Genomic DNA, 57,671 nt, shown 5'->3' with positions numbered 1-57,671 from the left:
CGTGCGCCGGGCCTTCTCCGCCTTCATGGCGCAAGACCAGCTCGACACCATGCGCCGCAGCGCCATGGGACGGTCGTTCTCCTGGACCATCTCGGCCGGCAGCTACAGCGCACTGTACCGCAAGCTGGCATCGGTGTGAGGAAGCGCTGTCATTCCGGGGCGCGCCGCTTGGCGCGAACCCGGAATCCATCGTTCCGCCGGAATGCTGGGAGAAATGGATTCCGGGTTCGCGCTCCGCGCGCCCCGGAATGACAAGCTTCAACAAGCTTGGCCTCAAGACGCTATTTCCCGCGGACGTCCATCTGCGAGCGGCCGATCCAGGCCCGGTTGAGGCAGCGCGTCATCCAGTCGGGCTGCGGTTCGCCGCGTAGCCGCGCCTGCGCTTCCTGGTAGGGCCCGACATAGCGCAGCCTGTCGGGTAATCGTGGATAGACGCGCCTGATCCATCGCAGCGCATTGTCGGCCGCCCTCTCGTCACGCGCATCGAGCCCAAACCCGAACCCGGCGCGCAGCCGCGCCGGCAACATCCGCGCCGTGAGCGCGCGATACCAGCGCGGCGGCCGCAACCACGGACGTGCACCGCCGAAGATCTGCGTAGCGATCTCACGCGCCGCCGGGCTGACGGTCAGCATCTCCGATTGCGCCATCGCCGCGGTGTAGGCCGTAAAGCCCGCCCAATCCCCCGGCAGGACGTCTGCCGTCAATCCGAACAAGGCCCCGAACAATCGGCTCTCGGTCCAGTAGCGCTCGCGCTCCTCCGCCGGGATTGGAGCAAGCACCAGATCGTGCGCCATCAGCGCGGATTCGACCAGCGTGGCATGAACCCAGCGCAGCGACGGAATGTCGTTGGCGCAATAGCGCGAGCCTGCCGCAAAGGGGCCGATGGTCTCCGGCATCGCTCCGACGATCATGCCGTGGCGCCGGTGCAGCTGCCGGGACGACAGCAATGCCCGGTCGAGCGAGCCGAACACCATGGCAAAGACGATGTCGAAGGTGCGGTGAAAGCGCCCGATCGGATCGGCAAAGGTCTTGGAATGCTCGGCGATGGCAGCCGCGACCCAGGGATGGGCCAGCTGCAGCAACAACGCGCGACCGGCACCGAGAAAGATGATGGCCTCGCGGTCGATCCGCCAGGTCACCGAGGCCGGGCCGAACACGCCGGCCACCGGTCCGGCCGCGTTGGCGCGGACCTGATCGAGGGCCGCTTCAAGATCGTTCGCGGACACCACTTGCGAGGGCCTTTCGACTAGGGATCGCCGACGATCCGCAAGGCCTGTGGCAATTCGATGATGAGGGAGCAGCTCTACTCCGCCGCCATCGGCATCTCGTCCGTATGCTCGTGCAGGACCACACCGGCGAGTGGATCGAATTCGCCGATCCAGGGCTTGCGCGTCAGGACCGATCGCATGTGAGCGTAACCGGCATGCCAGCGCCGTGTGATCCCGGACGGGCTGAAGTCGATATCCTTGGTGTGGGTCTCGCGTTCGAGCTGCGGCGCGAGCAGCCGCACCACATGCATCCGGGTGGGACAGCCGTAGCTCATCAGCTCCCTGACGGCGGGGTCGGTGCGCTCGCTCTCCGGAAGCCGCGCCGCGAGCTCATTGATGACATGGCGCAGGCGATGGGCCTGCTGCTGGCGCGCAATCTGGCTCGAAATGCGGCTGGAGTACTGCACGTCCTTGTGCCGGTTCAGCACCTCCGCCATCGTGGTCGGCTCGGCGCCGACGGGATTCCACAAATGCACGGAGAAGATCAGCGAATCCCGCCGTGGATTGTCGTCGAACACCGCCTCCGTCGGCGTGTTCGACAGGATGCCGCCGTCCCAATAGAGTTCGCCGTCGATGCGTACCGCCGGGAAAGCCGGCGGCAGCGCCCCCGAAGCCATCACATGCTTCACGGTCAGCTCGCCGTCACGACTGTCGAAGTAGCGCATTTCGCTGGTGCCGACATGAGCCGCACCGACCGTCAGACGTGGCGCGCAACGATTGGCAAGATCGAAATCGACCAGCTCGCTCAGGGTCCTCTCCAGTGGTGCGGTCGAATAATAGCCCGCGTTGTCGGCACCGAGCGGATAGGAATCTCCGGCATGCGCCAGCGGATTGGGCCGGAAGAAGCCGGCAATGCCGTGGGTGACGGTCGACCAATAAGCGAGCTTCTCGTTGAAGCCGGGAAACGCGGCGCGCCAGTCCCAGACCTGCTTCTGCTCCATCCGCTTCCAGAATTCCCTGAGGCGCGCAAGTCGATGCTCCGGCGCGTTGCCGGCGATCAGGCTTGCATTAATGGCGCCGATCGAGGTGCCGATGACCCAATCCGGCTCGATCCCGGCCTCGTGCAGAGCCTGGTAGACGCCGGCCTGATAGGAGCCGAGCGCGCCTCCGCCCTGGAGCACGAGAACGACCTGACCCGGCAGGTCATGACCCTTGCCCCGTGTGTTGTCGTGTGTGCCGTTCATGTCACGCTCCTGCGTTGGTCGAATATTCGACTTGCTGAGCTGGCCCATGTCAATGCGCGGTCCAGCCGCCGTCGACCGGAAGCGCGACGCCGGTGATCGAAGCCGCCGCGTCCGTCGACAGGAACACCGTCAGCGCGCCGAGTTCCTCGACCGTGGCAAAACGCTTGTTCGGCTGCTGCGCGAGCAGCACCTCGCGGATCACCTGATCGCGGGAGATGCCGTGCGCCTTGGCCTGCCCGTCGATCTGCGCTTCGACCAGCGGCGTAGAGACGTAGCCGGGACAGACCGCGTTGCAGGTGATGCCCTGCTCCGCGGCCTCCAGCGCCGTGACCTTGGTCAGACCGACGATGCCGTGCTTGGCGGCGACATAAGCTGCCTTGAACGGCGAGCCGACCAGACCGTGCGCGGAGGCGATGTTGATGATCCGGCCAAAACCGTTCTGGCGCATCGCCGGCAGCGCGAGCCGCGTGGTGTGGAAAGCCGAGGTCAGGTTGATCGCGAGGATCTGGTCCCATTTGTCGACCGGAAACTGCTCGAGCGGCGCAACATGCTGAATGCCGGCATTGTTGACGAGGATGTCGAGCCGCCCGGACTGGGCGACGGTCGCCGCGATCATCTCGGCTATCGACTTCGGCCTCGTCATGTCGGCCGGTGAGTAGCTCGCCTTGACGTCGAACTCGGCGGCGATCTGCTCGCGTGTCCGGCCGATCTCGCCGGCGACGCCGAGGCCGTTCAGCACGACATCAGCGCCGGCCGCCGCCAGCGCACGTGCGATGCCGAGACCGATGCCGCTGGTCGAGCCCGTGACCAGCGCGACCTTGCCGGCCAGCGCGCGTGACGAAACGGACGTCTGCGTCTTGATGGGGATATTCATGATCCAGACCTCTTCTGGGCGCGATACCGCGCCGTGGCTGGAGTGAAATCTGCGGGATCCCCCTGTTTCAGGGAAATGCCGGTTGGCTTCCGACTCCATACGCCCGCGCTATCGCGGGCGGGATGTCATTTCCCGCTCCGATCGGCTAGGTTTGAGGCCCGAACCTGCTGGGAGCAGATCCATGGAAATGCACCAGGTCCGCTATTTCCTCGCGGTGGCGCAGTTGCTCAATTTCACGCGCGCGGCGGAGGAGTGCAACGTCACGCAGCCCTCGCTGACGCGCGCGATCAAGCAGCTCGAGACCGAGCTCGGCGGCGACCTGTTTCGCCGCGAGCGGCCGGCGGCGCAACTGACCGAGCTCGGCCAGCGCATGCATCCGCTGTTGAAGCAGTGCTATGACGCCGCCGCCGGCGCGCGCTCCCTCGCCTCATCGTTTAGGAGTGGAGAAGTCGGTGCGCTCCGCATCGCGCTGACGCATTCGATCGACCTGACACTGCTTATTCCCCACCTCAACGAGATCAGGCGGCAGTTCAACCGGCTCGAGCTGCGCTTCCTGCGCGGGACGAGCCGCGAAGTCGGCGATTTCCTCAAGAAGGGCGAGGCCGAGCTCGGCATCGCCGCCGAGATCGACGAGGCCTGGGACCGGCTCGACACCTGGCCGCTGTTCACCGAGACATTCGATCTCATCGTCAGCAGGGAGCACCGGCTCGCCGCGCACGATACGATCGAGCCGGATGATTTGCGCGCCGAGCAATTGCTCGGCCGAAATTATTGCGAGCATTCGAGACGCATCTCCGCCAGCCTTCGCGAACACGGCATCGACGTCGATCACGGCCACGAGATTTCGAGCGAGCGCGATCTGATCGAACTGGTGGAGGCCGACATCGGCATCGCCATGATGCCCCACACCTCGCTGGTGCCGGAGAGCCTGAAACGCGCCGCAGTCACCGGGCTCGACGCCCGCCGCACCGTCAGCCTCTACGGCGTGGCCGGCCGGCAGCGAACGGCCGTCGCCAACGCCGTCATGCGCATGCTGCGCGGCGCCGACTGGCGGGAGATTGCGGGGTAGCGCCGGCGCTCAGTTCTCCCGGCTCGCGCTCTCCAGCGCTGCGAGCAGGTCATCGATCTCCATGCGCTTGCGGAAATCAGGGTCGACGAAGCGCGCCTTCACGATGCCGTCGCGGCCGACCACGAACACGGCCGGGATCGGCAGCATCCAGCCGTCATTGCCGTGGAATTTCGCCATGTCCTGGTAGGACAACAGGCTCTGGATCTCGGCGCCGAGCCAGATCGCGAGATTGAGCGACAGCGCATAGCCGTTGTCGAGATCGGTCAGGATCGGAAACGGCGCGCCGGATTCGGCCTTGAGCCGTCCAGTGTATTCCTGCGTCTCCGGCATGACCGCAACGATCTGGGCGCCCATGGCCCTGATGCGGTCGAGCGCCTGGACCACGGCGCGGACATTGAGCCGGCAATAGGGACACCAATGGCCGCGGAAGAACATCACCGCGACCGGGCCGCGCTGCAGCAGCGAAGGCAGCGTGACGAGACGCCCGCCCTCGTCCGGCAGCATGAACGGCGGCATTGCATCGCCGGGGCGCGGCGCGGACTCGCCGCCGCCATTGCCGCCCAATCTCGCCACCAGGCGATCGACGGCCTCGCCATAGGCCGGAAAGACCGCACGGCTGGCGTCGGCATAGGCGCGGAGCTGCTCGTTCAGCGTGCCGTCCATGTCGCGGCAGCGTTGGAAGGCAAGCCTGAGCTGTTCGGCATCGGCTGGCGAGAGAGCTGTCATCGTCTGCTCCGGCATTCTCTTGCGGCGAATATTAGTTTCCTGGTTTGGCCGCCCGCAAGGGGCGGCTGCGATGCCGGGACTGGTTCAGTTCACGTAGAAATTGCCGGTCGGATCGAGCCGTCCCGAGGTGGAGTACAGCGATCCGTTGTTCGTGAAGAAGACGGTGTTGTCGGGCACCTTCTTGGCGTTCTTCATCATCGCCTCGTGGTTCTTCTCGGCCGGGGCCATCGCCATCGCCGACATCCTGCCGGGTCCACCATAGACATAGGCCATGCCGGCCTTGAAGTCCCATGTGGCCTCCGAGAAGGCCGAGGTGGCGATGACCGCAAATGCGGCGGTGGCGATCAGGGTCTTGGACAATTTCGGCATGGGGGCTCCTCCGGATTGACGTGAGCGCCCGCCAATCGGGCGCGGTGTCATCGGACCCCGAATGCCGCGAAAGTGGAAATGCCGTTGCCCAATCGGATCGATAGCCGGCGCGCATCAACATAGCCCGCCGCTATCGCATCGAGAGCAAGCCGGCATTTCAGGCGGGACGCGATTTCGGCGAAGTTGCCGCATCGCCGGCGACCACCGGGGTTGCGGCCAACACAGGAGACCTCCCCATGTCCAAGAGCCACGTCAAGAGCCGTGCCTTGTCGCGTCTGATCTGGCCAGGCCTTGCCATCGCCGGCGCGCTCGCGCTCACGGCGCAGCCGGTCGTTGCCGGCGAATGTCCGGCCGGCAAGATCAAGCCGAACGCCCAGCCGATGGTCGACTACAAGCCTGTCGGGGTCACCGACGTCACGCTCGGTGCCATCGACCTCGGCAAGCAGCCGGCCCATATCGAGGGGCGCGAGCTGCGCTTCCGCAAGCTGACCATCGAGCCCGGCGGCATCGTGCCCTGGCACAGCCATGATGACCGTCCCGCGCTCATCTTTGTTCAGCAGGGCGAGATCGTCGAATACGCCTCCAACTGCGTCGATCCGATCCTGCACAAGGCTGGCGACATCCGTCCCGAGGTCCACGGCACCTCGCATTGGTGGAAGAACCTCGGCAAGGAAACCGTCATTCTCTATGTCGGCGACGTCCGCAAGGATCCCAACGACCACCACATGTAACGAGTCCATCTCTCTCCCCCCGTCATTCCGGGGCGATGCGCAGCATCGAACTACGGTGCGCAATTGCGCACCTGAGAATCTCGAGATTCCGGATCTGGTGCTCCGGTCCGCGCTTTGCGCGTCCCGTCCGCACCAGCCCGGAATGACAGATCTGCGGAGCGCAACGACATGACCGATCTTTCCGCGTCGATCAAACCGGCAAAGACCGCGATGGAGGCGCACTCGCCGGGGCTGGCGCTGCGATCGCTCGTGATCGGCCTCACTGCATTCCTGACCGTCGTCGATCTCTTCGCGACGCAGGCAATCCTGCCCTCGCTGACGCGGCACTACGGCGTCACGCCGGCCGCGATGGGCTTTGCCGTCAACGCCAGCACCTTCGGCATGGCGGCAGCCAGCCTCGTCGTCGGCATCTTCAGTCCGCGCATCAACCGGCGGACCGGCATTCTGCTCAGCCTGGCCCTGCTGGCGATCCCCACCAGCCTGCTGGCCTCGGCACCGAACCTTGCCGTCTTCACCGCCTTGCGGGTCGCGCAGGGCCTGTGCATGGCCTCCGCCTTCGCGCTCACCCTCGCCTATCTCGGCGAGCAATGCAGCGCGATGGACGCCGGCAGTGCCTTTGCCGCCTACATCACCGGCAATGTCGCGAGCAACCTCGTCGGTCGGTTGATCTCGGCGGCCATTGCCGACGGCCTCGGCCTTTCCTGGAATTTCTATCTGTTCGCGGCGCTCAATCTGTCCGGCGCGGCGCTGGTCTATTTCACGATTGCCCGCGTGCCGCCGATGCATGCAGTGATGCCGGCGGCTTCGCCGCTTGCCGCCACCATCGCGCATTGGCGCAATCCGCATCTGCGGGCGGCCTTCGGCATCGGCTTCTGCATCCTGTTCGCCTTCATCGGCACCTTCACCTTCGTCAATTTCGTGCTGGTGCGCCCGCCGCTGGCGCTCGGCATGATGGATCTCGGCCTCGTCTATTTCGTCTTCCTGCCGTCGGTGGTCACGACGCTTCTGGCCGGCCGGGTGACGTCAAGGCTCGGAACGCGTTCGACGATCTGGGGCGCGCTCGCAATTGCCGGGCTGGGCCTCCCCTTGATGCTGCGGCCGCATCTGAGCGAGGTGCTCACCGGCATGGTTCTGGTCGGCGTCGGCACATTCTTCGCGCAGGCCGCCGCCACCGGCTTCGTCGGACAGGCGGCTGCCGACAACCGCGGCATCGCCAGCGGGACCTATCTTGCGTGCTATTTCTGCGGCGGGCTGGTCGGTACGGCCGTGCTCGGGCGCCTGTTCGACGCGTTCGGGTGGCCGGCATGCGTGCTCGGCGTAGGCGCGGCTCTCGTCGCGGCAGCCCTGCTCACACTCAATCTGAGGCGCTAACGCTTCGCAGGCGCTTCCTGCGGCGGCTCGTCGTCGGCGATGGCGCGCCAGGCGGCACCGTCGAGATCGTCGTACTGGCCGCTTCTGAGCGACCACAGGAAGGCGACGAGACCGGCGCCGCCGAGCATCAGCGCCAGCGGGACCAGGATGACCAGGATCTCCATCACACGATCTCCCGCGAGGCGCTGCGCGCGCGCAGCGAATTCAGCATCACCAGGATCGAGGACCCGCTCATGGCGGCCGCCGCGATCAGGGGCGTGACCACGCCGCTGATCGCAACCGGCACGGCGAGAACGTTGTAGCCGATCGCGAGCCAGAGGTTCTGCCGCATCAGATGCAGCGCCTTGCGCGAGGCGTCGATGGCGGCGACCACCGGCGCCAGCGGCCGGCCGAGGAAGACGAGATCGGCGGTGGCCTGGCTGAGATGCGCGGCCGAGATCGGCGACATCGAGACATGGGCCGCCGCGAGCGAAGGCGCATCGTTCATGCCGTCGCCGACCATCAGCACCCTGGCGCCGCGCCGCTTCAACTCCTCGATCCGCGCGATCTTGTCGGCCGGCGTGACGCCGGCGCGCCATTCGGGGATGTCAAGCGCCTGCGCCGCGGCCTTCACCGCTGGCTCGCGATCGCCGGAGAGAACCTCGATGCCGATGTTGCGCGCCTTCAGCGCCGCGATAACCGCCTTGGCATCGGGTCGCAGGCCCTGGCGAACCCAAAGGATGAACTTTTCGCTGCCCTTGCTGAACGCCACGACGGAGGCTTCAGGATCGACCATGGCATTGCCGACCACCCCCTCCGCACCGCAGAAGGAAGGGCGGCCGAGGCGAAGCTCGACGCCGTCCACGGTCGCGCGGACACCCTGTCCGGCTTCCTCGACGGCACCGACGATCGGCGATTTGGCACCGGCGGCCTGCGCCACGGCGGCGGCGACCGGATGATGGCTCGACAACGCCAGGCGGCCGGCGAGCTCGAAGATGTTGGCCGGAATGTCGGCGGCATTCATCACTTCAAGATCGGGCAGCGTCAGCGTGCCGGTCTTGTCGAAGATGACATGATCGGCCTCGGCCAGCCGCTCGATGGCATCACCTGCATTGAGCAGCACGCCCGCCTTGAACATCGCGCCCGAGGCGACCGTCTGCACGGTCGGAATCGCCAGCCCCAGCGCGCAGGGGCAGGTGATGATCAGCACGGCAACGCCCGTCACGATCGCATCGTGCCAGGACGCGCCGGCGATGACCCAGCCGAAGATAGTCAGAAGCGCGGTCGCGTGCACCACCGGCGCATATAGCCGCGAGGCGCGGTCGGCGAGGCGCATGTAGCGCGAGCGGGCCTGGAGCGCATTGTCGAGCAGCCGCGTGATCTCGGCGAGCAGCGTCGCCTCGGACGCGGCCGAAACCCGCACCCGCAGCGTGCCGGAGATGTTCATCGATCCTGCGTAAACCGGCGTGCCCTGCTCGGCCGTGACATAGAGCGTTTCGCCGGTGATCAGGCTCTGGTCGATCTCCGAACGCCCCTCGATCACGGTGCCGTCGACGGCGCAGCGTTCGCCCGGCCTGAGCAGCACGATGTCGCCGGGATGGATCGCGGCCACCGGCACCTGCGAGATTTCATCGGGACCGACGAACTTCGCGGCCGTCTCGGCCTTCAGCGCCGCGAGATTGCCGGCAACCGCGCGGGTCCGCCGCCGCATGTTCTGATCGAGGAAGCGGCCGACCAGGAGGAAGGTCAGCAGCATGATCGCCGCGTCGAAATAGGCGTGCTCGGCGTGGTGAATGGTCTCGACCACGGACATGCCGAGCGCCAGGATCACGCCGATCGAGATCGGCACGTCCATGTTGGTCGTCTTCGCCGACAGCGCGCGCCAGGCCGAGCGAAAGAACGGCTGGCCGGCATAGGCCGCCGCCGGCAGTGCGATCAGCGCCGACAGCCAGTGGAAGAAGTCGCGCTGCTCGGGCAGCATGTCGGAGACGTTGCCCGACCACACCGGGATCGACAGCATCATCACGTTCATGGTGGCGAATGCCGCGACGCCGAGGCAGCGCAGCAGGAAGCGCGACTCGGCGACCTCCGCCACCTCCGCGCTCTCGGTCTCGAACGGATAGGCCTTGTAGCCGAGCTCTTCAAGCCGATCGATGAACCGGCTTGGGTCGAGCGTGCCCGCCTTCCATTCCAGCGCGACGCGGCGGTCGGTGAGGTTGACGCGCGCCAGCGTGACGTCGGGGATGGCGGATAGGCCGCGCTCGATCTTGGCCATGCAACCGGCGCAGTGAACGCCTTCCACCGCCAGATCGATGTGCTGGACGCCCTCGCCCGCCTCGCGAACATAATGGGAGAAATCGCGCGTGACCTGCATGGCAAAACCCTTCAGTTCAGGATCACGCGGTTGCGCGACAGGAACACGCGCGTCCCTCGCGCCTCGCCCTCGATCACCAGGTCCCACTGGCCCGGCGCGACGGACGCAGCATCGCCGCGATAGAGGCCGATGCCGGCTTCGGTGAGCTCGACGGCAAGATCGGCGCGCTTGTCGGTCGGCCGCTCCAGCCGTCCGCCGAATTTAAGCCCGGCGATCGGCTGGCCGCCGGCATCGCGGGCCTCGACCTGGACCATGGCACCGCCGTCGTTGCGACGCTCGATATGGGCGTTGACCTTCCATTTGCGCGCGGCCTGGTCCTGCGCCGCCAGGATCTCGCGGTCGTAGGTCAAGCCGGCAGCATAGGGGCTGTCGACGTCGGTGCCGGGCAGCGTCGCGATGGCGAGCTTCATCATGGTCACGTTGACGCCGATCACCAGGCCGAAGAAGGCCACCAGCATCAGGAGGACCTTGGTTCCGGTCAGCGGCTTGGATGACATGATGTTCTCCTGGATTTACGGCGCGACGAAATTGTCGGTGGCGCTCGCGGCGACGCCCAGCCCGATATCCATGACGTGGAAGCGAACGGGAATCGACTTCTCCGGATTGTTCTCGGCCGGCGCCGTGACGAGCAGCCGCAGCTCGCTGGTGGAGTCGCGCGGAATCACGATGATGGGCCGGTCCGGCGTTACCGAATCGACGCCGACGACGTGCATTGTGGGATTGACTGGCCCCTCGACGTCGATGGCGATGGCGCGGTCGTAGCCGCTCTTGTTCAACAGCCGCACCGTGTAGGCATTGCGGATCGAGCCGTCGCTGAGCTTGACCGCGACCGGATTGCGGTCGTGCAGCACGTTGACGTCGAGCAGGCTGCGGGTCGCCAGCGTATAGACCATGAAGCCGCCGACGGCCGCGATGATCGCGCTGTAGACGATGGTGCGGGCGCGAACGATGCGGTAGATCGGCGCCTTGCCTTCCTGGCGGCGGTGGATGTTGATGTCGTTGTCGTAACCGATCAGCCGCTTCGGGCGGCCGATCTTGGCCATCACGTTGTCGCAGGCATCGATGCAGAGACCGCACTGGATGCATTCCATCTGCGGTCCGTTGCGGATGTCGATGCCGGTCGGGCAGACCGCGACGCACTGGTAGCAATCGACGCAATCGCCGACCTGCTGGCCGAGCGCGCGCAGCTCGGCGGCCTTCTTGACCGAGGTGCGCTTCTCGCCGCGGTCGTAGCGATAGGTGACGTTCAGCGCCCATTCGTCGGTGAGCGCGGCCTGGATGCGCGGCCACGGGCACATATAGGTGCAGACCTGCTCGCGCATGAAGCCGGCGAGCAGATAGGTCGAGGCCGTGAGGATGCCGATCCAGATATAGGCGATCATCGGGCCCTGGAAGGTGACGAGTTCCTTCACCAGGGTCGGCGCGTCGTTGAAGTAGAGCACCCAGGCGCCGCCGGTCCACCAGGCAATCATCAGCCAGATCGAATGCTTGAGCACGATCTCGGAGATCCGCTCGAGCTTCAAGGGATCGGACGATTTGTCTTTCTTCATCCGCTCGCGCCGGTCACCCTCGATCAGGCGCTCGACGGCATAGAACAGGTCGGTCCACACCGTCTGCGGGCAGAGATAGCCGCACCAGATACGGCCACCGACCGAGTTCATCAGGAACAGCGCCACCGCGGCCACGATCAACAGGCCGGTGAAGTAGTAGACCTCCTGCGGCCACAGCTCGATGAAGAAGAAATAGAAGCGGCTGTTGGGCAGGTCGATCAGCACCGCCTGGCTGGGGGCGCCGAGGCCGCGGTTCCAACGCACGAACGGCAGGAAGTAATAGACGCCGAGGCAGAACGCCATCAGCGCCCATTTGATCCGGCGGAACGTGCCGGAGACGCTCTGGGGGTAGACCTTCTTGCGGGCCGCGTAGAGCGGCCCGACGTCGTCCGCAGGCTTCAGTTCGTTCGGGTTGACGGTCTTGTTCATCGCCTAGAGCTTCTCGAAGAGGTGCGATTAAACCTAGACCCGACATCGCCGCGTCAGTTGATCCAGCTCAAACGGGGGCACTTTTGTGCACCCCCGCCTGAATCTTTGAGCCGCGGATCCGCTACTTTCCACCGCCCAGCGAGTGGACGTAGACCGCCATCGCCTTGATGGTGGCGGGATCGAGCCGCCCTTCCCAGGCCGGCATCACCCCGGCGCGGCCCTGGCTGATGGTCTCGATCAGGGTCGCCTCGTCGGAACCGTAGAGCCAGATTTTGTCGGTCAGGTTCGGTGCGCCCATCTCCTGGTTGCCCTTGCCGCCGTCGCCATGGCAGGCGACGCAGTTTTCCGCAAAAATCTTCGCGCCCTTGGCGGCATCGAAGCCGTTACGGGTCGACAGGCCCGACAGCGACCGCACGTAATTGGCGACCGTGGCGATCTCGTCCGGCTTCAGCACGCCGTCCTTGCCGAAGGCGAGCATCTGGCCCTCATGCGTCTTGGCATGACCGGAACGCGCGCCGAACTGGATGGTCTGCATGATCTGGTCGAGCGTGCCGCCCCACAGCCAGTCGTCGTCGTTCAGGTTCGGATAGCCCTTCGCGCCGGCACCGCCGGAGCCGTGGCACGGCGCGCAATTGTCGCCGAACACAGTCTTGCCCTTGGCACGGGCGAGCGCCAGCAAGGCCGGATCCTTCTCGATGTCGGCGAGCGGGGCCGCACCCAGCGCCGCCATCTTGTCACCACGGATCTTCTCGAGGTTAGCGAGCTCGACCGCGACGTCGGCGCGCGAGGAATAGCCGAACACGCCCGTGGTATTGCTGGCGATCAGCGGCCATGCCGGATAGACGATCCAGTAGCCGATCGCCCAGACGATGGTGAGGTAAAAGGTGATCACCCACCAGCGGGGCAGCGGGGTGTTGAGCTCCTTGATGCCGTCCCACTCGTGCCCGGTCGTGGACTTGCCGGAGACGGAATCGATGTCGCTATGATGATCGGTCATGGTGTCTCACTCCTCCCGCAACGGCAGGTGCGCTGCTTCATCGAAGGCAGCCTTGTTACGGGGCCAAAAAGCGTAGGCGATGATCGCGAGAAAGATCGCGACGAACGCCGGCGTCCAGATCGTCGTCACGAGCTCGGACGCTAGATTATGGACTGTCAGGATAGCTTTCATCGTTCATGCCTTCTCAGCGAAGATTGGCTTTCTCGTTGTAGATCTTGAAGTCGACCAGCGTGCCCAGCATCTGCAGATACGCAATCAGCGCGTCCATCTCGGTCGGCGTTCCGGCCTTGCCGTCGAAATTGCGCACGACGGCCTTGGCGTAGCGCTTGTTGAAGGCGTCGGTGCCGGCATTCTCCGGATCGGCCTGGGCCTTCAGATCGGCGCCCGCGCTGGCGATCTGGTCGTCCGTGTAGGGCACACCGACGGTCCGCAGCGTGCGCATGTGGTCGGCGATCGCGTCCGGGTCGACTTCGTTCCGGCTGAGGAACGGATAGCCCGGCATCACCGACTGCGGCACGATCGCGCGCGGGTTGGTCAGATGGGTCACGTGCCAGTCGTCGGAATATTTGGCGCCGACGCGGGCGAGGTCCGGACCGGTGCGCTTGGAGCCCCACTGGAACGGATGGTCGAACATGCTCTCCGCGGCGAGCGAGAAGTGGCCGTAGCGCTCGACCTCGTCGCGCAGCGGCCGGATCATCTGCGAATGGCAGAGATAGCAGCCCTCGCGGACGTAGACGTTGCGCCCCGCCAGCTCCAGCGGCGTATAGGGTCTCACCCCGTCGACCTTCTCGATCGTGCTCTTGAGGTAGAATAACGGGGTGATTTCGACGAGACCGCCGATCGCGATCACCAGCAGGATGCCGACGATCAGGATGATCGAGTTCTTTTCGAAGATTTGGTGGCGTGTCCAGAACGACATTGCTTTAGCTCCTCATTCCGCCGGCTGAAGAGCGACGGGCATCTGGGCTTCCTGTTCGCCGACGCGAACCGTCATCCAGAGATTGTAGGCCATGATCAGCGAGCCGATCAGGAACAGGCCGCCGCCGGCTGCGCGGATGATGTAGAAGGGATGCATCGCCTCGACGGTCTCGATGAAGGAATATTCGAGGAAGCCGAGCGAGGTGTAGGCGCGCCACATCAGACCCTGCAGGATGCCGGACACCCACATCGCCGAGATGTAGAGAACGATGCCGAGCGTGGCGATCCAGAAGTGCCAGTTGACGAGCTTCAGGCTGTAGAGGCCCTTGCGGTTCCAGGCCCACGGCACCAGGCAATAGAGCGCGCCGAAGGAGACGAAGCCGACCCAGCCGAGCGCGCCCGAATGCACGTGACCGATGGTCCAGTCGGTGTAGTGGCTGAGCGAGTTGACCACCTTGATCGACATCATCGGGCCTTCGAAGGTCGACATGCCGTAGAAGGCGACGGAGACGACGAGCATGCGCAGCACGGGGTCGGTGCGCAGCTTGTCCCACGCACCCGACAGCGTCATCAGGCCGTTGATCATGCCGCCCCAGGAGGGCATCCACAGCATGATCGAGAAGGTCATGCCGAGCGTCTGCGTCCAGTCCGGCAGCGCCGTGTAGTGCAGATGGTGCGGGCCGGCCCAGATATAGAGGAAGATCAGCGCCCAGAAGTGGATGATCGACAGCCGGTAGGAATAGATCGGCCGCTCGGCGCGCTTCGGGATGAAGTAGTACATGATGGCGAGGAAGCCGGCGGTCAGGAAGAAGCCGACCGCATTGTGGCCGTACCACCATTGGAACATGGCGTCCTGGATGCCGCCCCAGGCGATGTAGGACTTGGAGCCGAACACAGAGACGGGCAGCGCGGGGTTGTTGCCGAGATGCAGCACCGCGATCGTCACCATGAAAGCGAGATAGAACCAGTTCGCGACGAAGATGTGCGGTTCCTTGCGCTTGATGACGGTGACGAGGAAGACCAGCAGATAAACCACCCAGACGATGGTCAGCCAGAGATCCGAGTACCATTCGGGCTCGGCGTATTCCTTGCCTTGCGTGACGCCGAGCAGATAGCCGGTGCCGGCGATCAGAATGAAGAAATTGTAGCCGATCACGACGAACCACGGTGCGAGATCACCGGCGAGGCGCGCGCGGCAGGACTTCTGCACAACGTAGAAGGAGGTCGCGATCAGCACGTTGCCGCCGAAGGCGAAGATCACCGCCGAAGTGTGCAGCGGTCGCAAGCGACCGAAGCTGGTCCAGGGCAGGTCGAAGTTCAACGCCGGCCAAGCCAGCTGCGAGGCGATGATTAGGCCGACGAGGAAGCCGGCAATGCCCCAGAACATCGCCATGAACGCGGAGAACTTGATCGGGCCCATGTTGTAGTTCGGGCGGCCGTTGATTTCCTGCGGCGGCAGCGCCGCCGGGCGGTCGAGGTAGCGGTTGATGATGACGAACACCGCCGCCAGGCTCGCCGCCGCGCTGAGCGCGGCATGGAAGGCGAAGGGCGCATCGAGCGCCTTGGCCGAAGCGATCACGCAGAGGAAGGCGGTGACTGCGAACACGACAGCCAAGCCGCTTTCACCGATGGTCATGGATTTGGAAATGGAGGGCTGGCTCATGCGGATTCTCTCTGAAAGAACACAACGCCAGAAACCACATTCACCCTCACCGGGAATTGATTTCAATCAAGAGCGGCACTTAAGTTCTTCGGAGCGGGCGAGGTCGTGCTGGTTCCCTTCAAAATCTCGACGCACGCAGGCCAACCCGGCATGACGCACAAACGCAAACAGCCTCCGTACAATCACGGAGGCGACAATGAACTCGATCAGGGATGGCCCGTCAGTCGCGCGCCGTCGCCTTGAGTGCTGCGATAACGTCCTCGCGGGCGATGATCCCGACCAGCTTCTGCGTGCTGTCGAGCACGATGATGCTCCTGATGCGGTGTTCGACCATGATCTGGAGCACGCGCGTCAGCCGCGTGTCGGGGCTGACATAGATGAACTCGGGAGTCATGACGTCGCCGATCTTGCGGCTCATCAGGTCGTGATAGCGCGGCAGCATCTGGCTCGGCGTGAAGGCGAAGCACTTCAGGATGTCGAATTTGGTGACGATGCCGACCACTTGGCCGTCGTCCTCGACCGGATAGGAGTTGAAATCGTCGGTCTCGAACATCTCGCTGAGCTCGAGCAGGTCGCGGTCACGCTGCACCACCTTGACGTTGCGCGTCATGTAGCCGTCAACGGTCTGTTCAAGAAATTTGTACACGACGCGTCCTCCTCGATTCGATCCTGGCCGGCCGTCAATGCGACAGCAGCACGCTGCGGGCAGTCTGCGTGACCAGATATTGGGTGACGCCCCCCAGGATCAGTTCGCGAAATCTCGAATGACCATATGCGCCTGCAACGATCAGGCCGGCATCGACCTCGCCGGCGACTTTCTCCAGTTGCGCGGCGGCGGTTTCGTTCCGAGCGCCCTCGCAGATGCGCGCCGTCGCGGTGACGCCGTGGCGGGCGAGCCAGGCGGCCACGTCGGTGACGCCGGCCATCACGAGCGAGCGGTCGTCGTCGCCCTCCGGAATCGTGGCGATGGTGACGTCCCTTGCCTTGCGCAGCATCGGCAGCGCATCGGCCACCGCCCGCCGCGCCTCCGGCGTGTCCTTCCACGCCACCAGCACGCTACGCAGATCGAGCCAGTTGACCCGGTCGGGAACGACGAGAAGCGGGCGACCGGCCTGCATCACCAGATCCTTCGGGCTTGCCAGCGCGAAGGCGTCGGAGAAGGCCGGGCTCTGCCCGCCGCTGACGACGATGTCGGCGCAACGCGCCTGCGCGAGGGCGAATCGTACCGGGAAATCCATGGCGCTGCGCCACTCCGCATGTCCGCCACGATTCTTCGTAGCGGCCCGGAATTGCGCCTCGAGACCGGCCAGCCGCCGCTCGACCGAAGCTTCGCCGTCGTCGATCAGCGCCTGGGCCTCGGCGCCATCGGTGAAATAGAGCGGCGGCGCGAACCGCGCCGCGGCGATCCCGACGATGGTCGCCTCGAATCGTTCGGCGAGTTCGCCGGCGACCTGGAGACGCGCCTCGTTGGGCTGATCGAGCGCCAAGCTGACCATCACGGTCGCGTATGTCATCGAAATTCTCCGGTGCAGAAACTTTGGCGAAACTTACGCCTGCCTCCACACATGGGGATGAGATAGATCAAGAAGGCTACGGGCGCCCGGCTTGCCGTCAATCCGCAAGCGACGGAACTTGCCTCCGGCCCGGCCTTGAGCGACATTAGGGGAGCGGTAACGGCGTCCGGAGCCGCCGCATCGAGATAGGAGCACCATTTGTCGCCGCCCCCCGTAACGTACTCGCAGGACGATAGTCGGGGCGAACGTTTTCGCGTTCGGATCGAAGGATTTGGCGTCGGCACCTGGGATCTCGACCTCACGACACGGGACTTGGACTGGTCCGATACCGCCAAGGCCCTGCTCGGCATCGAGCGGGATCAGCCGGCGAGCTACGAGCTGTTCCTGTCGCGGCTTCAGCCCGCGGACAGAGAGCGGGTCGAGAGCGCAATCAAGCGCGTTTCCGAGCGTGGCGGCGGCTTCGACGTGTCTTTCAAGGTCGCGAATGCCTCCGGCAGCGGACAGTGGATTCGCGCCCGGGCCGGACTCATTCGCGACGAAGATGGCGTCGCCCGTCATCTCAGCGGCATCTTTCTCGACGTCGACGAGGAAAAGCAGGTCGAGGAGGCGCTGCGCACGCGCGAGAGCCACCTCCGCTCCATTCTCCAAACCATTCCCGATGCCATGATCGTCATCGATGGCCACGGCATCATGCAGCTGTTCAGCACGGCCGCGGAGCGCCTGTTCGGCTGGTCCGAGCACGAGGCAATCGGCCAGAACGTCAGCATCCTGATGCCGGAACCCGATCGCACCCGGCACGACAGCTACATCGCCCGTTACCGCACCACGAACGATCCGCACATCATCGGCATCGGCCGCATCGTGACCGGCAAGCGCCGCGACGGCACGACCTTTCCGATGCACCTGTCGATCGGCGAGATGGAATCCGGCGGCGAGCCCTATTTCACGGGCTTCGTGCGCGACCTTACGGAGCACCAGCAGACCCAGGCCCGGCTGCAGGAATTGCAATCCGAGCTCGTCCACGTCTCGCGGCTGACTGCGATGGGTGAAATGGCCTCCGCGCTCGCCCACGAGCTCAACCAGCCGCTGGCCGCGATCAGCAATTACATGAAGGGGTCGCGGCGCCTCCTCGCCGGCAGCAGCGATCCCAACACGCCGAAGGTCGAAAACGCGCTGGATCGCGCGGCGGAGCAGGCCCTGCGCGCCGGCCAGATCATCCGGCGCCTGCGCGACTTCGTCTCCCGCGGCGAGTCGGAGAAGAGGGTCGAGAGCCTGTCCAAGCTGATCGAGGAGGCCGGCGCGCTCGGGCTCGCCGGCGCGCGCGAGCAGAACGTGCAGCTCCGCTTCAGCCTCGATCCCGACGCCGATCTCGTCCTCGCCGACCGGGTGCAAATCCAGCAGGTGCTGGTCAATCTGTTTCGCAACGCGCTGGAGGCGATGGCGCAGTCGCCGCGCCGCGAGCTCGTCGTCGCCAACACCCGCGTCGCGGACGATATGATCGAGGTGGAGGTGTCCGACACCGGCTCGGGCTTCCGGGACGACGTGATTCCAAACCTGTTCCAGACCTTCTTCACCACCAAGGACACCGGCATGGGCGTGGGGCTCTCCATCAGCCGCTCGATCATCGAGGCTCATGGCGGTCGCATGTGGGCCGAGAGCAACGCAGCTGGCGGAGCGACATTCCGCTTCACCTTGCCGGCAACCGACGAGAGCTGATTTCATGACGACCAAGGGACATGTCTACGTCATAGACGACGACGCGGCGATGCGCGATTCGCTGAATTTCCTGCTGGATTCCGCCGGCTTCGGCGTCACGCTGTTCGACGACGCCCTCGCCTTTCTCGATGCCCTGCCCCGCCTCGATTTCGGCTGCGTCGTCTCCGACGTGCGCATGCCCGGCCTCGACGGGATCGAGCTCTTGAAGCGGATGAAGGCGCAGCAAAGCACGTTCCCGATCCTGATCATGACTGGTCATGGCGATGTGCCGCTCGCGGTCGAGGCGATGAAGCTCGGAGCCGTCGATTTCCTGGAAAAGCCGTTCGATGACGACCGTCTCACCGCCATGATCGAGTCGGCGATCCGTCAGGCCGAGCCCGCCGCCAAGAATGAAGCCGTGGCACACGACATCGCCGCCCGCGTCGCGTCCCTCAGTCCCAGGGAGCGCCAGGTCATGGAAGGGCTGATCGCGGGCCTCTCCAACAAGCTGATCGCCCGAGAATACGACATCAGCCCGCGCACCATCGAGGTCTACCGGGCCAACGTCATGACCAAGATGCAGGCGAGCAGTCTCTCGGAACTGGTCAGGCTGGCGATGCGAGCCGGCATGCTCAAGGATTGAGCCAGGTCAAGGCACCTTGCCGGCGCCGTGCTAACCAGACAGCATGATCGAGGTCAGCTCACATCGTGCGCGGCCGGCGTCCCCCGCACAACTCACCGTCTTTGTGGTCGATGATGATGCCGCCGTCCTGGGGTCCCTGCGGTTCCTGCTGGAGGCCGACGGCTTTGCCGTGCGAACCTTCAGGAGCGGCACGGCGCTGCTCAACGTCGGCGGCGCGCCCGGGCCGGACTGCTATGTCATCGACTACAAGATGCCTGACATCAACGGCATCGAGTTGGCCGGCCAATTGCGCAAATCCGACCGCGACGCGCCCGTGATCCTGATCACCGGCTATCCCGACGAGAACATCTCGGCCCGGGCCACGACGGCGGGCATCAAAGACGTGGTTTTGAAGCCGCTTCTCGACGAAAATCTGGTCAAGTGCATCCGCCACGCCATCCAGGACCGCCCCCAGGCCTGACCTACGGGATTCTACGTAAGGCGACCCCCTTAAGATATCGCTCGAAATTTTCGAAGCCCCGGATACCGCGTACCAATGCGCCATCACAACGGAGATGGCGCAGATGCTGACCCAGACGCTCAACACCCAGGCGATCAACACCCAGATCATCGGCAAGATTGCCCCTGCCCACCCCGTTACCGACCAGTTCGGCGCCATCACGGGCTATGTCGGCCTCGTCGCCACGGAGTTCTCCTACCGCAAGGACGAGGAGATCTATGGCGAGGACGAGCCGGCCGAATATGTCTACCAGGTCGTCTCCGGCGCGGTGAGCAGCTACAAGCTCCTGTCCGACGGCCGTCGCCAGATCGGCGCCTTCCATCTTCCCGGCGACGTGTTCGGCCTCGAATCCGGTCCGGTTCATCGCCTTGCCGCCGAAGCCATCATCGACACCACGGTGCGCCTCGTGAAGCGCGCGAGCCTCGAGAAGGCTGCCGGCACCGACGTCCAGGTCGCCCGCAAGCTCTGGGCGATGACCGCCTCCGAGCTGCGTCATGCCGAGGACCACATGCTGCTGCTGGGCCGCAAGACCGCGATGGAGCGCGTTGCGACCTTCCTGCTTGAAATGGACCGCCGCCTTACCGTTGCCGGCATGATGGCGCTGCCGATGTGCCGCCGCGACATCGGCGATTATCTCGGCCTCACGCTCGAAACCGTGTCGCGCGCACTGTCGCAGCTTCACGCCCAGGGCATTCTCGGCTTCTCCGGCGCTCGCCAGATCGTGCTGCGCAATCGCCAGCGCCTGCAGCATCTCGACGCCTGATCGGTTTCTCCCCCGTGACTTGGCCGGCCGAGCTCGCTTCGGCCGGCTTTTTCTTTTGCCGCGATCATGCCGTGCGCCGGGTCTCCGGCATCACGAAAAGGATCAGCAGTAGCCCGGTCGCGGCAACGCCGGACAGCCCGATGAAGGCGGTGGCGTTGCCGAACTTGTCGCTGACATAGCCTCCGAGCACCGTGCTCAGCGACGCGCCGATGCCGGTCGCGGTGCCGACGATGCCCTGCGCCAGGTTGAAATGGCCGCTGCCGAAGGCGACGTCGGCCACGATCAGCGGAATCATCACGGCGAACACCGCCGCGGTGATGCCGTCAAACACTTGCACGAGCACCAGGAGATACGGATCGCGCACGGTCGCAAACAGCAGGCCGCGGATCGCCAGCGCGCCGAATCCGATCAGCAGCAGCGGCCGCCGGCCCCACGCTTGCGCCTTGCACCCGACCGTCGGCGACAGCAACGCCACGATCGCCTGCGGAACGACGATGCAAAAGGCGACCAGCACCGTCGCCCATTGGGCGGACCGCGCCGTCACTGCGCTTGCCATCAGCGGCATCATCGAGGCGTTGGCGAGCTGCAACAGCAGCACGCTGAGGGCGAAAACGATCAGCGGGCGTTGCCGGATCAGATGCCAGATGTTGGTGTCGGCGCGGTCGGCCGCTTCGGGCGGCATCTCGCCGTGACAACGCCTGATATCGACCTCGTGCTCGCGAATCCGCGAGAGCGCGATCAGGGTCGGGATTGCGAGCAGGAAGGTCACCAGGAACACCGAGCGGCTCGACAGCAGATAGCCCGCGGTCCCCATCACCGCCGCCGCGACGCCGTTACCGAGCGAGGCGAACCGCGCGTTGCGGCGGAGCCGCTCGCCGATCGCCAGCGGGCCGACGAGGCCGAGGCTGATCGCCGCGATGGCGGGGCCCAGCACGCAGCTCGCCATCGCATGCAGGGTGGCGGCCGTGACCACCACCGGGAAGATCGGCATCGCGGCATAGGCGAGCGCGCAAGCACCGATGGTCGCGATCGCGAGCGCGGCGCCCAGCCGCTCCGATTTCGCGGCATCGATGATCGCCCCGCCCGGCATCTGCCCGATCAACGCGACGATGCCGCCGATCGACAGCACGAGGCCGATCTCGACTTGGGTCCATTTCTGGGTGGTCAGATAGACCGCGATGAACGGTCCGAACCCAGTCTGCACGTCGGCGAGGAAGAAGATGAACCAGTCGAGGCCACGCAGGCTCTGGCGCGACGGCGCCGGGATGCCAGTGACCGACGTCGCGGCGACGTTGTCCTGTTCAACGCGGCCATCGCGATCTGCATGCTTCGGCTTCCTCGACAACAGCACAGGCGGTCAGCCCTCCCCGCACCTCACTGGATCGCTTGCAGCGGTTGAAGGCTGCCGGACGCACCGAGCACGACGATCGGCGTGTCCTCCTTGTATTCCGGCGCGGCGGCGACCTGCGCCTTGGTCAATTCCAGCGTGATGCTGTCCTTCTTGTTGGCGATCTTGCCGAAGCGCAGCGCATTCCAGTCCACCACGATCTTGCGGCTGCCGACGCCGAGAAATCCGCCGAAATCGATGGCCGCGGCGCGGACATGGCCGGCGCGATCGACGATGACGTCGACGATACGGCCCATGTCCTCGCCGGCCGCGCTGCGCACGTCGCGGCCGAGCACGCCGTGGGCCTCGCTGGCGCCGATGATGGTCACCGACGGCGGGGGCGCTGCATCCTTCGGCGTCACCGGAACGGTCGAGGCGGGCGGCTGGGCCGTCGCCGGCGCGTTCGCTTCACTTGGAGGTGTCGTTGGCGCGACGGGCGGCTCCTCCGCCGCGCGTGATACGGCGACCGTCAATCCCGCGACGATCGCCACGCTCAGAGCCGACCATCCGGCGGTACGCATGAAACACCTCCTCGCGCGTTTAGCGCGCCAACACGATCGAGACCTGGATCTGGCCGCGCGTGCGCATCACCTCCAGCGCCACGTCATCGCCGTGACGGCTGACGCGAAGATCGACGCTGGATTCGCCGAGGTGCAGATCGCGCAGGATCACTTCGTTGAGAAACGCGGGCAGATGCGGGTTGCGCAGGCGAATCTCGCCGCGGGCCACGTCGAATTCGAGGCCGAGCGCCGCTTCCAGCAGCGTGAACGGCGTCGCGCTGGCCCAGGCCTGCGGTGCGCAGGCGACCGGATAGAGCGTCGGGCCTCGCCGCTTCTCGCGCCGGAAACCGCAGAACAATTCGGGCAGCCGGCGCAGGTCCATGTAGGTCGCCGCGTCGAACAGCCCCTTGAAGACATGTGCCACCGAGTGCTTGAGGCCGTAGCGCGCCAGCCCGAGCGCGATCAGCGCATTGTCGTGCGGCCAGATCGACCCGTCATGGTAGGACATCGGGTTGTAGCGTACCTCGCCCTGCGCGACGGTGCGGATTCCCCAGCCCGAGAAGAAGTGCGGCCGCATCAGGTCGGCGGCGACGAGGCGGGCGCGGGCCTCCCGGATCATGCCGCTGAACAGGACCTGACCGGCATTCGAGGTCCGAACCTTGCACGGCCGCTTCTTGCCGTCGAGAGCGAGCGCATAGGTGCCGAGCTCCTCGCACCAGAACGCCTTCTCGAAGCGCTCCGCCAGCGCCCTGGCGTCGGCCTCGAGCTTGCGCACACGCTCCGGCTTGCGGAGCCGCAGCGCGCAACGGGCGGCGAGCTGCTTGGCGGCGTAGACGTAGCCCTGGACTTCGGCGAGCGCGATGTTGCCTTCCGCGAGCTGGCCGTCGGCGTGGAAGATCGCGTCGTAGGAGTCTTTCCAGCCCTGGTTGGCCAGCCCCATCTCGGTCGCGCGCTGATATTCGACGAACCCGTCCTGGTCGGGATCGCCGGGGCCGTCGATCCAGGCCAGCCCCGCCTCGATCGCCGGCCATAGCTCGATCAGAGTCTTCTCGTCGCCGGTCCGTTCGAAATAGCTCCCGGCGAGCAACACGAACAGCGCGGTCGAATCGACGCTGCCGTAATATTGCGCGAACGGCACCTCGCGCAGCGCCGCCATCTCTCCCCCGCGCATCTCATGCAGGATCTTGCCGGGCGCGGCGTCCGCAAGCGGATCGACCACCTTGGCCTGGAAATGCGCGAGACGCCTCAGCACGCCCTTGGCGACGCGCGGATCGACCCACAGCATCTGGAGCGCGGTGATCAGGCCGTCACGGCCGAACGTCGTCGAGTACCAGGGAATGCCGGCATAGGGATAACGTCCCTGCGGCGTCTCCGTCATCAGCATGTTGAGGTCGGCCATGGCCTGGCACAGCACCTCGTTGAAGATGTTGTTGGAGGTCTCGATGCTGGCTGCGCCCTTGGTCGAGTTGCGCATCTCGCGGCGATGGGCGAGCAAACCCCTGAAGAAGCGCACGGGCTTCTCCGTGGCCGGCCGATTGCAGGATACGGCCACGAACAGGGATTTCGATTCGTGAGGATCCAGCTCGAGCTGCCAGGTCGCGGCATTGACCGACAGCCGCGTCGGGCGCGGGTCGAAATGCAGGCTCGTGGTGCGCTCGGTGTCATCGAGACCGCGATATTCGAACAGCACGTCGGTCGGCCCGAGCAATTTGCTGGTGCCGGTCCCGCGGCGCGGGCGGCGCTCGCCGCGAACCTCGAACAGGTCGGCAAAGTCGTTGTCGAACAGCAGCGTCAGCTCGAAGGTGGCCCGTTCCTCGCCGTGGTTCTGCACGCCGATGCGCTGATAGGCCGTGCCGCGCCACAGGAAGATCGTGCGCACGATGTGCAGCAGGTCCTTCTGAAACACCAGCCGGCCCTGACGGTAGATGTCCGGATTGGTCAGGTCGACGGTCAGTGCCGAATTGTCGTCGCGCAGGTTGGAGCCGAGCAGCAGCGGCTGGAGATCGTCGAGCACGAGCTCCAGCCGCGCCAGATAGCGCGTATCGTAGTGAAACAGGCCGTCCGGCCCGCCGGCGGAGGCGCCGATGTCGCCATGGCTGTCGAGCACGATGAACATGTCGTCGTGCTTGAGGGAGCGCCGCGGTCGTGCCGCGGGCCCGGTCATCGGGATGTAGAACGTCTGCTCCGCGACCGCGTCCACCGTCTGCGACACGGAGATGATCTGGGTTACGGCTTCGGTTGCCATGAGCTGCTCCCCTGCGCCTTGTTTCGAAACGCAACCAACGCGAACGCGACTGTTGGGTTTACGCGGCGACCTTCGGGAGCCGACTCATTTCCTGCGTCACCAGCTCCCGGTAGGGACCGTGGCCCTGCATCAGGCGGTCGGGCGCACCGTCCTCGATGATCTTGCCGTTCTTCAGCACCACCACGCGGTCGAAATTGCGCAGCGTCGCCAGCCGATGCGCGATCGCGATCACGGTGCGGCCCCGCATCAGGCGGGAGAGTGCCTCGCGGATCGCTTCCTCGGACTCGCTGTCGAGCGCCGCGGTGGCCTCGTCCAGCAGCAGGATCGGCGCGTCCTTCAGGAAGGCGCGCGCGATCGCGATGCGCTGGCGCTGGCCGCCGGACATCTTGACGCCGCGGTCACCGACCATGGTGTCGAGGCCTTCGGGCAAGCTCTCGACGAAGTCGCAGCGCGCCGCAATCGCCGCGCGCAACACCTCGTCGTCGGTCGCGTTCGGGCGGCCGTAGCGGATGTTCTCGCGGATCGAGCGGTGAAACAACGAAATGTCCTGCGGCACGACCGAGATCGCCTCGCGCAGGCTCTGCTGCGTCACCATGGAGATGTCCTGGCCGTCGATGGTGATGCTGCCTTCGTCGGTATCGTAGAAGCGCTGCAGCAGCGTGAACAACGTCGACTTGCCGCCGCCGGACTGGCCGACCAGGCCGACGCGCTGGCCGGGCTGAAGCCGCAGGCTGAACCGCTCGAAGATCTTGTCGCCGCCGGGATAGCCGAAGGTGACGTTGTTGAATGCGATCGCCGCGCCGCTCTTCACCAGCGGCTCCGCCTCGGGGTGATCGCGCAATTCGTGTGGCACCAAAAGCGTGGCGATCGCCTCGGTCAACCGCGCGACGTGCTGGGTGACGTCGACCAGCGCCACCGCGAGATCGCGCGTCGCGCTCAGGATGGAGATGCCGAGCGTACAAACCAGCACGACGTCGCCGGTGGTCGCTTCGCCCTTCTGCCAGAGCGTGATGGCCCAGGCCATCAGCGCGATCGTCAAAACCACGGTGATGGCGGCATGCAACAGCCGCAGCTTTTCCAGATAGCGCAGGCTGCGGCTTCGCGCGGTCAGCTCCCGGTTCACCGTCGCGTCGAACCGCTCGTGCTCGTGGCCGATGCCGCAGAAGGCACGGACCAGCGGCATGTTGCTAATGACGTCGATCATCTCGCCGTCGACCGCGGCCGCCTTGTCGGCGAAATCGTCGTGAAGCGGCTTGCCGGCGGCGGCGAGGCGGAACATCGCGATCACCATACCCCCCGCGATCACGGTCAGGCCGAGCGCCATGTAAGGGCTCACCGTTCCGATCAGCGCGATGGCGGCAACCGTGGCGATGCAAGGCGGCAACACGTTCCAGACGAACATGTTCTCGACCGTGAACACCGCGTTCGACGTCGCCGTGATGCGGCTCGTCAGCATTCCCGGCATCCGGTCCGAGAAATAGCTCGGCGCGTGCCCGGTGAGATGACGAAATATGTCACGTCGTAAATCACCCGTGACCCGGACAAAGGTGAAGCTCGCTGTCCAGCTGGCGATCCGCCACAGGAAGTTGTCGGCGGCGATCAGCGACATGAGCAAAATGAATGCCAGCCATACGCCACCGCCATGCAAGGGTCCCGCAGACAGGGCGTCGACGAGGGATTTAACCCCGTACTGTGTGCCTACCGAGCAGGCAACGGCCCCGACGACCGCAGCCAGGATCACCAGATGCGATGCCATTCGCATCCGAAGATAGCGCAAGACAAAGGCAAATGGCCTGCGCGCATATCCAGAAAGATGATCCATTTAGCTATCGCCCCGTCCTGAGGATTTTCAATTTTGTCTTAGCGCTGTGAACATCGACCGCGTCGCCCGGGTTCCCAGCTCTCGTGATCACGACATGCGGATGCGGACGATCTGCGAAGATGTAGTGGCAACATCGCGACGCTGCCCCGACGTGTCGAATATGTAACGTTTGGGAGAAGGAACTTCGCAGGTGCGGGAACGTTCCCTCGTCTGGCATTGCCGGTGCCGTACAGGCGGGGGGTTCAACATTCATGATCGCAGAGGAGATGGCGAGATGCGCATCGCGCAGGTAGCTCCGTTGACGGAGGCTGTTCCACCCAAGCTGTATGGCGGCACCGAGCGGGTGGTGCATTGGTTGACGGAAGAGCTGGTGGCCCTGGGACACGATGTGACGCTGTTCGCCAGCGGCGACTCGCAGACCTCGGCGAAGCTGGATGCGTTATGGCCGCGGGCGCTTCGGCTCGACGGTTCCGTGCGCGACCCCAACGCGCTGCATATGGTCCTCCTCGAGCGCGTGCGGCAGAAATGTGACGATGAGGAATTCGACTTCCTGCACTTCCATCTCGACTATTATCCCTGGTCGCTGTTCCACCGGCAGCCGACGCCGTTCCTGACCACGCTGCATGGCCGGCTCGACCTGCCGGAGCATCAGCCGGTCTTCAACACCTTCTCCAAGATGCCGGTCATCTCGATCTCCAATGCGCAGCGGCGGCCGGTGCCGCAGGCAAACTGGGTGACGACGATTCACCACGGCCTGCCGGAGAACCTGCTGACGCCGAAGCCGGCGAAGCAGGAATACCTCGCCGTGCTCGGCCGCATCGCGCCGGAGAAAGGCGTCGACCGCGCCATCAAGATCGCGACCCATTGCGGCATCCCGCTGAAGATCGCCGCCAAGGTCGATCGCGCCGATCAGGATTACTATGACGAGCTGATCAGGCCGATGATCGAGAACAATCCGCTGGTGGAGTTCATCGGCGAGATCAGCGATCACGAGAAGTCGGATTTCCTGAGCGGCGCGCTCGGGCTTCTGCTGCCGATCGACTGGCCGGAGCCGTTCGGCCTCGTGATGATCGAAGCCATGGCGTGCGGAACGCCGGTCGTCGCCTTCAACCGCGGCTCGGTGCCGGAGATCATCGACGAGGGGCTGACCGGCTTCGTGGTCGAGGACGTGATTAGTGCGGCGGGCGTGGTGAAACGTCTGCCGCAACTCGACCGCTCCGCGATCCGCAGGCAGTTCGAGAAGCGCTTCACGGCGCGGCGCATGGCACTGGACTATCTCGCGGCCTATCGCACGCTGACCGAGGCGCAGGCGCCGCGGATCAAGCTGGTGAGCAGCGCGGAGTAGATATCGCTCTCACCACCTCAAGGCACACTGTCATGCCCCGGCTTGACCGGGGCATCTAGTACGCCGCCGCCCATCCGCTCAATCACTGCCGTCTCGGAGTACTGGATCGCCCGGTCAAGCCGGGCGATGACAGCGAATGTGGAGCGCACTGAAGGCAAAACGCGGCGCGCCGCACTCCGCCTAAACCACCACCGCCCGCTTCGGCTCGACGATCTCGAACATGCGCGGGAATTCGTCCATCAGCCCCATCAGCTCGGCAAGCTTCATCGGATTGCCCGACAGCTTGATCTTGCCGGCGGCAACCGCCTCCGGAAAGCTCGTCAGCTTGGCGATCACCTCGTCGAGCGTTGACCGCTCCAGCGTGAAGCCGGCATCGGCACCCTCGGCCAGCACGCCCTCGGTGTAGGTGAGCGCGCAATTCTCCAGATTGAGCACGAAGGTCTCGCCGGTGTCGGAAAAGCGCCAGTTCAAGACGATGTGTTTGCCTTCCGCCTTGGGACCGTTGAGGCGGATGCCTAGCACATCCCAGAGCTGAGAGGTGCGCAGCGCGGCCAGCGTCTCGCGGGGCATCGGGGGACGGGCCGGCACTTGCGGCATGCCATGGCGCAACTCCTGCGCGCCGAACAGATACGCGTTGCGCCAGGTCGCGCTCTCAGCGGCGTAGCCGAGCTGCTCCAGCGTGTCGGCGAGCAGACCCCGCGCCGCCGCATTGTCAGGCTCGGCAAAGACGAGATGGCCGAGCGCCTGGGCGACGAAACGAAACTCGCCCTTGTCGAAATCGGTGCGCGCACGCGCCAGGATCGCGTCCGCCCCGCCCATATACTCGACATATTTCCTGCCCGACTCCACCGGCGGCAGCGGATCGAGATTGACCGGATTGGCGTCGTACCAGCCGAGATATTTCTGGTAGATCGCCTTCACATTGTGCCGGATGTGGCCGTAATAGCCGCGACCGTGCCAGGCGCCTTCCAGACTCTTCGGTAACTGGATCGTCTCGGCGATCTCGGCTGCGGTGAGGCCGTGGTTCATCAGGCGGATGGTCTGGTCATGCGCGAATTTGTAGAGATCGCGCTGCTGCCGGATCATCGTGCCGATGCGCTCGCGCCCCCCCACCGGCCAGTGATGCTGGCCGCACATCGCTTCCGCCTTGCCGTCCCAGAGCCACAAGGCCTCGCCCAGATATTTCGACCAGGCCAGCGCGTCGCGCACGTCGGCGCCGCGGAACGGCAGCAGATTGTGGAAATTGTGCGTGCAGTTCTCGGCGAGGTTCAACAGCTTGTAGCGCGGGATGAAGAAGTGCATCTCCGCCGGCGCTTCGCTGTTCGGCGCCATCTGGAATTCGAATTCGACGCCGTCGATGACGCGCGTATCGCCGGTCGCCATGATCAGGTCGGTGGGGCGCAGCAGCGCAACCGAGCCTGCCGCCATCGACTTGCCGAGCCCGCAATCGACCTGCCCCCGCGCCCCCTTGGCGAGCAGCGGCCCGAATTGGTATTGCGCCCGGCGCAGCATGGCCGGCCCCGCGATGATGTTCTCGGAGACGGCGTGCTCCATGAACAGGTTCGGCGCGATGATGGGCACGCGCCCGGTGGCGAGCGCGTCCTCCTCCAGCGCGCCGCGCGCGCCGCCCCAATGGTCGGTGTGCGTATGCGTGAAAATCACCGCCGCAACCGGTTTCAGCCCCCGATGGCTGAAATAGAGATCGAGCGCCGCGCGCGCGCCTTCGATCGAGGTCAGGGTGTCGACGACGATGACGCCGTTGTCACCCTCGATCAGCGTCATGTTGGCGATGTCGAGCCCGCGCACCTGGTAGACGCCGGGCACGACCTCGAACAGGCCATGCTGCATGTTGAGCCGCGACTGCCGCCACAGGCTCGGATTGACCGTGGACGGCGCCTCGCCAGCGGACAGGAAGCCGTAGGGCTTCAGGCTCCACACCGACCGCCCCCGCGGGTTCGCGATCGTCGCGTCTTCGATCGTGCCGAGGAAGCCGCGGGCGGCATCGTCGAAATCCCGCGTATCGGAAAACGGTAGCGCGTTCAGCATGGCATCATGCTGCGCGATGACGGATGGCGTGGCGTCCTTCGGCTCGTTGCTGCGTTCGATCATGCTTGCTCCTCCCGGGACGGTGTTCTCTTCCCTTCTCCCCTTGTGGGAGAAGGTGGCGCGAAGCGCCGGATGAGGGGTATGTCTCCGCTCGCAAGACTGTTCATGAGGAAAGAACCCCTCACCCGGCTTCGCTTTGCGAAGCCACCCTCTCCCACAAGGGGAGAGGGTACACCGTTCGTGCCTTTCGCGCTGCTACATCCCCAGCAGCCTCGGCAGCCACAGCGACAGCCCCGGCCAATACGTCACCACCACGAGGAAGCCCAGCATGGTCAGCAGCCATGGCCAGACCGCGACGGTAAGCTCGGTGATCCCCATCTTGGCGATGCCCGAGGCGACGTAGAGATTGAGCCCGACGGGCGGATGGCAGAGGCCGACCTCCATGTTGACCGTCATCAGGATGCCGAAATGGATCGGGTCGATGCCGAGCTTGACTGCGACCGGAAACAGGATCGGCGCCATGATCAGGATGATCGAGGACGGCTCCATCACGTTGCCCGCGAGCAGCAGCAGGACGTTGACAAGCAACAGGAAGCCGATCCACCCCAAGCCCTGGTCGATCATCCATTGCGCGAGCGCCTGCGGCACGTTCTCGTAGGTCATCAGGAACGAGAACAGCACAGCGTTGGTGATGATGTAGAGCAGCATCGCCGAGAGGTTCGCCGACGACAGCAGCACCCGCGGCACGTCGCGTAGCTTCAGATCCTTGTAGATGAACACCGCGACGATGAAGGCGTAGACCGCGCTGACGGCGGCGGCTTCGGTCGGCGTGAAAAGGCCGCTATAGATGCCGCCGATCACGATCACGATCAGCAGGATGCCCCAGATCGACTTGCGGAATGCGTCGAGACGCTGGAGGAAGGTGGCCTTCGGCATCCGCGGATAGTCGTTGCGCCAGGCGCGATAGAACGTCGTGGCGCCGAGCAGCGATGCCAGCACCAAGCCCGGCACGATGCCGGCGATGAAGAGCTTGCCGACCGAGCTGTTGGTCGAGACGGCGTAGAGCACCATGGGGATCGACGGCGGAATGAGAATTCCGAGCGAGCCCGACGTCGTGATGACGCCCGCTCCGAACCGCTTCGGGAAGCCTTGCGCGACCATCGCCGGCAAGATCACCGAGCCGATCGCCACCACCGTCGCCGGCGAGGAGCCGGAGATCGCCGCAAACAGCGCGCAGGCGACCACGCCCGACAGCGCGAGGCCGCCGTACCAATGGCCGACCAGCGAGGTCGCGAAGGTGATCATCCGGCGCGCCACCCCGCCATGGGTCAGGAAATTGCCGGCGAGGATGAAGAACGGGATCGCCATGATCTCGAAATTCTCGATGCCGGTGAACAGCTTCAGCGCCACCGATTCCGTTCGCACGTCGGTCAGCGTGAACATGAAGCTGAGCACGGTCAGACCGAGCGCGATCGAGATCGGCATGCCCGTGAGCATCAGGGAGAGCAGCAGCGCGAACACGATGATGACGCGCAGGCCCTGCGGCAGCGTGATGACGTGGCCGGCATGCGCGAAGCACACGGCGACGATCAGCACCGGCAGCAGCATCAGGATCCAGCCGAGCGGGCTGCGCTCGTCCCGGACCACCTGGGTGGGCGTGACCGGTGCCGGATGCACCGGGTCCACATCGACGCCCTCGACGCCGGCCATGTCGTGATGCGGCAGCTCCCCGGTGTGGTAGAACGACCAGGCGACCTGCAGGAAGCGGAAGCACATCAGGCCCGAGCCGAGCGGGATGGTGAGATAGACCATCCACATCGGTGCTTCCAGATCGTTGGACTGCTGCCCGGTCTGCCACATCTGGCTGACGAACGCGGCGCCGAAATAGGCGACGATTGCCGTGAAAAGCGCGCCGCACAACAGCCCGAAGGTGATGACGCGCCGGCGCGATCCGCCGGGAAGGATGTTGACCAGCACGTCGACGCCGACATGGATGCCGGTCCGCACGCCGTAAGCGGCGCCGAACTTCGCCATCCATATGAACATGTAGATGCAGAGCTCCTGCGCCCAGGACAGATCGAGAGCGGCAAGCCAGGTGAATGTCGCGCGCGCCGGAACGGCCAGGAAGGCCAGATTGCGAGCTTCCGCCCATTTGGCGATGTCGATCGACAGTCCGGCGCCGTAACGGTGCAGCACGGCGACGAAGATGAGCGACGTCGCAGCCGCGATCATCGTCGCGATCAGCCACTCCTCGAGGTGATCGAGAAAACGGTTCAGCACACGCAGCAACTTGGTCCCCCCAGCATCGGCTCGTCAATCAAGAGCGAAACGGCCGGGAGCGCGATCACCCCCGACCGTTGGTATTGTTCTTGTTAGGGCGCGGCCGTCAGTTCATCTTGACGTCGAGTTCCTTGGCGACGAGATCGAGCACCTCCTGCCCGACCCTGCCCTTTGCCCACTTATAAGTCGGCTGCATCGCCTCCTGCCAGGCCTTGCGGTCGGCGTCGGTGAGGTAGTGCAGATTGGTCTTGCCCGTCTTCTTGATCTCGGCCAGGGCGTCCTCGTTCTCCTGGCGCGCGATCGAGTTGGTGTAGTCGGTCGCCTCCGCCATCGCCTTGTCGAGCTGGGCGCGGATATCGGGCGGCAGCCCCGACCAGAACTTCGAATTCACGATGACGGCATATTGCAGATGGGCGTGGTAGGACACGGTGATGTCCTTCTGCACCTCGTAGAACTTCTGCGTCAGATAGTTGGACGCGGTGTTCTCGCAGCCGTCGACCACGCCGGTCTGCAGTGCCTGGTAAACTTCCGAGAACGCCATGATCTGAGGGATCGAGCCCATGATGCGCAGATATTGGTCGGCGACCTTCGATCCGGAGATGCGGAACTTGAGCCCCTGGAAATCGGTCGGCTTCAGCAAGGGACGGTTGGCGGAAAGCATGTGGAAGCCGTTGTCCCAATAGGCAAGCCCGGTGATGCCCTTGGCCTCGAGCTTCTGGAACAGCCACTTGCCGACCGTGCCTTTCATCGCGCTGGAATAGGTCGCATCGTCCTTGAACAGCCAGGGCAAGTCGAGCGCCTCGAATTCCTTGATGCCGAGCGGGGCGAATTTCGCGGTGGAGGGCGCGAGCATCTGCACCGAGCCGAGCTGCAGCGCCTCGATCTCCTCCTTGTCCTTGTAGAGCGTGGAGTTCGGGTAGACTTCGACCTTCACCTTGCCGTCGGTGTACTTCTCGGCGAGCTCCTTGAACTTCAGCGCGCCCTTGCCCTTCGGGGTGTCGTTGGCGACGACGTGACTGAACTTGATGACGATCGGATTTTGGGCCTGCGCAATGGCAGGAGCCAGAGCGAGCGCGGCTGCCGCGACCGCAAAGAGCAGTTTGCGCATGAAGACCTCCCAACAACCTCGAAAACCGGCTTATTTTTGTTTTGCAGGTCAGTAGTGGCAGCAATCTGCAAGCCGAACAACTAGACCTAAGCCCAATCTTGCCGCAGCCAAGCTATCTCGACGCGTGCGGGATGCGCAACCCGGCACCCGCGCGCCCAGCGGAACGAGTGCTTATGTCGCATTGCGGCAACGCATCAGCCCTTCCGCTGGGCAACCATGAACAGACGGCGGAACGGGAACAGGGTCTGTCCCGCCGCATTCTTCGGATAGGCCTTCGCAACGCGCATCCCATAGGCGGCCTCGAACGCGATCTTCTCCTCGCCCGCGAGCACGTCGAGATAGCGCGTCAGCCAGGTCCCCTTGGTCCATTCCTTGACCGGATTCTCGCCTTCGAGCACCTGCAGATATTCGGTCTCCCAGATGTCGATGTCGGCCGACATCGGCGCGAGAAGATCGTGATAGAAGGCCGGCCCTTCGACCGGCGGCGGCGTGACGAGATGCTCGACCTTCGACCGCCACGGACCATCGAGCGCGGTCTCGCCGATCAGCACATGCGATGGCGCCAGGAAGTTGCGCGGCATCTGCACCGCAAGCATACCGCTAGGCTTCACCTTCTCCATCACTGATGGAAACAGTGCCGCGTGATTGGGCAGCCAGTGCAGTGCGGCATTGGAATAGATCAGATCGTATTGCCGGTCGGGACGCCAATAGCCGAGGTCCTCGTGGGACCATTCCACATCGGGTGCGGCCTTGCGCCCGGCCGCGACCATCTCGGCGGAGCCCTCGACGCCGGTGACGCTCGCAGCCGGCCAGCGCTCCTTGAGCAGTTTGGTGACGTTGCCGGCGCCGGCGCCGAGATCGGCGATCTCGCGCGGGCCGAAATCCGGAATCCGCATCAAGAGGTCGACGGCGGGCCGGAGCCGGTGGCCGGAGAATTTCAGATATTGCTGCGGATCCCAGACCATCGCTCAGGCGCCTTTTTCTTTTTCGTGTTTCCTTCAACGTCGCTCTTGGTTACCACTGCTCGTCCCGCCCAGGCAATTCGCAAGGTCCGCGGGACCGGCAGGAAACGAACAGCAATTCGCAAGAACGAAACAAGAGAGCGTGTGACCATGGACCTCGGGCTCAAATCGAAAACAGCTGTTGTCACCGGCGCAAGCATCGGCATCGGCCGCGCCATCGCCAAGGGCCTCGCCGCCGAAGGCGTGCGCGTGGTCGGCGTGGCGCGGCGCACCGACCTGCTTGCCGAGCTGGCGAAAGAGGTCGGTGGCGGGCTGATCACGCCATTCGAGCAGGACGTTATGGCCAAGGACGCGGCGGAGCGGATCGCCGCTTTCGCACTCAAGGAGCTCGGCCATGTCGACATCCTCATCAACAATGCCGGCGGCAGCCGCCCCTTGCCGGTCGATGCGCCCGACAGCAAATGGGACGAGGCGATCGCGCTGAATTTCACCAGTTACCGCCGCATCGCGCATGCGCTGCTGCCGCAGATGATCGAACGCAAATGGGGCCGCATCGTCAACATCACCGGCAAGTCCGAGCCCGAAGGCCTCAACGCGGCGTTCGCCGCCAAGGCCGCCGTGCACGCCTGGGCCAAGGGCCTATCGCGCGAGATCGGCGAGCACGGCATCACCATCAACTGCATCCCGCCCGGCCGCATCATGAGCGAGCAGATCCGCCGCAACTATCCGCCGGACTATCGCGAGCGCTTTGCGGAGGAAGAGATCCCGGTCGGCTATTGGGGCGAGCCGGAGGATCTGGCCGCGCTCGCGGTGTTCTTGGCCTCGCCGGTGGCGCGGTACATCACAGGGACCGTGATCCCGGTGGATGGGGGACTGCGAAGGTATCAGTTCTAGGGAGGATGGTGATCCCGGCTTCGCAAATGCTCTACCAAAGCCTACGCCCTGGCGTGTCGCCGATCGGGCAACGCCCGCCTGGGAGCGAACGAGCCTGTCTGGTGCTGTCGCAATGACGTTGCAAGGAAACTGAGGTCTACACGATCACAAAGTTCGATTCGTGCAATTGGCTGATTGCGGTATCGACGAAATCGATAGACCCCGCGTTAGGCGCACTGCCCAGGGCCAACATGGTCCCACCATGGCCATCGCTCTTGAGTGCGCTCATGATATCGGCGACGGAGTGGTAATTGCCTGCGCCGTTTGCAAAATCGATGACACCGAGCGCATCATGACCAAATCCGGAAATCGTATCGATTTGGTTGCCGGAATTGACGATGATGGTGAGACCCGTGCTGTGATCAACGATGTTGACATGGGCCGGGCCATTGATGATCGCCTGGTTGCCGAACCCAACAAAGTTGAACTGATCTGATCCACCATTGGCGGTCACAACGTCCAGGCCAATCTGGTTTGTCACGGTCGCTTCAGATCCATTGAGCGTCACGTGATTGGCGACGCCACCGAGCGTGATCGTATCGTGACCCGGGCCGGCAACGACGTTATCCAATCCATTGCCGGCAATGATCGTGTTCGTTCCGGAACCGACGGTGATCTGGTTGACCATCCCGTCGAGGTCAACGGTGTTGTTGCCATCGCCGAGCGTGACGCTGTTGGCGCCACCTCCGCCCGTGACAACGTCATTACCATTTCCGAGCACGACCTTGTTGCCAAACCCGGACAGCGTCACCTGGTCGTTGCCATTGCCGGCCGTTGTTGTACTCGCGCCGTCTCCCGGATGAACGATATCCTCGCCGTTGCCGAGCGTGATGATGTTGCCGTAGCCGCTGGCGTCAATCGTGTCGTTGCCATCGGCGAGCGTGATCGTGGTGGCGCCTGTCGACCCCTTCACCGTGACATTGCCGTCACCGCCGGTGACGCGGTTGTCGAAGCCCTCCAGATAGATGCTGCTGTCGCCACTTGGCACATCAACCGTGCCGTACAATCCGGCGTAGATCGCGTCGTTGCCGCCATTGCCGTGGATGATATTGAACATGCCATGGGCGTGGATGACGTCGTTGCCCGTCGTACCCTCGATGATCGCATAACCGGATGACGGGCCGTCGATCGTCGTAGGACCGGTCTGATGCGTGTCCGCTGTCAGCAAAATGCCGCCGGCGCCGTCCTTTGTGATGCCGAAATGCGTGACTGACGTATCCGCCAGCGTGAAGGTCTCGCTCGCCGTGCCGTTGCTGACCGTGAGCGTCGAGCCGGACACGGTCGCCGTTGCAACGCTTGTATAGGACAGCCCGGAAAGGTCGATCTGGTCACCGAGCGCAATGCCTTTGATCGCGCTTGCGAAGGTTGATGGGCCCGAGACCAGCGTCTGCTCGATCTTGAGCGTGCCCTGGCCGGCAAAAGTGATCACATCGTCAGCGATCGCGCCTGCCTTGAGGTCGAGCATGCCGCCGGCGATCGTGGTCGCGCCGACAATGCCACCCGCTTCGACGAGTTCTGTGGCGCCACGATCAATCGTCGTAGCGTTGGCGGTGCCTTGAGCGAGCACATCAAGCGTGCCGCCGTTCAACGTCGTGGAGGTGACGATGCCGCCGTCCGAGACGGCGACGCTGCCTGAGTTGAGGATTGTTCCGCTCGCCTCGCTGGCGTCGACCGCCGGTGCGCTTGGGTCGTTGGTTACGGGATCCGGTATCGATCCTGAAACTGTCATCGCTCCGCCGTCGATCGTGGCATTCTTGGCGATCCCCGCCCCCGTCAGATGCAATTGGCCGCCGCTGTCGACATCAGCCGAATCGAACTCACTTCTGATGACGGTGGCGTAATAGCCCCCAGGCGAATAATAGACGGTCTCTCCCGAAGCGTTGACGACACCGCCCGATTTGACGATGGTGCTGCTGGCAATGCCGCCGTTGGTGAGATTCTGGACGCCGCCGGCATTGACGGTGGTTGATGAGACGATTCCCGTGTCGACGTCTTGCTCACCGCCATTGTTGACGCTGGTGTGATCGGCCCGTCCTGGTCCCGGCGCATCATGGATGTAAAGGCCGGCGACATGCTGAACGCCGCCCATGTTGATCGTGGTGTAGCTCGCGGTGGCGAGAAGCTCGACATCCTGCTCACCGCCATTGATGACGGTGTTGGTCGCGGAACCTCCCTCTCCGAAGGTACCGACGATTTGCTTGCCCCCCGCCAATACCGTCGTGTTCGTGGCCGCGCCGATCACCTTGTACGTGACGCCATTCGCTACCGTGAAGCCGTCTACCGCGTAGTCATAGTCGACAACAAACGTTGCGCCACTCTGGAAGGTGGTATTGGAGAACGTCGCGCCACCTTCAAGCATGAGCGTTCCGCCTGCGGAGACAATGCTGTTCTCAAGAATGCCGCCGTTCAAAACGGTCAACGTCACCCCATTCGCCACCGTAAATCCGTTTTCAATCGTACCGTCGCCGATCTCGAAGGTGCTGCCGGCGTTGAAAACCGTCCCCGAAAAACTGGCATTACCGAGTACGATGAAAACGCCACCTTGATTGACGGTCGTGTTGGTCGCCGTCGCGCCGGCGGATAGTTGCATCGTTCCTAAATTGATTGTCGTTCCGGTCGCTGTACCACCTGCATCCACATTCAGCGTAGCGAAGATTTGGAGGATCGTGCCGGATGCCGATGCGCCGTTGGATATCGTCAAGGTCCCACCATTTTCGATGGTAGTGCCGATCGCCATGCTGGCGTCGACGGCCGGCTGGCCCGGAACGTTGGCGAACGGATCCGGTATCGACCCCGAGACCGTCATGACGCCGCCATGAACGACCGTATTCACCGCGGTCCCGCCGCCGGTGACGTCGAATTCGCCCTGGTAGTTGATGGTGGCACCGGTCGCTACGCTTCGGATCACTGGTTCCGGATACACGGGTGCCGTTTCGACAGTCTCTCCCGAAACTTTGAGAACTCCGCCGGACTTGACAATGGTGCCGCTGGCGCTGCCTCCATTGGTCACGTTCTGGACGCCGCCGGAATTGACCGTCGTCGCCGTTGCGATTCCGGTGTCGACGTCCTGCTCGCCGCCATCGATGGAGGTGTGATCAGCCCGGCCGGGGGATGGTCCCTCATGGACATATGCGCCGGTGACGCGCTGGACGCCCTGGTAGATGGTCGTATAGCTGGCGAGGCCATTGAAGACGACGTCCTGCTCTCCGCCAAAAATGTTCGTGTTGGTTGCCGTACTTGTCGTGGAGGAGCCGCCGACTGTCTGCGAACCGCCGGTCAGGATCCACGTGCTATCGACGGAAGCGCCGTAGCTGACATCCATCGTGTCGCCATCGCGGAGCGTGACTCCACTGGCGGGAGGAATAACCGTCATATGAATGCTCCGCGTTTGGTTCCTGGAAAAATCAAACGAGCAAAGCAAAGATCATTCGAAGGTTATTCAACCTGAGACTGCTGGAGTTGAGGATGACTGTCAAGCGACCGTTGTGCCTACTTCATGTTTCACAAAGCCAGCCTGACCAGCAGCGCCAGGGACAACATGAAGCGACAGGAGCTCGGCCAGGCCGAAAGACCCCTGGTGTCGGAGGTCGTGAAGACCGTCGAGAGCCAGGCCAGCGACGACCTGCTCCGCAAGGACATCGGCATACGCGACGTCAACACCGTCTGGCTCGCCGGGCTGCGGAAGAAGATTCCGGGCCACGATATCTGGATGAGCAACAGTCTGAGCGTCACAGCTAGGAGCGGGGCTGCTTCAGACCTCGTGATTGGAACGCGGCTTTCCGTTGCACGTTGACGCCGTCTCGCCGGAGACCGGCGAAGCCATATCAGCACCGCAATTCGGGAGTGTCGGCCATGGAAGTCATCGTGCCAGACAAGCGCCGTCGGCTTTTGCTCGGAACCGCGCTGGCGACCGTCGCAGCGCCGGCCATTCTCACCAGGCGGGCGCTGGCCGATGAGCGGGGCATCGGCGAGACGTTGAAGAAAGCGGTCACGGGAAAGAAGGACGAGGACGTCACGCCACCCGAGGACCTGATGCGCGAGCACGGCGTGCTCGATCGCGTGCTGCTGCTCTATGAGGCCGGCATGCGGAAGCTTTCGTCCAACGCGGATTTCGACCCTGCGCTGATCACGCAATCGGCCGAGATCATTCGCGATTTCATCAACAACTACCATGAGAAGTCCGAGGAGCAGCACGTCTTCCCGCGATTCAAGAAGGCCGGGAAGATGACCGATCTCGTGGACGTCCTGCTGCGCCAGCACGAGGCCGGCCGCAAGGTGACGGAGACGATCCTGTTGCTTGCGCCCAGGAGCCGGACCGACGCCGATGACCGCAAGCAGCTTGTCGGCTCGATGCAATCTTTCATCACGATGTACCGGCCGCACGCCGCGCGGGAGGATACCGACCTCTTCCCAAAGCTGAAGGACGTGGTCTCGCCGAGCGAATACGACGCCATGGCCGAGGAATTCGAGAAGAAGGAGCACGAGATGTTCGGGGAGGACGGCTTCGAGAAGATGGCCGCCCGCGTGGCCCGACTCGAGCAGCAGATGGGCATTGACGACCTGAACCAATTCACGCCGCGTTGACCGGCCGCACGCCGCGTCTGCGCGAGGATGGTGGAGGATTGCGAATGGTGCAGTCCCGCAAGACAGGTGGCTTCGGCTCTCCGGCGTTTCTCTTCGTGATGACGACGGGCATCGTCAACCTGTTCGGCGACATTACCTACGAAGGCGGCGCCAGCATCAACGGGCCATTCATGGCCTCGCTCGGCGCGAGTGCGGCCATCGTCAGCGCCACCGCGGGGCTTGGCGAGTTTCTCGGCTACGCCCTGCGCCTTCCCGCCGGTTACGCCGCGGACCGGACCGGCCGCTATTGGCTCATCACGTTCGTCGGCTACGTCATCAACCTCTTCGCGGTGCCGGCCATGGCACTCGCCGGAAGCTGGCAGGTCGCGGCCGCCCTCATCCTGGCCGAGCGCATCGGGCGCGCGCTCCGCAAGCCCACGGTCGAGGCGATGCTCTCCTACACGACGGCCGAGCTCGGCAAGGGCTGGGTATATGCGCTGAACACCGCGCTGGACGAGTTCGGCGCGACCCTCGGTCCGCTCATCATCGCCGCGGTGCTTTTGCTGAAAGGAGACTTCCGGACCGGTTACGCCCTCTTGGCGATCTCGGCCGCGGCGGCGCTCGTCGCGTTGGTGGTCGCACGGGTGAACTTCCCGCTGCCGTCAAGCCTCGATCGAGGCGGGACGGCTCCGGCAAAGGACTTCGGCAGGGCCTATTGGCTCTATATGCTGGCCGGCGCGATGTTCGCCGCGGGGCTGATGAGCTTCGAGCTCATCTCCTACCATCTGACCAAGGCCGGGATCGCGTCCGACCAGTGGATCCCCGTGATGCTCGCGGCCTCGACCGCTTTCGGCGTGCTGGCGAACCTGGCCTTCGGAAAGGCTTACGACCGGACCGGACTTCCGGTGGTGATCGCCGCGGTATGCGTCTCGGCCGCATTCTCGCCCTTCGTGTTTCTCGGCGGCTTCTGGCTGGTCCTGTTCGGAATGCTGCTCTGGGGCGTCGGCTACGCGATCCAGGACACGCTGCTCAAGGCGATCGTCGCCGAGGTGCTGCCTGAAGGAAAGCGCAACTTCGCTTTCGGGCTGTACTACGCGGGCTACGGCGTCGGCTGGCTCGTTGGCAGCATCGTGGCGGGCCTGCTGTACGAAAATTCGCGGGGCGGGCTGATCGCATTCTCGATCCTCGCTCAACTTGCTTCGGTGCCCGTCTTCCTGCTGGCGAAACGGCAGGAACGCGCACGCTGACCGATCGTCCGTGGATCTTGCAGATCCTCCACACATTCTGCGAGACAGGTCCGCCCTGGCGCGAGCGCAAGCGGCGCGTCAGTCCATCACTTGATCGGCACCGATCAGAAAACTCTCAGGGATTATCAGGCCGAGCGCCTTGGCCGCCTTCAAGTTGATGGTCAGCAGGAATTTGGTGGGCCGCTCGACCGGCAGCTCGGACGGCTGCGCTCCCTTCAAGATCCGGTCGACATAGGCCGCGGTGCGCCTCACCATCACGTTGACGTCGGGACCGTAGGACATCAGCCCGCCGCCGGAGGCCCAGGCGCCCCAACCGCCGATCAGCGGCAACCGGCGCTCGTCTGCATAGCCGACGATGCGCGGCATCAGGTTGATCATCAGCGTCGAGGTGACGATGTAGACCGAATCGACCTGGGCTGCGGTGGCCTTGTCGAGAGCGGGCGCAAGCTCGTCGACCGTTCGGACCGGCAGCGACAGCAGCCTCACTCCCAATTGCTGGGCCGCCCCTTGCGTATCTTCGAGCTCATTGTCGAGATGGTTGGGATTCCACAGGAACGCAACATGGGAGATGCGCGGCACGGCCTCCTTCAGGAGCTGCAGCCGCTTCGATCCGAGTTCGTCATGCAGGAACGTCACGCCGGTCGCATTGCGTTGCGGCCGGCTCAGGCTCGCCACCAGGCCGAGCTTGACGGGGTCGGCACTGACCGAGAACACGATCGGCAGGTTCTTCGCTGCATCCCGCACATAGGGCGCGATATCGCCTCCGAAAGCCATCATGATGGTGGGCTTGGTCCCAGCAAGCTCGGCCGCGAGAGCGGCGAGCCGCTGCCCGTCATTGTCGGCGTGACGATAGTCGTAGGAGATCGTCTTCCCCTCCGCATAGCCGAGCGCGCTCATGCCTGCGAGAAACGGCTCAAGGGTCTCGTCGCTCGACGGCCCTCCGTAACGGAGGATACCAAGCCGGGGCGGCGGTCCGCCGCGTGTCTGGGCGCTCGCCTCGCGCCATAACAGCGTCGCCGCCGCGCCTCCCAAAACGACTGCCCGCCTTTTCACTGACGTCTCCTGCTTTGACGACGATCGTTATCCTGTAGCCTCGGGGAGCGGCATCGCGATCGGCCGATGCTCAGGATCGGCGCTCCCTAGGCAGCCCATAAGCATTTCGCCGCTGCATGCAGCAGCACACGTTCACGACCGCACAAGTGTGTTTCCTGATCGCCGCCATATCGGCATCCTGCCAGTATTTTGCCCAGGGGGTCAACTTGATCACAACCGCGAGACATGCTCGCCTATCGCGCACGGGTTGCGGAAGAAGAAATCCGGTCGGCTGTGCCGCCGAACCGTCGAGGCATCGACAACGTTGATTTGTGTCAAACGGGCGATCATGCCATTGCGAGATCCTTGCGCGCGGTCAGCGCTTGCCGATCGGGCCCGTGCGGTGAGTTGCCAAGGCGGTCCATGACGATGTTCTAAACATCCGCCGCCACGATCCGCATGGCGACCGGCCTTTGGAGTGAGCGCGGTGAGCGGTTGGACGCGTTGGGTGCCCGGGATCGACACGCTTCGCCACTACGAAGCTGACTGGCTTCGGCATGACGTCTTCGCGGGCTTCGTGCTGGCAACCATGCTCGTCCCGGTCGGAATTGCTTATGCCGCAGCGTCTGGTCTGCCGGGCATCCACGGTCTCTACGCCACCATCGTCCCTCTTCTGGCCTACGCGATGTTCGGTCCGAGCCGCATCATCGTGCTCGGACCCGACTCGGCACTGGCCGCCGTCATCCTCGGTGTTATTGCCCCCTTGTCCGGCGGCGATCCGCTGCGCGCCGCAATGCTCGCCGCGATGATGGCGCTCGTTTCAGGGGCCGTGCTCATTGTGGCGGGCATCGCGCGATTGGGGTTTGTGACCGAGCTTCTGTCCAAGCCGATACGGTATGGCTACATGAACGGAATCGCGCTGACCGTCTTGATCAGCCAGCTGCCGAAGCTGCTCGGCTTCTCGATCGAGAGCGAAGGCCCGCTGAGAGACCTGTGGGCGATCGCCGTCGGGATCGGTGCTGGCAAGATCAATTGGACCGCATTCGCCGTCGGACTTGGCACGCTGACCGTCATCCTGCTGCTCAAGGACAGCAAGCGACTGCCGGGAATCCTGATTGCGGTCGTCGGAGCGACCCTTGTCGTCTCATTCCTTGATCTCGGAACGGGTTATGGTGTGAAAGTCCTGGGGCCGCTCCCACAAGGTCTGCCGGCCTTCTCCATTCCCAAGATCGGCTATGGCGATCTGATCCCCGTGCTGGCCGGCGGGTGCGCCATCGCTCTGGTCTCGTTCGCCGATACCAGCGTGTTGTCGCGAACCTATGCTGCACGTTTGGGCGACAAGGTCGATCCGAACCAGGAAATGGTGGGCCTCGGCGCCGCCAACCTGGCCACCGGATTTTTTCAGGGCTTCCCGATCAGCAGCAGTTCCTCGCGCACGCCCGTTGCCGAGGCGGCCGGCGCCCGCACCCAGCTCACATGCGTCGTGGGCGCGCTTGCGATCGCGTTCCTTCTGATGGCTGCGCCAAATCTCTTGCAGCACCTGCCAAACTCCGCCCTGGCCGCGGTGGTGATCGCAGCCGCAATCGGCCTGATCGAGATTAGCGATCTCAAGCGGATCTACCGGATCCAGCGCTGGGAGTTCTGGCTGACGGTGCTGTGCTTCGTGGGCGTGGCCGTGCTCGGGGCAATTCCGGGAATCGGCCTCGCCATCGCGGTTGCCATCGCGGAGTTCTTGTGGGACGGCTGGCGTCCGCACTCCGCGATTCTGGGGCGGGCGCAAGGCGTCAAGGGCTATCACGACATCACGAGATATCCCGATGCCCGCCGGATTCCCGGGCTCGTGCTGTTCCGCTGGGATGCGCCGCTGTTCTTCGCCAATGCCGAGTTCTTCAAGGAGAGAATTCTGGCCGCGATCGAGACATCGCCGACACCTGTGCGCTGGCTGGTCGTCGCCGCCGAGCCGGTCACGAGCGTCGACGTCACCGCCTGCGACACCGTTGCCGACCTGGACGAGGCTCTCCACGCCAGGGGCATCGAACTCTGCTTTGCCGAGCTCAAGGATCCGGTGAAGGACAAGCTGAAGCGCTTTGGTTTGTACGCGCAGGTCGGCGAAGCCCAGTTCTTTCCGACCATCGGCTCCGCCGTGTCGAGCTACCTGGACATCAACAACGTCGCCTGGGAGGACTGGGAGGATCAGGTCAAGGCTGGGCGTAACGTCGGGGCGTGACGTCGGTCGGACCAAGGCAATTGTGCGACCTGGTCTGTCGCTCAGGTGCAATGCTTGATCTAGATCAAGCCCGCCACGGCAGCGCCATACCGGAATGGGCGCGATGGCCGCGCAGAACGCGCCGCCCGCAGCCAAGGAGATGATCGATCATGACCTGCTCGAATCCCCTGCGTCGCCTCATCCCCGCCGCAGCCGGCGCCCTGCTGCTCGGCACCGGCGCCCAGGCCGGGCCGATCCCGACGCATCTTGCGACGATGAAATCGATGGTCGATCAGACCACGACCGAAGTGCGCTGGGTTGGCGGCTGGCGCGGCGGCTATGGCTATCGCGGCGTGGGCGGGGGTTACCGCGGCGGTTACGGTTATCGCGGCTGGGGCTACCGTGGCTACGGCTATCGCGGCCTCGGTTACGGCCTGGCCGGCGCCGCCATCGCGCGAAGCGCTTACTATGGAAGCTATGGCGGCGGCTATTATGGTGGCTACTATGGCGGTTATCCCGCTTACGGCTACAGCGCCCCGGCCACGTCCTATTATGGCTATGGCGGCGAATATTGCCCGCCCTCCGGCAGCTACTGGGCCTACTAGAGTGGACTCGTAACGCATGGATCGGGATTGAAGCTGCGGTCAACGCCAACAGAAATGTGCAGCGGCGTTATGGCCGCCGACAAGCTCGAATGACTTTGGCATTGTCCTATTGATGTCCAGTTCTGACCTGAGACGCCCTACCCTTCGCGTCGGAAGTGGACCGCCTTTGCCCCCGAGGCGGACCACAAGTGCGCCCGCATTTGGGCCGCAATATGCGACTCCACTCGCGCGCTTCTCCTATCAGTGGATGCTCAAGTGAGAATTGCCGTCACGCTGCTGCTTGCAATAGTCCCTTGGTCAGCTACGGCACAGCAAGGCCAAGCCGACAAGCTAGATGAAATCATTGCCGGGCTCAGAGCTTGTGTCCGAACGCAGGCACCTGAAGCTCAGGCGGCCCCCGATGCTGTCAACTATTTCATTGACGTGTGTAGTCCTCCGAAAGCCGATCTTGACCCAGCGAAGGTGGGCGCGCTCCCTCCCGGCATATTTCGAGTCACGATCACGGAGGAGTGGAATGCCATCACCAGAAAGCCACCCACACACTGAAAGGCAGCGGTGTCGCTCTTCTTATCTTGAACGTCTCCTTCCGGCCCTAAGACGCCCTACCGTTCACCTCGAAAAATGGACCGCCTTTGACCCCAAGCTGACCTAGGCTGGGTCGAAATCCCGCAGCGCAGCAGTCCCCCGCCGCGCCTGATGTGCTATCGTCGGGCAGACGGTTGGGCGTCTGCCTGAGGATACCATGTTCGACAGGAAGCGGCGCGAGTTCATCACATTGCTCGGCAGCACGGCAGCATGGCCGCTCGCGGCGCGCGCGCAGCAGCCGGTGAAAGTCCCCAGAATCGGTTTTGTCTATTCGGGCCCCAAAGCGGCGATGGCCCCTCGCGTGGGGTCAATCCTGACCGGCCTTCAGGCTTCTGGCTACGCCGCCGCCGCACAAGTCGAGATTGTGGCCCGATTTGCGGAAGGAGACCCGGATCAGGTCGCTCCTCTGGTAAAAGAGGTTATCGGGAAAAATGTGAACGTGATCATAGCGGCTGCGCCTCTGGTAGTGCACGCGGCCCGCTCGGCCACGCGTACTATTCCAATTGTCGCTATCGACTTGGAAAGTGACCCGGTTGCCAGCGGTATGGTCGCCACGCTCGCGCGTCCCGGCGGCAACATCACGGGCGTGTTCCTCGACTTTCCAGACTTCACGGCGAAGTGGCTGGAGATGCTGGTCGAGTGCAATCCAAAGCTCTTGCGCGCTGCGGTGCTATGGGATCCCGCCACTGGACCCGTACAGATCGAGGCGGTCGAGAAAGCGGGAGGAATGCTGAACGTCCAACTGGATATTACAGAGGTACGGCGACCATCGGATTTTGATGCGGCCTTCTCAAGGGCGAGCCAACACGGCTCCGGTGCCATGGTGATGTTGTCATCTCCGCTGATAGCCGACAACTTGCCGATGCTGGCCGAGCTTGCTCTACGCCACCGCTTTCCAGCCATTACGCTTTTTTCGGATTTCGCGAGAGCCGGAGGGTTGTTGGCTTACGGGCCAAATCTGCTCAGCCTGCTTCGGCTGAGCGGTGTCGTAGCTGGCAAAGTCCTGCGTGGCGCTAATCCGGCTGAATTGCCGATCGAGCGGCCAACAAAATTTGAAACGGTGATCAACATGCGAACCGCGCTCGCTCTGGGTCTGTCGATTCCTACATCGCTTTTGTTGCGTGTCGACGAGGTGATCGAGTAACGATCTTTCTGCTGCAGCGCATGAGTCCGAAATTGGCCCCATATTCCATGGCCGAGGGTATGTCGGCTGTTAGGGGTAGACCGGACCTAACTTGAACCGAGCCAAACCGTCGCGCTTGACCTGAAGCTGCCTTTAACCCGGCTCAAAAATCATCTGCCAGCCTTTCCGTGTATCCATGTATTCGCGAACTTGCTTGATGCGATCTCCCGACACGACAAAGATGAAGCAATAGTCATTCTCATAAAGCTTCCCACCCGGAAGAGTAGCTCGCATCCGCTCCTCGACCACCACAGTATCGCCGTCGGCATGAATGCCGCGAAACGAGATGTCGACGTTCGAGAACAGATGATGCATTTCCGAGGCAATGAAGTTTGCGATTTGATCCGGTCCAGCCATGTGGTCGGTGTGCTTGAGAGCAACCGCCGTGGCATTTCCGGCCGGTGCGATCCATTCTGCATCCGACGCAAACAGCCCCGCGATCAACTTGGCATCGCGCGTTTTAAAGGTCCTCCAGGCGTTGATGACAACATCTTTGGGATTGGTGATGTTCATTTTGCGTCTCCAATTGTTCAAGGGATTTGGTCTTCCTCTATAAGAAGGGGACGCTCAGATCGCTGGCCGGAAACGGACCTGATCATCTGACGGCTGTTCCTCAAGCCGCAGCCTGCGGTACAATGATTCATGCTGAGCTTTGAGGTATGCAACACCGCGCGCTTGCGGCGCGATCCACGATATGATGGCCGCTTCTTCACGGCAGTGAAGACCACGCGAATCTACTGCCGACCAGTTTGCCCAGTGAAGCAGCCATTGGCCCGTAACGTGACCTACTACCCAACAGCGGCAGCGGCCGAAGCTGCGGGTTTTCGGCCTTGCCTGCGCTGCCGTCCGGAGACCGCGCCGTTTTGCGCTGCCTGGAATGGCACGCGCTCGACCGTCGCGCGCGCCTTAAAATTGATCGATGATGGAGCATTGGATGACGGCTCGGTTGCTGTCCTCGCCGACCGGCTTGGCGTCAGCTCGCGCCACCTTGCACGTCTTTTCGAGCGGCACGTCGGGGCCAGCCCGCAGCAGGTAGCAAAGACCAGGCGCGTACAGCGAGCGAAGCGCCTGATTGACGAAACGGATGAACCATTGGCCCAGATTGCTTATCGGGCTGGTTTTGGCAGTGTTCGCCGGTTCAACGCCACCTTTCGCGAGCTCTATGGACGTGCGCCCTCCACAATTCGCCGCCGCGGCAAGGTATTCCCCTGAGTGATAAGGCACCACCGACCGAGTCCGCCTGTGGCGAAGATCGCGTCCGCGCCCGGCACGTCCGCATTTGAGGCCAAACTGGAAGTGTCCCGACGCGGCCAGAAACGTCGCGATTGGCCCAAAGCGGTCAACGTCGCGTTTGTCACGAGCTACTATCAGCCTAGCTGATCGACCAGTGCTGACCACAAGGCCCATGGCTCGTCTCGATGTACCGGGTCCTCAATTGCAGTGTGCACCATGACAATCTTAGAGGTCGGATCAACGCAAATATACTGGCCTTTGAATCCTAACAACGCGAACTGCCGCCTCTCACCCGGAAACAGCCACAAGAGATAACCGTAACCAAATCTTTTCGTCGCCGCGCCCGGCTGCAGATAGCCATCCGAAGCTCGAACGGTTGTTGCATCGATCATCCATTGCGTCGGAACGATCTGCTTGCCATTCCATGCGCCATCATGCGCCAGCAAACGCCCGAGCCGGGCGTAATCGCGCAGAACGGCATTGAAACCGAAATGTCCCAGTTCAAATCCTTCTGCGTCTACCAACCAATTGGCATCCGCTTCCGCGCCGATCGGCTCCCATACTTTCTCGCGTAGATAGTCAGACGCTGACTTGTCAACAGCACTGTGAAGCACCATGCCGAGCACGTCGGCTTCAATGCTGGCGTAGTAAAATCTCGTTCCCGCTGGGGCGATTCGCTGATTGAATTGCAGGATGCTCTTAATCGTGCCCAACTTCGTGTCCGGGAACGCGATCCCCATACCGTTCCACAGGCGATTGAGGTCGCGTCCTCCGTCTCTTGTTTCACCGAAATCCACGCCTGAGGACATGTGCAGCAGATCGCGAATCGGCGTCCTGCCGTACTCGCTGCCCATAAAGCCCGGTACATAACTTTCGGGGATATCATTGACCGACTTAATAGCGCCCTCCGAGATGGCGATCCCGATCAACAGTCCGGTTATCGACTTGACCGTCGACTGGGATACGAACCGATCTTGATCAGTTCGCGCATACTGATAGCGCTCGAAGACAATCTGGTCGTCCTTCGCGATCAGCAGGCCAGTGACCGGATTGCGCGACATGTAGTCGAGGGGCGAAAACTTGCTTCCCTGAAAATTGTAGTAAACTTCTGCCTTCGAGCACTTGAACTTCCAAGGCGTCACAGCTCGCTTGATGAGCCGTGTTGGATAGATGTGATCGATATGGGTGAATGCGCCGACACGGTATTTTGGCTCCCAAGGGTCGCCGTGTCTCCGCGCCTCCGTAATGTCAGGAAGAGGATAACCATCTTTGACTCCGTACAGCTCGGCGTTTGGACCTGTAGTTGAGAAAATCGGTCCGGCGCAGTCTTGCGTCTCGCCCGCGGAGGTTGGTTCTGCGGTTGCGGAGATGGGGCCGGCCAACGCACAGGCGACTGTAGCAGCCAGCGATGAAACCGCCTCACGACGGGAATATTGCTGCTCCGACATATAAGTCCCCAGGGGTTCCCGTAAGTAGAGACCAAATTGAGTGGAAACTTCAAGGAGTATGTCCTCTAGTTGGCCCCTAGGCGAAGATCGCATCCGCGCCCGGCACGTCCGCATTTGAGGCCAAACTGGAAGTGTCCAGACGCGGCCAGAAACGTTGCGATTGGCCCATCAGCGAAGTTGCAGCACAAGCCAATAAGGCCCGCTTAGTGTGGCGGAGCGGACTCGACTTGCTCAGTGTGAGGCCTTCGCATTTTGACCCACGACGAACGTTCGGTCTGCATCCCGCTGAGTTCACGAAACAGACTTGAATTGCCGATCCCCCAGCGGCGCCCCAGTGCCGACAAGGTTGACGTCACAGACCTCACGACCGACCCCATCGCGATCCAAAAGCACCGCTCTTGAACGCCACTTCAAGCCCGTATCGAACCGGGCCACGCGACGACTTGCCCTGACATCACAATTCGGTTGCGCCCGCTCTCTTTGGCAGCGTAGAGCGCCTTATCAGCAGCGGCTACCAATGACGCGCAATCTGCCTTATCCTTTGGAGGAACATACGTTGCGCCGCCAATGCTCACGGTGACTTGCTTGGATGGCGGGTTGAGCGCATGTAGGATGCCGAGTTCCTGAATCGCTCGCCGGATTCGTTCGCCGACCTGCTCGCAACCTTCAACATCTGTGTTCGGCAACAGCAAGGCGAATTCCTCACCACCGTACCGAGCCGCCACGTCTGCCGGGCGTCTGGCCTGCTCCACCAGGATCCTGGCGATTGAGCGAAGACACGCATCGCCTGCCTGATGACCGTACTGGTCATTGAACCCCTTGAAATGATCGACATCCATCAGCAACAGCGACAAGGGTGCTCCTTCGCGCCTAGCCCGATCCCATTCCGCCTCTAGCCGCTCGTCGAAGTGTCTGCGGTTCGCCAACGCCGTCAGGCCATCCGAAATGGCGAGAGCCGCCAGCTTTTTCTCAAGATCCTTATGCTCGGTCACGTCGCGCGAGATCGCCACCACGCCGTTGATGTCGCCACGCTGCGGACTCCTGGTGATGCGCAGCGCGGCTTCGATCCAGATTTCTCCTTTCTCGAGATGACGAGTGCGATACGCGATTCTGGCCTCCTCGGCTTCACCGTTCTTCAACGCGGAGATCGTGTGCTCAACCCGCGCTAGATCCGCGGGATTTATGCCGGCGAGGGCTGACGTATGCACCAACTGGTTCGGAGCCCAGCCAAGAATTCGAGCGCTGGACGGTGACGCATAGAGGATCTGTCCATCAACCCCTATACGCATGACCATGTCTCCCGACGCCTCCGCTAGGAGGCGAAAGTCGGCCTCCTTAGCCACCAGAGCTGCGGCCATCTTTTGCCGCTGGTGCAACTGACGAACCAGCAAGAGCCCCGCGACGGCGAGCGCACATGTCAGCCCTAGTACCGCAGTGATGCGTGTTAGCGCGGCGCCGCGCCAGGGGGCCAGGACGTCATCTTCTGATTCCGTGGCAACCACGAGAACAGGGTAGCGACTGCTGAGTTGATAAAAGCTCAGACGCCGTACGCCGTCGAGCGGCGACGTGAAGTAGTAGGCACCGGCAGCCGGCCGCTCGTGGATTTCCTTGAAGAGCGGAGCACTCGATAGATCGCGGCCCGTATATCCGTTGTCCGGGCTGCGTGCCAGGACAACGCCGTCAGTGGTCGTCAGCGCAATTGAGCCGTTCTGGCCAACGTCGAATCCGCGATAAAACTGCAGAAAATAGTCGACATCAATCGTCGTAAGGGCAACTCCGGCAAAACGGCCGTCGGGATGATTGAAGCGCCTTGACGCGGTGATGATCCATTGTCCGCCCGACTTGCTCTTCACCGGATGTCCAATGAAGGTTCCTCGTTCGGCCACGGCACGATGATGCTGGAAATAGTCTCGATCGCTGTTGTTGCGACCCGCGAAATCCACGGGCTCGCTGGTTGCAAGCCATCGGCCGGTCTCGTCATAGACGAACACGGCACGGATCCGGTTCGCGGCTTTGCGTCGCGTCAGCAAGGTCTGAATCTTGCTGATTGCCGCTGGGCTGATTCCTTCGAGTTCGAGTTGACCAACCAACACGTTTAGAACGGTGTCCGCGAGTTCGAACGTGTCGTCCGCGTGCTGCGTCACCGATCGAGCCAGATTGGCCATATCCGTTTCGGAGCTCCTCAGCACCGTCAGTCGCGCGGACCACTCGCGCCAGCCGCTGAGCGCGACAATCGCGATGCAGGCGACCGCCACAAATACCGAGGCCAAGAACGTCAAACGCGCTTGGCGGGGATCGCTGCCGTGATCGGTCAAGAGATGTTCCCTCCACCCCTGCAACCCCAGAGCCTTGGGTAAGACAGGCTTGCTTATTTCGATCCAGGTTTGTGGCAGAACCTAGAAGGAGACTGACGGCATTCCCAAACGGCTTGCGCTCAACCGACCAGCTCGCGGACCGGGCGACGGACGAACAGCAATCAGCTCAGCTTGATGGCCTAAAGCATGATTCGGAAAAGTGCGCCGGTGTTTCCGAAAAGGTCACGCTCAGACAAGAGAGCTCAAGCGTGATGTCGATTCCACCTAAAGCCATCGCGCGTTAGCTTAGAGCACCGTGCCGGCTACAGGGCCAAAGCCAGATTCAGTGAAACTTGCCGGATGTCCGCTTCGAACTCCAGCAAGATGTTCCAAATCGTCGATCCGCGGTTGAGGTCGAATGAGCAGGCTCTCTGCCGGTAGACGCTCAGCCGGTAAAAGCGATGCGGGCTTAGCGCCGTTTTTGACAGTTTGAGGCAACGGCGCGGTCATTGACCAGATGTTCTTGAGCATCGCTCTGTTCACCGAGCACGCGACGGCACCGTTCCCCTTCAGACGAGCGACGGTAAAGAGCTTACGGATCAGCAGGTCTCGTTCAAGCGATTGCGGCAATTTGAACTGCACTCCGACGAGCAGGCCTCTTTGTTGCACAATAATCGCGTCGATCCAGCCCACCTGCATGATGTGCATGCGCAGCGGTTCTCCGGGACGAGGACCGTCAATGCTGGAACCGAGGAGGAGGCCGGCGCCGGATAGCGAGATGTTGCTCACGCGCCCGGAAAACCGCTCGCCGGCCCCAGTCTCGATCAAAACCGATTCGTCGACATCGAAACGCTCCTCCGAACGCCCCATCCGCGCCTGCAGCGATGTCATGCAGACGAAAAAGAGCACGACGATGTTCACGACCGACCAGAAGGCGACCATCGGCAATGCGGCCGGATGATCGATTATCCGCCATTCCGGGATGGTGTTCAGAACCAGACCGGTAACAGTCAGCGCTATAAGAGCCGCCGACGGCCAGAATATGTCGGCAGCGTAGCTTGAGCGCCGCGCTGCAGCACCCTTGGGCGTCACCCTGAATGCATGTCCCTTCGGCTTGACGAGAGTCCCGAGCACCGTCGGCAGGAGCTTGAAGCTTTGCATAGTCGCCGATACTTGAGCGGCGAGCGGAAAATGTTCGTGCGGCGCGAACCAGGAGACGCCGCCGTTGAGCGCCAGAATCGCGGGGAACAAGTAGTAGAAGACCGACTCAGGGGTGACGTCGACGACAGGCGCTAGCCCAGTCCACATGAACACGATCGGAACCACCACGACCGCGAGCGCGCGCAGGCCCATTGAGAGCCAATGCGTGGGAAAGAAGAGCAGCCGTTGCATCAAGCCCAGTCCGGGGCCGAGCGGGCCGGCAGCGAGATACAGCGTCTGGATCGCGCCACGTGCCCAGCGTTGCCGCTGCACGAAAAAGGCATCAAGGCTTTCTGGCGCCAAGCCGATTGCCAGCGGCTCGCGAAGATATCGGGTTATGTACCCTTTGCGTAACAGGACCAGCGTCAGCAGGATGTCTTCCGTAATGGACTGGATCGGCAAGGCATCTCCGACTGCACGGAGTGCTCCACGCCGTGTGACGGAGTTGGAACCACAACAAAAGGCTCCATCCCAGCCATCGCGCGCGGGCATGATGGAATCGAAGAAGAACCGTTGTTCGTCCGGCAGGCCCCTATGCAGGCCGAGATTCGTCTGCATCGGGTCCTCATTGTAGAAGGTGTGCGGGATCTGAACGATCCCTATCTTTGGATCGGCGAAGAAGCCCATTGTGCGCATCAGGAAATTGCGCTGCGGCACGAAGTCCGCATCAAAGATCGCGAAGAACTCGCCACTTGTCTTCGTCAGGGCATGATTGATATTGCCGGCCTTGGCATGCACGTTGTCGGCGCGCGTGAGATAGCCGGCGCCCTTTTGCTCGCAGAGCTCCTTCAGCCAAGGCCTGCGGCCATCATCCAGGACCCAGATCTGGAAGTTTGGATAGTCCAGGCACAGCGCGCCGGTGATCGTCTTTTCCAGCACCTCGAATGGCTCGTCATAGGTCGGAATAAGGACGTCGACCGAGGGCAGCTCGTCATCCGGCAGGCTGCGAAGCCGACGTTCGTGCTGATCGGCTTCACTGCGGCGATCAGTCCTGCGAAGAAAAGTCAGATAGAGAATGAACTGATCCGTGAAGGTCAGAAGCTCGACGAGGAGACAGAGCCAGATCCAGCCAACCTCATACCAGGTCCCGCTTGCCGGCAGCACGGTGGAGAAAATACGCCATTCGAGATAGCGGGCGACCACAAGCCAAACCGCGGCAAAAACCGCGACACGTGTCCAAAGGCGCGTGACTGGAAAGGTCGGCGCCAACAGGTACATCGCGGCAAAGCTGACCAGCATCGGCGCGAACAGCTGAGAGAAAGGCAGAGTCATAGCCTGCATGGGAACATCTCGCTCACATGGACGACTGGTCGAGCTCCAGGCGAGCGGTCAACCATTTCAATTTCGAGCTGACCAACCGTAGCAGGCCGTCGACTCTGCGCTCGAAGCGCACTTCAGCCAACCTTCCGATATCGCAGGAGCCGTTGCTGTTGGCCGGCGTCACATTCGGCGGAAGCGATATCTCAACGGTAATGCTGCCCGGATCGGGCCGCGGCACCCGAGCTGCAAGCAGTCGATCATCGCCGTACGCTGCCGAACCGCGGACCTGCCGGACCTGGCCGGTTTTCCATTCCTGGCTTCCAATCAGGCGGATGGTAGCTGCATCTCCGGCCTTGATCTTCTCGAAATCGCGCTCGGGCAGTTCAACAACGATGAATCGGCGTTCGCAATCTGCAAAATCGAAGACCGATTGCCCTTCCGTCACTATAGAGCCTGGACTGGCCGCGACCGACCAGACCACATGAGCGGCGGGCAAGGATAGATCGTAGTGATCGAGGCGATTAAGCCGAGCGCGCTCCTCTGCGATTTCCGCGTCCAGCTGCGCGGAGCGCGAGCTGTTTTGCAATTGGTCTGTCTCGAGCTCCTGGCGGCGGAGAACAAGTCGCTCGCGCTGCTGCTGGGAATAGGGCACGTCATTGGCATCGCCGCGAAGATAGATGCCCTTCTCGGCCGCCCCCAACTCGGTCCTGAGGCGCCGCAGGCGTTCGTCGGCCATCTGGCAGCGCGCTGCGGTTGCCTCCTGCGAGGCTTGGGCCTCACCGGAGCGGATCTGCGAACTGATGCCGAGCTTCACGAGCCTCTCCATCCGGCCCGCGACATCGTTCCGCTGCCGCGCCTCGGCGAGACAGCCGCCTTTTTCAACTTCCGTTTCGCCGATCTCGTGGCTCAGGCGCGCTACCATCCCCACACGATAGTCCTCGCTGCGCTCGCGGAGCTTGCGATCGAGCTCGGCGATTTCCTCCAGTTGCCGGCGTGCCAGCTCGGCGCGCTTGGTTGACACGGCAAGCTGCTGATCAAGATCCATGAGGTGCCGGCGATCCGGCGAACGCGCCTCGACCAGCGGCACCACCCGGGTGCGTTGGAAATATTCGCCCTTGCGTGGGAGGTCAGGCGAGAGCTGACCCGTGATCGGTGCAGTCACCCGCATGAGCTCGGCGTTGACAAAGGCGGAAGGAGCGATTCGGTAGGTCACATAGGGTAATAGCGCCCATCCGCCCAGAGCGATGGTTCCGAGCGCCAGGGATCGGCGAACAATCCGGCTGCGAATGAAACGTTCTACATGCAAGCGAACCACGACTGGATCTCCGCTGGGGCTTGGTCGCTGCGTCTCCCCGAAGCGCAAGCCGATCGCCGCGGGCTCGAGCGTTGGGATGAGGTCCGCGCCTTAAGGCACTGAGCAACTCGACAGCATTTCTGCTGGTCGAAATCAGGATTCGCCGCGACGGCAGACTCGTCTTCACAACCGAGAGAAGTGTGCCTAGCTTCCACCACATTAGGTTACGCCGTGTCAAAACCGGACGATTACGGCCCCTGACCTGAATCAGATGCCAATTTGTCCCGGCCTGAAGTTGGCGCGCAGATTATGGTGATCTCCTTCCGTCTGGCAGAACATTGAATTTGCCGATGAAGGGTCCCACTTCCAGGTCTTGAAAAGTCTTGTATTGGCGCGTGGCTGACCTCTGCCCAAAGCGTGGCGATGTCTGCTTCCGAGAAATAACCCGAAAGGGCATGCTGGCTGCCGAGGCCGCCTTCGACCCAAAGCTGACCTCCCAGCGTGGATTGGACTGCTCCATGACTTGACGATGGCGTGTCCAAGGCCCGGGTATTCCCCTTTCGAAGGAATAGGTCACCGGGTAACCACGTCTCGTACTCGGGGATGTAGCTATATTCCAGTTGAACGAGAGGCTTCAAAAGCGTGCATCTCGCTTGTGACAAGCTTGGGATGCCAACCAAGATGTCGATGATCCGACTTCGCCGCTAAACCCAGGACTGACGTACTGCCCATGTGTTCGATCTTGAGCGTCGAACCAATCACAAATTGCAAGCGAATACGCTCCTCCTCGAAAAGAACCGGCCAGTTCGGATCGTAATCGCGCACCTCGATGGCGCCCGCTCCGTACCTTTCCATCACGTTTCCAATCAAAGCGACTTTTCTATCGACCTGATAGGCAGATCAGAGCCCAATCTGATCCGGGTCACTGCATCGCGCTCACTCCGCTGATATGCGGTTCAGCTTCTGGCCCATCGCGACCTTGCGCTGCCGCACTCATTTGGTCGCTCCAGGGACAAGGCGGACGTTGGCTTTGTCGCATCATGCTGCTGGGTCTATGGGCATACGGCCCGGCAGAAACGAGTTCGCCTCTTCGGAGGATGGCTCCCCAGGGGCCACCATTCTTCGAAGAGCCAATTCACGGCGGTAAGCGAGTGAACGTCATCCCTGGCCCGCCGGCGGCACCACATACAGCGTCAGCGCGAAGACTGCATAGATGAAGATCATCAGGACGCCGACGAACCATGCCGAGCGCCCGCTGGCGGTGATGAAGGCGGATGTCACCGTCGCGATCATCACCATGGTGACGGCGCCCGGCCAGAACTGCAGGTCCATCGGCTTCGGCCCCACGACATAGCTGAGCAGCACCAGCGCGGGCGCGACGAACAGCGCGATCTGCGAGGCGCTGCCGAGCGCGATGCTGACGACCATGTCGAGCCGGTCCTTGCGCGCCGCGCCGAACGCCACCGCGAACTCGGCGGCGGCGCCGACCAGCGAGACGACGATGAAGCCGACAAAGGCCGGGCTCATTCCGAAGGTTTCTGCCGCCTTCTGCACCGATTCCACGAAGATCTCGCTGACCAGCGCGACCAGCACCGTGACGACCAGGAGCGTGCCCACGGCTACTCCGATCGGCCAGTGCGCCTCCTTCTCGTCGTCGCCGTGATCGGCGCTTGCGAACAGCTCCTTGTGCGTTCGAAGCGAGAACAACAGGCCGAGCGCGTAAGCGATGATGAGCAGGATCGAAAGGCCGAGGCTGAGCTTGTTCAGGATGCCCCCGCCCTGCGGCAGGTGCTCGAGATCGGCGACCGCCGAGGGCGCAAGCAAGGCCACCGTTGCCATCAGCAACAGGCCGGAGGAGAGCCGCGCGCCGGCGCGGTTGTACTCCTGCACGCGGTAGCGCAGGCCGCCGAGCAGCAGGCAGGCTCCCAGCATGAACACCGCGTTGGTGACGATCGCGCCCGCAATCGAGGCCTTCACCAGCATGTACTGGCCTGCGCGCAGCGCCGTAATGGCGATGATCAGTTCGGTGAGATTGCCGAGCGTGGCATTGAGCAGTCCGCCGACGGCATCGCCGGTCTTCGCGGCGACCGCCTCGGTGGCATGGCTGAGCAGAGCCGCCAGCGGCACGATGGCCAGCACGGCCAGCACGAACAGCAGCGTGTGGGAATGCGGGGCCGCCGCCTCTGCCACCAGCACGATGGGGACGAACACCAGCATCCAGAGCAAAGGCGTATTCCGGATTTCCCTGAGCAAGGTCTGCATGGCGGCCGCCCCCCT

49 protein-coding genes and 1 pseudogene (1 of these 50 cut by a window edge) are annotated in these 57,671 nt (G+C 63.4%); 17 read left to right on the top strand and 33 right to left on the bottom strand.

The annotated features are described in order from the left end of the window. Positions 1–139: the final stretch of a glycogen synthase GlgA gene (glgA, locus tag X268_RS07845; RefSeq protein ID WP_128924394.1), read on the top strand. The gene continues 1,277 nt to the left of window position 1, outside the view; 139 of the gene's 1,416 nt are visible here — the last part of the coding sequence; the start codon falls outside the window, past its left edge; it ends in the stop codon at positions 137–139. 142 nt (positions 140–281) lie between these two features. Here glgA and X268_RS07840 read toward each other — a convergent pair whose 3' ends face one another. The 3 genes from X268_RS07840 to X268_RS07830 form a co-directional block, all read right to left on the bottom strand. Next, positions 282–1,229 (bottom strand): oxygenase MpaB family protein, encoded by a 948-nt coding sequence (locus X268_RS07840; protein WP_164937606.1) that lies wholly within the window; start codon positions 1,227–1,229, stop codon positions 282–284. Positions 1,230–1,303: 74 nt separating this feature from the next. Next, on the bottom strand, positions 1,304–2,452 hold the full coding sequence (locus tag X268_RS07835) for a DUF3734 domain-containing protein (protein WP_128924393.1): 1,149 nt from the start codon (positions 2,450–2,452) through the stop codon (positions 1,304–1,306). A 49-nt stretch (positions 2,453–2,501) separates the two neighbouring features. Continuing rightward, entirely contained in the window at positions 2,502–3,326 is an 825-nt protein-coding gene (locus X268_RS07830) for a 3-hydroxybutyrate dehydrogenase (protein ID WP_128924392.1), read from the bottom strand. 181 nt (positions 3,327–3,507) lie between these two features. Here X268_RS07830 and X268_RS07825 point away from each other — a divergent pair, with 181 nt between their 5' ends. Next, the gene (locus X268_RS07825; protein ID WP_128924391.1) at positions 3,508–4,395 is read left to right on the top strand and encodes a LysR family transcriptional regulator; all 888 of its coding nucleotides are present in this window, start codon (positions 3,508–3,510) and stop codon (positions 4,393–4,395) included. A 9-nt stretch (positions 4,396–4,404) separates the two neighbouring features. On the opposite strand, the gene X268_RS07820 is transcribed toward X268_RS07825, so the two are convergent. Both X268_RS07820 and X268_RS07815 read right to left on the bottom strand, forming a co-directional pair. Then, positions 4,405–5,121, bottom strand: coding sequence for a peroxiredoxin-like family protein (locus tag X268_RS07820; protein ID WP_128924390.1), 717 nt, complete (start codon positions 5,119–5,121; stop codon positions 4,405–4,407). 84 nt (positions 5,122–5,205) lie between these two features. Then, the gene (locus X268_RS07815; protein WP_128924389.1) at positions 5,206–5,490 is read right to left on the bottom strand and encodes a hypothetical protein; all 285 of its coding nucleotides are present in this window, start codon (positions 5,488–5,490) and stop codon (positions 5,206–5,208) included. Positions 5,491–5,726: 236 nt separating this feature from the next. Between X268_RS07815 and X268_RS07810 the strand changes: the two genes are divergently transcribed. Together X268_RS07810 and X268_RS07805 are read left to right on the top strand one after the other, a co-directional pair. Further along, the gene (locus X268_RS07810) at positions 5,727–6,221 is read left to right on the top strand and encodes a cupin domain-containing protein (protein WP_128924388.1); all 495 of its coding nucleotides are present in this window, start codon (positions 5,727–5,729) and stop codon (positions 6,219–6,221) included. 168 nt (positions 6,222–6,389) lie between these two features. Next, positions 6,390–7,592, top strand: coding sequence for an MFS transporter (locus tag X268_RS07805; RefSeq protein ID WP_128924387.1), 1,203 nt, complete (start codon positions 6,390–6,392; stop codon positions 7,590–7,592). Here the strand turns inward: X268_RS07805 and ccoS are convergent. The 10 genes from ccoS to X268_RS07755 all read right to left on the bottom strand — a co-directional run bounded on the left by ccoS (position 7,589) and on the right by X268_RS07755 (position 17,016). Further along, positions 7,589–7,756, bottom strand: coding sequence for a cbb3-type cytochrome oxidase assembly protein CcoS (ccoS, locus tag X268_RS07800; RefSeq protein ID WP_008550618.1), 168 nt, complete (start codon positions 7,754–7,756; stop codon positions 7,589–7,591). The two genes, X268_RS07805 and ccoS, sit on opposite strands and share 4 nt — an antisense overlap. After that, positions 7,756–9,945, bottom strand: coding sequence for a cation-translocating P-type ATPase (locus X268_RS07795; RefSeq protein WP_128924386.1), 2,190 nt, complete (start codon positions 9,943–9,945; stop codon positions 7,756–7,758). Before X268_RS07795 ends, ccoS begins: the two co-directional genes overlap by 1 nt. 11 nt (positions 9,946–9,956) lie before the next feature. Then, positions 9,957–10,442, bottom strand: a complete 486-nt coding sequence (locus X268_RS07790; protein WP_128924385.1) for a FixH family protein — start codon at positions 10,440–10,442, stop codon at positions 9,957–9,959. 15 nt (positions 10,443–10,457) lie between these two features. Further along, complete coding sequence (gene ccoG / locus X268_RS07785; RefSeq protein ID WP_128924384.1) at positions 10,458–11,924, bottom strand: cytochrome c oxidase accessory protein CcoG; 1,467 nt, start codon at positions 11,922–11,924, stop codon at positions 10,458–10,460. Between the two features lie 121 nt (positions 11,925–12,045). Further along, on the bottom strand, positions 12,046–12,921 hold the full coding sequence (gene ccoP, locus X268_RS07780; RefSeq protein ID WP_128924383.1) for a cytochrome-c oxidase, cbb3-type subunit III: 876 nt from the start codon (positions 12,919–12,921) through the stop codon (positions 12,046–12,048). A gap of 6 nt (positions 12,922–12,927) precedes the next feature. Next, the gene (locus X268_RS07775) at positions 12,928–13,092 is read right to left on the bottom strand and encodes a cbb3-type cytochrome oxidase subunit 3 (protein ID WP_128924382.1); all 165 of its coding nucleotides are present in this window, start codon (positions 13,090–13,092) and stop codon (positions 12,928–12,930) included. A gap of 13 nt (positions 13,093–13,105) precedes the next feature. Beyond that, the gene (gene ccoO, locus X268_RS07770; protein ID WP_128924381.1) at positions 13,106–13,840 is read right to left on the bottom strand and encodes a cytochrome-c oxidase, cbb3-type subunit II; all 735 of its coding nucleotides are present in this window, start codon (positions 13,838–13,840) and stop codon (positions 13,106–13,108) included. Between the two features lie 12 nt (positions 13,841–13,852). Beyond that, positions 13,853–15,502, bottom strand: a complete 1,650-nt coding sequence (gene ccoN / locus X268_RS07765) for a cytochrome-c oxidase, cbb3-type subunit I (RefSeq protein ID WP_128924380.1) — start codon at positions 15,500–15,502, stop codon at positions 13,853–13,855. A 220-nt stretch (positions 15,503–15,722) separates the two neighbouring features. After that, the gene (locus tag X268_RS07760) at positions 15,723–16,148 is read right to left on the bottom strand and encodes a CBS domain-containing protein (protein WP_128924379.1); all 426 of its coding nucleotides are present in this window, start codon (positions 16,146–16,148) and stop codon (positions 15,723–15,725) included. 34 nt (positions 16,149–16,182) lie between these two features. Further along, positions 16,183–17,016 carry a universal stress protein gene (locus tag X268_RS07755; protein WP_128924378.1) on the bottom strand — a complete coding sequence of 278 codons (834 nt, stop codon included), beginning with the start codon at positions 17,014–17,016 and terminating at the stop codon, positions 16,183–16,185. A 198-nt stretch (positions 17,017–17,214) separates the two neighbouring features. On the opposite strand from X268_RS07755, the gene fixL reads away from it, so the two are divergent. The 4 genes from fixL (at position 17,215) to X268_RS07735 (ending at position 20,616) form a co-directional block, all read left to right on the top strand. Next, positions 17,215–18,732: a sensor protein FixL gene (gene fixL / locus X268_RS07750; RefSeq protein ID WP_128924377.1), complete on the top strand. Its 1,518-nt coding sequence runs from the start codon at positions 17,215–17,217 to the stop codon at positions 18,730–18,732. Between the two features lie 4 nt (positions 18,733–18,736). After that, complete coding sequence (gene fixJ / locus X268_RS07745) at positions 18,737–19,354, top strand: response regulator FixJ (protein WP_128924376.1); 618 nt, start codon at positions 18,737–18,739, stop codon at positions 19,352–19,354. Between the two features lie 43 nt (positions 19,355–19,397). Then, positions 19,398–19,814, top strand: coding sequence for a response regulator transcription factor (locus X268_RS07740; RefSeq protein ID WP_128924375.1), 417 nt, complete (start codon positions 19,398–19,400; stop codon positions 19,812–19,814). Between the two features lie 103 nt (positions 19,815–19,917). Continuing rightward, a complete protein-coding gene (locus tag X268_RS07735) occupies positions 19,918–20,616 on the top strand; it encodes a helix-turn-helix domain-containing protein (protein ID WP_164937605.1) in 699 nt (232 codons plus the stop codon). A gap of 64 nt (positions 20,617–20,680) precedes the next feature. Here the strand turns inward: X268_RS07735 and X268_RS07730 are convergent, their stop codons facing one another. The 4 genes from X268_RS07730 to X268_RS07715 are packed head-to-tail and all read right to left on the bottom strand — an operon-like array spanning position 20,681 to position 26,570. Next, the gene (locus tag X268_RS07730) at positions 20,681–21,967 is read right to left on the bottom strand and encodes an MFS transporter (protein WP_128924373.1); all 1,287 of its coding nucleotides are present in this window, start codon (positions 21,965–21,967) and stop codon (positions 20,681–20,683) included. Positions 21,968–21,990: 23 nt separating this feature from the next. Continuing rightward, a complete protein-coding gene (locus X268_RS07725) occupies positions 21,991–22,524 on the bottom strand; it encodes a PRC-barrel domain-containing protein (protein WP_164937604.1) in 534 nt (177 codons plus the stop codon). 19 nt (positions 22,525–22,543) lie between these two features. Beyond that, positions 22,544–24,748 (bottom strand): amylo-alpha-1,6-glucosidase, encoded by a 2,205-nt coding sequence (locus X268_RS07720; protein ID WP_128924372.1) that lies wholly within the window; start codon positions 24,746–24,748, stop codon positions 22,544–22,546. 58 nt (positions 24,749–24,806) lie between these two features. Further along, complete coding sequence (locus X268_RS07715) at positions 24,807–26,570, bottom strand: ABC transporter ATP-binding protein (protein WP_128924371.1); 1,764 nt, start codon at positions 26,568–26,570, stop codon at positions 24,807–24,809. A gap of 274 nt (positions 26,571–26,844) precedes the next feature. Here X268_RS07715 and X268_RS07710 point away from each other — a divergent pair, with 274 nt between their 5' ends. Further along, entirely contained in the window at positions 26,845–27,915 is a 1,071-nt protein-coding gene (locus X268_RS07710; RefSeq protein ID WP_128924370.1) for a glycosyltransferase family 4 protein, read from the top strand. Positions 27,916–28,095: 180 nt separating this feature from the next. Here X268_RS07710 and X268_RS07705 read toward each other — a convergent pair whose 3' ends face one another. From X268_RS07705 to X268_RS07690, 5 genes and pseudogenes are all read right to left on the bottom strand, one after another. Beyond that, positions 28,096–30,024 (bottom strand): alkyl/aryl-sulfatase, encoded by a 1,929-nt coding sequence (locus tag X268_RS07705; protein ID WP_128924369.1) that lies wholly within the window; start codon positions 30,022–30,024, stop codon positions 28,096–28,098. Positions 30,025–30,216: 192 nt separating this feature from the next. Next, the gene (locus X268_RS40695) at positions 30,217–31,497 is read right to left on the bottom strand and encodes a TRAP transporter large permease (protein WP_245477932.1); all 1,281 of its coding nucleotides are present in this window, start codon (positions 31,495–31,497) and stop codon (positions 30,217–30,219) included. A gap of 222 nt (positions 31,498–31,719) precedes the next feature. Next, positions 31,720–32,193: pseudogene (locus X268_RS40690) on the bottom strand (TRAP transporter small permease); the annotation flags it as partial. A 154-nt stretch (positions 32,194–32,347) separates the two neighbouring features. After that, entirely contained in the window at positions 32,348–33,349 is a 1,002-nt protein-coding gene (locus X268_RS07695) for a DctP family TRAP transporter solute-binding subunit (protein ID WP_128924367.1), read from the bottom strand. Between the two features lie 194 nt (positions 33,350–33,543). Next, the gene (locus X268_RS07690) at positions 33,544–34,314 is read right to left on the bottom strand and encodes a methyltransferase domain-containing protein (RefSeq protein WP_128924366.1); all 771 of its coding nucleotides are present in this window, start codon (positions 34,312–34,314) and stop codon (positions 33,544–33,546) included. 147 nt (positions 34,315–34,461) lie between these two features. On the opposite strand from X268_RS07690, the gene X268_RS07685 reads away from it, so the two are divergent. Beyond that, positions 34,462–35,205 carry an SDR family NAD(P)-dependent oxidoreductase gene (locus tag X268_RS07685; RefSeq protein WP_128929187.1) on the top strand — a complete coding sequence of 248 codons (744 nt, stop codon included), beginning with the start codon at positions 34,462–34,464 and terminating at the stop codon, positions 35,203–35,205. Positions 35,206–35,341: 136 nt separating this feature from the next. Here X268_RS07685 and X268_RS07680 read toward each other — a convergent pair whose 3' ends face one another. Beyond that, the gene (locus X268_RS07680) at positions 35,342–38,617 is read right to left on the bottom strand and encodes an AIDA repeat-containing protein (protein ID WP_128924365.1); all 3,276 of its coding nucleotides are present in this window, start codon (positions 38,615–38,617) and stop codon (positions 35,342–35,344) included. Between the two features lie 123 nt (positions 38,618–38,740). Here X268_RS07680 and X268_RS07675 point away from each other — a divergent pair, with 123 nt between their 5' ends. From X268_RS07675 to X268_RS07665, 3 genes are read left to right on the top strand one after another with little or no spacing between them, the layout of a single operon-like run. Further along, entirely contained in the window at positions 38,741–39,037 is a 297-nt protein-coding gene (locus X268_RS07675; protein WP_208764429.1) for a hypothetical protein, read from the top strand. Positions 39,038–39,096: 59 nt separating this feature from the next. Further along, positions 39,097–39,828 carry a hemerythrin domain-containing protein gene (locus X268_RS07670; protein WP_128924364.1) on the top strand — a complete coding sequence of 244 codons (732 nt, stop codon included), beginning with the start codon at positions 39,097–39,099 and terminating at the stop codon, positions 39,826–39,828. Between the two features lie 44 nt (positions 39,829–39,872). Continuing rightward, positions 39,873–41,054, top strand: a complete 1,182-nt coding sequence (locus tag X268_RS07665) for an MFS transporter (protein ID WP_128924363.1) — start codon at positions 39,873–39,875, stop codon at positions 41,052–41,054. Between the two features lie 78 nt (positions 41,055–41,132). Here X268_RS07665 and X268_RS07660 read toward each other — a convergent pair whose 3' ends face one another. Beyond that, positions 41,133–42,107 (bottom strand): ABC transporter substrate-binding protein, encoded by a 975-nt coding sequence (locus X268_RS07660; RefSeq protein ID WP_128924362.1) that lies wholly within the window; start codon positions 42,105–42,107, stop codon positions 41,133–41,135. Positions 42,108–42,573: 466 nt separating this feature from the next. Between X268_RS07660 and X268_RS07655 the strand changes: the two genes are divergently transcribed. The 3 genes from X268_RS07655 (at position 42,574) to X268_RS07645 (ending at position 46,626) form a co-directional block, all read left to right on the top strand. Continuing rightward, a complete protein-coding gene (locus tag X268_RS07655; protein WP_128924361.1) occupies positions 42,574–44,313 on the top strand; it encodes a SulP family inorganic anion transporter in 1,740 nt (579 codons plus the stop codon). 149 nt (positions 44,314–44,462) lie between these two features. Continuing rightward, positions 44,463–44,897 (top strand): hypothetical protein, encoded by a 435-nt coding sequence (locus tag X268_RS07650; RefSeq protein ID WP_128924360.1) that lies wholly within the window; start codon positions 44,463–44,465, stop codon positions 44,895–44,897. Positions 44,898–45,639: 742 nt separating this feature from the next. Further along, positions 45,640–46,626 (top strand): ABC transporter substrate-binding protein, encoded by a 987-nt coding sequence (locus X268_RS07645; RefSeq protein WP_128924359.1) that lies wholly within the window; start codon positions 45,640–45,642, stop codon positions 46,624–46,626. A 132-nt stretch (positions 46,627–46,758) separates the two neighbouring features. Here X268_RS07645 and X268_RS07640 read toward each other — a convergent pair whose 3' ends face one another. Beyond that, positions 46,759–47,178 (bottom strand): nuclear transport factor 2 family protein, encoded by a 420-nt coding sequence (locus tag X268_RS07640; protein ID WP_128924358.1) that lies wholly within the window; start codon positions 47,176–47,178, stop codon positions 46,759–46,761. A gap of 129 nt (positions 47,179–47,307) precedes the next feature. Between X268_RS07640 and X268_RS07635 the strand changes: the two genes are divergently transcribed. Continuing rightward, complete coding sequence (locus X268_RS07635) at positions 47,308–47,877, top strand: bifunctional transcriptional activator/DNA repair enzyme AdaA (protein WP_128924357.1); 570 nt, start codon at positions 47,308–47,310, stop codon at positions 47,875–47,877. Between the two features lie 155 nt (positions 47,878–48,032). Here X268_RS07635 and X268_RS07630 read toward each other — a convergent pair whose 3' ends face one another. From X268_RS07630 to cax, 6 genes are all read right to left on the bottom strand, one after another. After that, complete coding sequence (locus X268_RS07630; protein WP_164937603.1) at positions 48,033–49,346, bottom strand: serine hydrolase domain-containing protein; 1,314 nt, start codon at positions 49,344–49,346, stop codon at positions 48,033–48,035. A gap of 410 nt (positions 49,347–49,756) precedes the next feature. Next, positions 49,757–51,661: a diguanylate cyclase domain-containing protein gene (locus tag X268_RS07625; protein ID WP_164937602.1), complete on the bottom strand. Its 1,905-nt coding sequence runs from the start codon at positions 51,659–51,661 to the stop codon at positions 49,757–49,759. Between the two features lie 285 nt (positions 51,662–51,946). Continuing rightward, on the bottom strand, positions 51,947–54,121 hold the full coding sequence (locus X268_RS07620; protein WP_128924355.1) for a glycosyltransferase: 2,175 nt from the start codon (positions 54,119–54,121) through the stop codon (positions 51,947–51,949). Between the two features lie 13 nt (positions 54,122–54,134). Next, on the bottom strand, positions 54,135–55,415 hold the full coding sequence (locus X268_RS07615; RefSeq protein ID WP_245477810.1) for an HlyD family secretion protein: 1,281 nt from the start codon (positions 55,413–55,415) through the stop codon (positions 54,135–54,137). A 588-nt stretch (positions 55,416–56,003) separates the two neighbouring features. After that, positions 56,004–56,249, bottom strand: coding sequence for a GrpB family protein (locus tag X268_RS39975; RefSeq protein ID WP_245477808.1), 246 nt, complete (start codon positions 56,247–56,249; stop codon positions 56,004–56,006). A gap of 303 nt (positions 56,250–56,552) precedes the next feature. Continuing rightward, a complete protein-coding gene (gene cax, locus X268_RS07605; RefSeq protein ID WP_128924354.1) occupies positions 56,553–57,656 on the bottom strand; it encodes a calcium/proton exchanger in 1,104 nt (367 codons plus the stop codon). Positions 57,657–57,671 lie beyond the last annotated feature (15 nt).

The sequence above is a fragment of the Bradyrhizobium guangxiense genome, assembly GCF_004114915.1.
Taxonomy (GTDB): Bacteria; Pseudomonadota; Alphaproteobacteria; order Rhizobiales; family Xanthobacteraceae; genus Bradyrhizobium; species Bradyrhizobium guangxiense.
This window is presented reverse-complemented; position numbering and strand designations above follow the sequence as displayed.

Bases quoted from the DNA above. Each gene is read 5' to 3' on its own strand.
- X268_RS07835 (WP_128924393.1), bottom strand. From the start codon at position 2,452: ATGAACGGCACACACGACAACACACGGGGCAAGGGTCATGACCTGCCG.
- X268_RS07830 (WP_128924392.1), bottom strand. From the start codon at position 3,326: ATGAATATCCCCATCAAGACGCAGACGTCCGTTTCGTCACGCGCGCTG.
- X268_RS07825 (WP_128924391.1), top strand. From the start codon at position 3,508: ATGGAAATGCACCAGGTCCGCTATTTCCTCGCGGTGGCGCAGTTGCTC.
- X268_RS07820 (WP_128924390.1), bottom strand. From the start codon at position 5,121: ATGACAGCTCTCTCGCCAGCCGATGCCGAACAGCTCAGGCTTGCCTTC.
- X268_RS07815 (WP_128924389.1), bottom strand. From the start codon at position 5,490: ATGCCGAAATTGTCCAAGACCCTGATCGCCACCGCCGCATTTGCGGTC.
- X268_RS07810 (WP_128924388.1), top strand. From the start codon at position 5,727: ATGTCCAAGAGCCACGTCAAGAGCCGTGCCTTGTCGCGTCTGATCTGG.
- X268_RS07805 (WP_128924387.1), top strand. From the start codon at position 6,390: ATGACCGATCTTTCCGCGTCGATCAAACCGGCAAAGACCGCGATGGAG.
- ccoS (WP_008550618.1), bottom strand. From the start codon at position 7,756: ATGGAGATCCTGGTCATCCTGGTCCCGCTGGCGCTGATGCTCGGCGGC.
- X268_RS07795 (WP_128924386.1), bottom strand. From the start codon at position 9,945: ATGCAGGTCACGCGCGATTTCTCCCATTATGTTCGCGAGGCGGGCGAG.
- X268_RS07790 (WP_128924385.1), bottom strand. From the start codon at position 10,442: ATGTCATCCAAGCCGCTGACCGGAACCAAGGTCCTCCTGATGCTGGTG.
- ccoG (WP_128924384.1), bottom strand. From the start codon at position 11,924: ATGAACAAGACCGTCAACCCGAACGAACTGAAGCCTGCGGACGACGTC.
- ccoP (WP_128924383.1), bottom strand. From the start codon at position 12,921: ATGACCGATCATCATAGCGACATCGATTCCGTCTCCGGCAAGTCCACG.
- X268_RS07775 (WP_128924382.1), bottom strand. From the start codon at position 13,092: ATGAAAGCTATCCTGACAGTCCATAATCTAGCGTCCGAGCTCGTGACG.
- ccoO (WP_128924381.1), bottom strand. From the start codon at position 13,840: ATGTCGTTCTGGACACGCCACCAAATCTTCGAAAAGAACTCGATCATC.
- ccoN (WP_128924380.1), bottom strand. From the start codon at position 15,502: ATGAGCCAGCCCTCCATTTCCAAATCCATGACCATCGGTGAAAGCGGC.
- X268_RS07755 (WP_128924378.1), bottom strand. From the start codon at position 17,016: ATGACATACGCGACCGTGATGGTCAGCTTGGCGCTCGATCAGCCCAAC.
- fixJ (WP_128924376.1), top strand. From the start codon at position 18,737: ATGACGACCAAGGGACATGTCTACGTCATAGACGACGACGCGGCGATG.
- X268_RS07740 (WP_128924375.1), top strand. From the start codon at position 19,398: ATGATCGAGGTCAGCTCACATCGTGCGCGGCCGGCGTCCCCCGCACAA.
- X268_RS07735 (WP_164937605.1), top strand. From the start codon at position 19,918: ATGCTGACCCAGACGCTCAACACCCAGGCGATCAACACCCAGATCATC.
- X268_RS07725 (WP_164937604.1), bottom strand. From the start codon at position 22,524: ATGCGTACCGCCGGATGGTCGGCTCTGAGCGTGGCGATCGTCGCGGGA.
- X268_RS07720 (WP_128924372.1), bottom strand. From the start codon at position 24,748: ATGGCAACCGAAGCCGTAACCCAGATCATCTCCGTGTCGCAGACGGTG.
- X268_RS07715 (WP_128924371.1), bottom strand. From the start codon at position 26,570: ATGGATCATCTTTCTGGATATGCGCGCAGGCCATTTGCCTTTGTCTTG.
- X268_RS07710 (WP_128924370.1), top strand. From the start codon at position 26,845: ATGCGCATCGCGCAGGTAGCTCCGTTGACGGAGGCTGTTCCACCCAAG.
- X268_RS07705 (WP_128924369.1), bottom strand. From the start codon at position 30,024: ATGATCGAACGCAGCAACGAGCCGAAGGACGCCACGCCATCCGTCATC.
- X268_RS07695 (WP_128924367.1), bottom strand. From the start codon at position 33,349: ATGCGCAAACTGCTCTTTGCGGTCGCGGCAGCCGCGCTCGCTCTGGCT.
- X268_RS07690 (WP_128924366.1), bottom strand. From the start codon at position 34,314: ATGGTCTGGGATCCGCAGCAATATCTGAAATTCTCCGGCCACCGGCTC.
- X268_RS07685 (WP_128929187.1), top strand. From the start codon at position 34,462: ATGGACCTCGGGCTCAAATCGAAAACAGCTGTTGTCACCGGCGCAAGC.
- X268_RS07680 (WP_128924365.1), bottom strand. From the start codon at position 38,617: ATGACGGTTATTCCTCCCGCCAGTGGAGTCACGCTCCGCGATGGCGAC.
- X268_RS07675 (WP_208764429.1), top strand. From the start codon at position 38,741: ATGTTTCACAAAGCCAGCCTGACCAGCAGCGCCAGGGACAACATGAAG.
- X268_RS07670 (WP_128924364.1), top strand. From the start codon at position 39,097: ATGGAAGTCATCGTGCCAGACAAGCGCCGTCGGCTTTTGCTCGGAACC.
- X268_RS07665 (WP_128924363.1), top strand. From the start codon at position 39,873: ATGGTGCAGTCCCGCAAGACAGGTGGCTTCGGCTCTCCGGCGTTTCTC.
- X268_RS07650 (WP_128924360.1), top strand. From the start codon at position 44,463: ATGACCTGCTCGAATCCCCTGCGTCGCCTCATCCCCGCCGCAGCCGGC.
- X268_RS07645 (WP_128924359.1), top strand. From the start codon at position 45,640: ATGTTCGACAGGAAGCGGCGCGAGTTCATCACATTGCTCGGCAGCACG.
- X268_RS07640 (WP_128924358.1), bottom strand. From the start codon at position 47,178: ATGAACATCACCAATCCCAAAGATGTTGTCATCAACGCCTGGAGGACC.
- X268_RS07635 (WP_128924357.1), top strand. From the start codon at position 47,308: ATGCTGAGCTTTGAGGTATGCAACACCGCGCGCTTGCGGCGCGATCCA.
- X268_RS07630 (WP_164937603.1), bottom strand. From the start codon at position 49,346: ATGTCGGAGCAGCAATATTCCCGTCGTGAGGCGGTTTCATCGCTGGCT.
- X268_RS07620 (WP_128924355.1), bottom strand. From the start codon at position 54,121: ATGCAGGCTATGACTCTGCCTTTCTCTCAGCTGTTCGCGCCGATGCTG.
- X268_RS39975 (WP_245477808.1), bottom strand. From the start codon at position 56,249: ATGGAAAGGTACGGAGCGGGCGCCATCGAGGTGCGCGATTACGATCCG.
- cax (WP_128924354.1), bottom strand. From the start codon at position 57,656: ATGCAGACCTTGCTCAGGGAAATCCGGAATACGCCTTTGCTCTGGATG.